A 57,671-nucleotide genomic window follows, 5' to 3' on the forward strand; every position below is an offset into this window, starting at 1 on the left:
CATTGACAACCTGTCTTTAAACGATAAAGAATTAAGTTTAAAATTCTCCAAAAAGGAACTTTTAAATTTCTACCTAATGAAGGAAAATTAATCTTTGGTTGAATATGTTTGGTGATGATTTTTGGTAATTTTGTCTCCATGCTGTAATTGATTTTTGTTTGTGTCAGAGCCAACAATATAATCTTTTGCAACTTTTTTTATTCAATTAATTCTTATATATATATTTAAACAGATTCATCATAAAGGAATAAGAAAACATTGGAAAATTGAGAATAAATTACAACGAAATAAAGATGTATATCATAACGAGGATAAAAATAGAATCAAAAATAAAAATGGTGCTGTTAATATTTCTACTATCAGCACCATAGCTTTAAATTCTTAAAAATTGAATTTTAAAAAATCAATTTTTAAGGCTATTAAATATTGTCAAAGTTATCTTTCAAAAATTATTAAATTGATGAGAACTTAACAGCCCTGGAATGGTAATGGGGGAACTTCGAATATTACAAAGTGCGTAAAGATGATTACTTCATTTTGTATAACCTAATTTTAGTCGAGCGAAAGGTCAGTTAATAAGTATAATTATCTTTCTTTGGAAGAAAAGGCGAATTTAACTAGAAATGCCATTGATATTTATAATTCGAAAAGACCGCGTTTTTTTAATTTTTTCCTTACACCTTATCAAATACATAAAACTAAAAATCAGAAAAAAAGAAATTATAAAATTAAAAAAGGTAACGAAAATATATTTTCGTTACCTTAGTCAAATATTTTAACCTAAAAATCTGTATCGATTATTTAGGACTAGACAAAATATTGAATTATTCTATAATAAGTTTTTCTCTAATAGTTGTTCCATCTTTCATTTCCATTTCTAAAAAGTAAATCCCACTATTTAGATTAGAAAAATCCACAACAGAATTAGTTATAATTTGATTATAAACTTGAGCACCATTATAATTAAATGCTTTTATCGAATTTATTTTTTCAAAATTATTGATATAAATGACTCCATTTGTTGGATTTGGATAAAAACTCAAACCACTAAATGATTCTTCGTTTAAATTTAAAGATCCTTCAGGAACTATTTTTAATTCAAAACTTGTAGTATGTGTCCTATTTAAAATATTGTCGGATACTTCTATAGTAACGGTTGTATCTTCAGTAATCACTGTTCCTGCAGGTGGAGTTTGAGTCATTGTAAACTCAGCATTATTTAATTTAGCTTCAGCCATACAGAAATAGTTAGCATCTACTAAATCTGTGTAATCCTCAAGAACTACACTTGATTCTCCTTCAGACTCTTCAATTAAAATTTCATCTTGTTGATTTTCTAAATAAAAATCAGAAAGAATAAAACTTTGAGCATCTAGAAATATTGCGCTATCAAAAGAAGAATCAAGAGCATCTGCTATTACCATTTTAACATGATATGTTTCACCAGGAATGACGTCTATGGTCGCTTCCATTGGAAGTGTTTCTCCATTATATTTAGTTGAACTTTCATTTTCATTGAACCATTCTTCATTTAAACCTCCACAAGGATTTTCAATTGATCTAATATTTGTAACATTAACAGGTATATTAGTTCCTGGTATTACAGCAATATTTTTTCCTCCTAAGTTTAATTCTACATCAGGTGTGTTTTCATCGGCATCTAAATCATAGTTATTTACATTATCTATTCCAGGTCCACTTATGATTAATGCAAAAGCATCTGAATATTGACATGCATAAGTTCCGAATTCATGAGAAGCGAAAAGGTATTTAAAACGTACTTCATCCAATTCTAATGGTGCTATAAAATCAAATTCGAATATAGTAGCATTATATGAATTATTTTCAGTTAAGGTTTCGATATCAGAATCTCCATCCCAATCTAATCCACCTACAGATGTACCATCCGTACCTGCACTTCCTGAAGTTAAAACAACACCTTTTTCAAATGGGAAATCTGATTCAGGTTGCCTCACAAAAAAACCATAACTTTTTTCAATATCAGTATTAGAGTAATCAGGGTTTGATTGTTCATAAGTAAATTCAACATCGACACAAGAATCATTAGAAAACACTTCTTCAACTAATTGTTGCGGAGTGTAGTCAGATTGATTTCCCATGTTTATATCAATATTGTTTAATTGAGCGTAAGAAGAAATTCCTAACATAGAAATTCCTAAGTAGAGTAATTTTTTTTTCATAAAATTGTGTTTTTTAGAGTAATTTTTAAATGTAGTAAAAAATATTAATTATCCGTTATAATTGTTAAAAAAAAATAGATAATATATTTATTTATGTTTTTTTTGAAAATATTAATTTTAATCTTGATAAAAAAAGCTTTCAAAATGAAAGCCTTTTGTATGTTTATGTAAAAAGTTTTATTGTATTATTAATTTTTCTTTTAGGGTTGTTCCATCTTTCATTTCCATTTCTAAAAAGTATATTCCACTATTTAAATCTGAAAAATCTACAATAGAATTAGTTATAATTTGATTATAAACTTCAGCACCATTATAATCAAAAGCTTTTATCGAGTTAATTTTATTAAAACCATTGATGTAAACGATTCCGCTAGTTGGGTTTGGATACATTCTAAATATATCTTCATTCAATTCTTCAGTATTTAATGTATCAAAAGACTTAAATTCAACATTAAAATTCACTCTATTAGTTCTCTCAACGATATTGTCAGTAACAGCTAAAGTTACTACAGTATCTTCAGTAATAACAGTTCCAGCTGGAGGTGTTTGCGTAATAGTTAGTACAGGTTCTTCATTATTTAATCTAAGTTGATCAGCACAATAATAATTTACATTAACTAAATCAGAATAATCATCTAATGTAAATCCTTCATCTGCGACTAACTCTTGACCATCTTGATCATCAATTTCATCAAAATAGAAGTCTGGCAAAATAAAACTATTTCCATCTAAGAATACTGCTGTATCAAATATACTATCTTGTACATCTACAACTACCATTTTAATATGATATTCTTCTCCCGGAATTACATCAATTGAAGCTTCAAAAGGTAAAGTTTCTCCATCATAATTTGTTGAAGTCCCATTAGTATTATACCATTCAACATTTTTTTGTCCACATATTGCATTATCATATATGTTTGTGATTGCGATAGGAATATTTGTGCCAGGTATTAAAGCAATATTTTTTCCACCTAAATCTATTAAAACCTCAGGTGTATTTGGATCAGAATCATGATCGTAATAATTAGCTTCTTCAATACCAGGTCCACTAACTATAAGAGCAAAAGAATCGGCATATCCATAACATGGAAAATAAGCGTCACTTCTATATTCTTCAGAAGCCATTAAATAATTAAAATGAATTTGATTTAATTCATTAGGTGCAATAAAGTTAAATTCAAAAATAGTAGCGTTAAAGTTCTGAGCATCATTTGGAATCATTTCAGAAATGTTATCATCTCCTTCCCAATTTCCTTCCCAATTGCTATTATTTGAACCCAAAACCCCTGTGTTGTGAGCTTTTCCTGTTGTCAGCATAATACCTTCTGAAAATGGAAATTCCGAACCTTCTTGAGCTACGAAATATCCATAACTTTTATCAGGAATATCATCTTCATAATTTGGATTTGTATAATCTGAAACCCAAGATACATCAATACAAGATTGATTTGCAAATACATTTTCGATTAATTCTTCTGGTGTGTACGAGGCTTCTGGTCCCTCGTTAACTTCAATTGTTTGTGCAAAAAGAGTTGCACCAATAAAAAAAGCTGAACAGCTGAGTAATAATTTTTTCATAGTTAAAATGTTTAGATATTTATGATTTCCATATAAAAATCGGTAAAATTTAGTTAAAAAATATATTTATAAAAAGGGTAGTGGAGTAAATGCTAATATAAATTACAATTTTAATTATATATGGTATAAAAAAAGAGCTTCTAAATTAGAAACTCTTTAATAATATAACTTTATTTATGCATGTTTAAAACCAATATGTTGGATATTTTCTTGCTTTATGAAGATTATTGAAAATTAGAGCAATTATTGTAATCGAAATTGCACCAGAAATAACAGGATTTATTAAAAACTCCCAAGAGCTTCCTGCCAAAATAACTACTAAAGGATCTGCTCCAGCAGGTGGGTGCGTTGTTTTTGTGATTTGCATTACAGCAATAGCAAGTCCAACTCCAATAGCTAGAGAATACCAATCATTTCCTAAAAAATGTAAACACAACAACCCAATAATTGTAGAAATGATATGTCCTCCGATAATATTTCTAGGTTGTGCAAGCGGACTGTTTGGAACACCAAAAGCCAAAACACAGGTTGCTCCAAAAGGTGCCATAATAAAAGGAATTACAGTGTTTTTAGTCAAAAAAGCAACTACAGCAATTGCTATAAATCCTCCCAAACCAGAATAGGTAGAGAAGTTTAATCCAGTAGCTTTCGGACTTTTTTCTACTGTTTTAAATTTAGAGATATACTTTTTCATTTTTACAAAGATTTATCTATCAGTTTTATTGTTTTTTCTATGTCATCTGCATTTTTGAAAACTTTACTTTCAGTCAAGCAAGCTTCAAAAAGCATATAAACCAAAAATGATTTTTCTTTATCCGTAATAAAGGAATCAAAATAGGTTCTTAAGTCTTTTTTATGGTTTTGAATGATTGTGTTTAGCTCTACGTTTTCATTCTGAATTTCCGCTTCCATTTTTAGAAAAGCACAACCATTATAATTTTCTTTTTGATTCATTTTTTTTAAAAACTCAAATGCTGCATGAATTTTTTGTTTTTCATTTTTCGCAGTTTCTACATCTTCTTTGAAATTTTCAAACCAAAAAATATGTCTTTGCGTCAAATACGCTTTAGCTAAATCTTCTTTTGATTTGAAATGTTGATAAAAACTCGCTTTTGCAACACTTGCTTCTTTAATTATCTGGTTGATTCCTGTTGAATTATATCCTTGTTTATGGAATAAAACAGTTGCAACTTCTAAAATCCTTTCTTTTGGTTTTGTAACTTTCATAAGGCAAAGGTAATACAAAAATATAACATACAGACAGGTCTGTCTATTTTTAACAATAAGTTTAATATTTGAATCTGTGAAATTTTATCTATGTTTGAACTTTAGAAAAAGAAAATATAGTACTGATTCTCACAAATAAATAGAAAATAGGAATCAGAATATTTAAAAATTCAAGAAAAAATATGGAAAAAATAGCTTTTGTTAATAAGAATCGAATGTTTAGAGATATGCAGAGTTATCTTGCTGTTGGTTATATCTATTTGATTGTTTTAGGAATTTTTAGCGAAACTTTATATTACAATAGGTTAGGAGTAAATATTCTAAATTATTCTTCTATTTTGGATGTGATGATTAGTCCAATTGCAAAATTAACTTCGAGTATTTTAGGTATTTTGGTTTTCATTCTTTTTATGATCATGATTTTTAAATTTCCAAATTTTTTGGTGAAAAATAAAAATAAAAAATGGTTTTCTAAATTGTTTAAATCTAACCAAATAGAAACAGATGAAGAATTAAGAGATTCACTTTCGAAAGTTTTAGTTTTTATGTTTTCCATTGGTTTGATAGGTTTTTATGTAGGAAATGGAATAGGATTTGGTTCGAAAATAGCTGATAAAATTAAAAATAATGAGATAGAGTATGATGACCAGATTATTTTCACAAACGATGAAGTGAAAAAAACATGTATTCTTGGTTCCAATAGCGGATTTGTTTTCTATTTGGTAGAAAATAATACAGAAGTACATATTTCTCCAATGAACGGAAATGTAAGAACGATTATTGATAATTAAAATGAAGAAAATTCAACTTCCATATACTTTTGAAACAGCCATTACATTTTTAATGTTTTTTGGAATATTCTCTTTTATTTCTTTTACATCAATTGATAGTTTAGATATAAATATAGCTAGAAGTTCAAAGATTCTTTTTAATTATTTATGGTTGCCTACAATTATTTCTGCAATTCAATTTATTCCAATTTTTAGTTTTAAAAAGCTGAAAAAAGTTTCTCCAGAAAATGCTTTAATCAAAATCGGAATAATCAACTTTTATGTTTGGGTTTTAGTAGGAGGCTTTTTAGCTACAATTTTTATTTTATTGATTTATACATTTCGTTTTGACGAAAATTATTTAGCTTCAATTTTAATAATTACCTTTTTATTATTCATTTCTCTTTTTCTTTTAAACTCAAATAGAATATTATTCAAAGGAGATTATCTCACAGAAAAAGACAAAAAAGAATTAGAAGAAAGAAAAACTACCGATGGATTATTTCAATATTCAGAAGATGGTTTTTTGTTTAAATCTAAAAAGAAAGAAATTAAAGTAAAATGGAATGAAATTTTTGAAATTATAGCTTTTAAAGTGGATAGTTATGCTTTTGATACAATTGGTCTTGTGATAAAACTTAAAAATGAAGATGAGTTTTCAATTACAGAAAATACTTCAGGTTGGTTTGTTTTTAAGGATAAAATCAATGAAAATTTAAAAATAGATTTCAATTGGGAATTTCAAATTATGATTCCTGTAATGGAAGAAACAGCAATATTAATTTATGAAAATAAAGGATAAAGTTTTTTGTGTAAATGAATCGGTTTATTCAGACCATATTGAAAAATATAAAGAATATGAAATTGTAGATTTAAATAAAAATAATTTTAGAATTAAGAGTAAAAAGGAAAAACTAGTTTGGATTCCAAATTGTTGTTTTTCTCAAAAAAAACCCATGAAATATTTGAGTTTTACTTTAGATGATCAAATAAATAACGCAAAAGATTCTTATGTAGAAGTATCATTGTATTTTGAAAATGGAGAGAGGAGATATACCAATTTCATGACTCCAAGTTATTTGACGAATCTTCTAAATTCAAAAAATTATTTCCAATCTGAAAAAGTTGTTTTTATAAATGAAATAACAGAAGAAAATATCGAAAATTCTATTTTAGAATTAGATAAAAATAATGAGTTATTAGAGATTTCAATTTCTTAGAATCCGTAAAAAGTGTTTTGAATTCCGAATTTCGTGTTTTCCTGAAATATAATTAACTTCGAACTTTGTACTTGTAATTAATAAAATGAAACAAAGATGAAAAACGTAGCATTAATCACTGGAGCGAGTAGTGGAATTGGAGAAGAAATTGCCAAAATTCATGCGGAAAATAGAGGGGATTTAATAATAGTTGCAAGACGTAAACAAAAATTAGAAGATTTAAAACAAGAATTAGAAAATAAATACAAGATTGAAGTTAAAATTATCGTTAAAGATTTGACACATTCTGAAGCTGCTTTAGAAATTTATAAAGAAGTTAAAGAAGCAGGAATTAATGTAGATTATTTGATCAATAACGCAGGTTTTGGTGGACATGGAAAATTCCATGAAAGAGATTGGGAAAATGATTTACAAATGATTCAATTAAATATTTTAGCATTAACTGCTCTGACGCGATTTTTCTTGCCAGATTTTGTAAAAAATAATCGTGGAAAAATTCTAAATGTTTCTTCAACTGCGAGTTTGATGCCTGGACCTTTACAAGCAGTTTATTTTGCAACGAAAGCTTATGTGACTTCTTTTAGTAATGCAATTGCAGAAGAACTTCATGATACAAATATTACCGTGACAGCTTTACTTCCAGGAGCAACAGAAACGGAATTTGCACAAACTTCAGGAATGGATAAAACAGATCTGTTTCAAAATACATTTAGTGCAATTGAAGTAGCAAAAGCTGGTTATGACGGAATGTTGAAAGGAAAATTAAATGTTTTAGCTGGTTTGACTTTTTCTCAAAAAATTATGATGGCAACAGTTCCTTTTGTTCCTAAAAAAACAATGTTGAAACAAATCAGAAACATGCAAGAAGTAAAATAATAATTGAAAAATCCTTTTCTTTAAAATTGTATTAGTTTTAAGGAAAAGGATTTTTATTTAAATCAGTATTTTATAATTAACTCCAAGAAATACTTTCTACCCAATCTTTTGTTGATTGAATTTCTACATCTAAAATTTCCTGAGAATTGTTGAAATCTTTTTGAATTAAATTTTCATAATTATCAGCTACATAACGATAAAGATTGGAAATTTCTCTTGCTGGAATTTCTCCAAAAGCAGGAATCAAATTTTGTTCAAAATCATCTGGACTTAAAGGAATAAAGTTCACTTCTTTTCCAATTTTTGCAGAAATTTCTTTTGCAATTTCTTCTCCAGAAACTAAATTTCCTCCAATAGCTAAAGTTTTTCCAATTAATTCTTTATGCTCAATTGCATTTACAGCAAATTTTGCCAAATCATGATGACTAATCCAAGGGAATTTTTTTCCAGCAGCTACAGGATAAGGAAGAATTCCTTGTTCTACAACTAAAGGAATCGACCAAGGAGCTGCTAAATTATCAATGAAAATATCTGGAGCCAAAGTAATTACGTTTAAACCAGATTCGTTAAACATTTTCTTTATTTCAACTTTGATATCAATTGCTGTAAGACCCGTTTTTTCTTTAGGTAAATCAAAACTTGTATTGAAAACAACTAATTCTATAGAATTTTCTTTAGCAGCTTCAATGAAATTTTCTGTCATTGTTTTTGCAGTTTCTAAATCAAAAACTAATGGTAAAGTGAAAATTGTAATCTCTGTATTTTTTGTTGCTTCTAAAACATTTTCTTTATTTATCAAATCTCCTTGAATGAAATTGATATTTGCATTTTCATTTCCTGAAATCTCTCTTTTTAAGGAAGTTATCTCGTATTCTTTTTTCAATAATTCATTTGCAATAGCATTTCCTTGAAATCCTGAAGCACCTGTAATAAATATTTTAGTTTTCATCTGTTAATCTTTTTATTATTTGACTACAAAATTATAATTTAGCAAACTGTATGTCAAGTACTTACTAAAAAGTTAATTACTTACCTTTTGGTAAGAATTATTGAAAATTAAGACTTTAGGAAATGAAAAAAGATGAAAATAAAATTTTAGAATGTCCAGTAGGAAAAGCTTTGAAGATTATAGGAGGGAAATGGAGACTGAGAATCATGAATGAAATTGGACATGAAAAGCGAAGATTTGGAGAGTTAAAAAGATTGATTCCGGATATAAGCGAGAAAATGCTAATTCAGGAATTAAAGACCTTGATGGAATATAAATTGGTGTCTAAGAAATCGTATCATCAAATTCCACCAAAAGTTGAATATTCTTTAACAGAAAAAGGAAAAAAAGTATTTCCAATTTTAGATCAAATAGTGATTTTCGCTAATGAAATAGATTGATTTTTTTAATTTTGAATTAAAACCAAAACCAACCAATAAAATGAATATAGAAGAATATAAGAAAGCTGTAATCAAACAATTTAATTCTTATAAAGCTGTTGCAGACAAAACAATTAATCAATTAGAAGAGAAAGATTTGTTTTGGAAATATAATGAAGAAAGTAATTCGATTGCGATTATAATTCATCATATCTATGGAAATATGCTTTCTAGATGGACAGATTTTTTTACTTCTGACGGAGAAAAAGAATGGAGAAACAGAGAAAAAGAATTCTCGAAAGTCGATACAACAAAAGAAGAACTAATGCAAAATTGGGAAAAAGGTTGGAAATGCCTTTTTGATGCAATTGATTCTATAAATGATGAAAACATAAATGCAGATATTTATATTAGAAACGAAAAACATTCTGTAGTTGATGCTTTGAGTAGACAAATGATGCATTATCCTTACCATATTGGGCAAATTACATTCATCGGAAAAATGATTTTAGACGATAAATGGGAAAGTACTTCTATTCCAAAAGGGAAATCTGAAGAATATAATAAAGAAATGTTTTCTAAAAAGAGATCTTAATATAAAATGATTCAAATTTTAGATATAACCACAAAACCACCAACAATTCATTATTTAACTAAAAAATATATTGAAAAAAATATAGGGAAAAATTCTGTTAATCAAAGTCAAACGTTGATTTCTTTTCTTAACAACTCAAAAGAAGGAGCTATTGTGATGAATACTGAAAAATGTACTTTTTGTCAGGAAGAAATTAGTGATGAAGATTCTACAAAAAATGATGGATTTATAGAATGGAGCAAAAGATTAAAACATTTTATAGAAAAACATCATTTAAAATTACCTAAAGAAATTGAAACCCTTTTTTTAGAAAGAAAACTATTACTTAATAATTTGGATGATTCCGTCTTTGTAGATTTTTATAAAACAAAAAATAGTCTTTTTTATAATACAGAATTATATGAAAAAGAATTTTCTGATTTTGTAAGAGAAAAAGGTTTTGATTTAAAGGAGATAGAAAAACCAGATAATTATCATTTATATGAGAAATTTGATTTAGAATATAATGATTTAAGAAAGGATGCTATTTTTAAATCATTTGATCTTTCTAAAGTTAATTTTATAAAATATGAAGAGTGATTTTATTTGTATTTTCTTCCGTATTTTTGCGATTCAAAAGAAAAATAGATGAATCAAAAAGAATTAAAGGAGTTTTTAGATTTTAAAGTAAAAGAATATAATACACTAGATTTTATTGAAACAGATCCAATTCAAATTCCACATAAATTTTCACTAAAAGAAGATATCGAAATTGCAGGTTTTTTAGCTGCTACAATTGCTTGGGGAAATCGTAAAATGATTATCCGAAATGCGAATCGAATGATGGAAATTATGGGAAGTTCTCCTTATGATTTTGTAATGAATTTTGACGATGATCAGGCAGAAAAGTTAGATGGTTTTGTACATAGAACTTTCAATGCAACTGATTTCTCATATTTCTTGAAAGCACTTCGAAATATCTATGAAAATAAAGGAGGGATGGAAGCAGTTTTTACAAAACATTCTACTGATATTTCAACCCAAGAAGCAATTTCTGAATTTAAAAAAGTTTTCTTCGAATTAAAACATGAGAAAAGAACTCAAAAACATGTTTCAGATCCTTTGAAAAAATCAGCTGCAAAACGAATCAATATGTTTTTGCGTTGGATGGTAAGAAATGATGAAACTGGAGTAGATTTTGGTCTTTGGAAAAACATAAAACCTGCTGCACTTTCTTGTCCTTTAGATGTTCATAGTGGAAATATTGCAAGAAAACTTGGGATTTTAGAAAGAAAACAAAATGATGCAAAAGCACTTTTTGAATTAGATACTGCTCTAAGAAAAATGGATAAAGAAGATCCTGTAAAATACGATTTTGCTTTGTTTGGTTTGGGTGTTTTTGAAGGATTTTAGCTTCGACTCCGCTCAGCTAACTTTTTAATTCGGAGATTGAGGTTACTCGAAATCGGTTTTTCATTCAAACGAAAACCTGTTTTTATCTCGGAATTGAAGTTTTCCCAAAACTCTGGCGCACTTTTGTAAAGTGTGTCTATTGTTTTTAGAAGTTTATGTTTATAGTCACGAGTTAAAAACTCGCGCAGCAAATGAAATCAGTTTTCCTATTTAAATAAAAATATAAAATAACAATCATAAAAAATGAATCAAAAACTAGAAAAAGAACTAATTCAAATTATTGAAAATGATGAGTGGATGATTCATGTTTTAAAAATTGTTAGAGATTTAAATCTAAAGGATTGTTGGATAGGAGCTGGTTTTGTTAGAAATAAAATTTGGGATGTAAAACATCATAAAAGTAGAACAAAACTAAATGATATTGACGTTATATATTTCGATAAATCCAATACATCAAAAGAGCGAGATGAGGTTTTAGAAAATAAACTAAAAGAAAATTTCCCAAAATTAAATTGGTCAGTGAAAAATCAAGCGAGAATGCATATTAAAAACGGACAAAATCCGTATAAAGATTGTGAAGAAGCGATTTCTTTTTGGCCAGAAACAGCAACTTCTATAGCGGTGAGAATTAATTCTCGAAATAAGATTGAATATATCGCTCCTTATGGTTTAGATGATTTGTTTCAATTAAAAGTAAAACCAAGTCCTAAATGCGATTTGAAAATTTATAAATCAAGAATTGAAAAGAAAGGATGGAAGGAGATTTGGAATAAGTTAGAAATAGAGTTTAAAAAATAAAACATTGCTAGAGATGAAAGAACCTACACCAAAAGAAAAACTAATTATACTTTCTGATTTATGGGGAAAGAAAAAATCAGAATGGATTCGTGAATATTTTGATGTTTTAAACAAGGATTATTCTATTAAGTTTTATGATTGTTGTGAGTTAGGTGAAATTGATACTTCAGATTATAGAGAAGAAAAATTACATAAACAATTTATCAGAGGAGGTATAGAAAAAGCAGTGGAAAATTTACTTTTATTAGAAAAAGAAAAGATAAATATTTTAGCTTTTAGTATTGGTGGAACGATTGCATGGAAATTTGGATTAAAAGGCGGAAAAATAAATAATTTGACATGTTTATCTTCAACAAGATTAAGAAAAGAGGAATTTAGACCAAAAGGAAATATTTTTCTTTATTATGGAGAAAAAGATAATTTCCAACCAAGTAAAGAATGGTTGGAAATTATGAGTTTAAAATATCAAATTGTACAAACTGAAAAGCATGAATTTTATAGAGATTATGCCAGAAAGCTATTTGATAATGTTAGAGTTATGTAATGTGGAATCATTTTTCAACACATTTTTAATTAAAATATCAAAACTATCATTCGATGGTCTTGGTAATTCGGAATAGATAATCTTCCCTTCTTTATCCAACATCATAAATCGTGGAATCGTTTTTATGTTTAATTTTTCAGATAAAACTTTTTCAAATTTTGGGTCAATTAAGAAATGAGGTTCGTCTTTTTTAGAAATACTATTTCTCCAATCAAATTCATTTCTATCTGTACTGATGGAAATAAAAAGAATTTCTTCTTCATCATAACCTTCTGATTTCATCTGGAAAATAGGACTCTCAACTTTGCATGGCCCACACCAAGAAGCCCAAAAATCAATGACAATATATTTTCCTTTAAAACTTTCGATGTCTAAAATTTCATTTTCTAGGTTTTTAAACTGAAGGTTTGGAATAGAACTTCCAGGAATAAGGCTTTTCTGAATTTCTAAGGAATTTGCTAGTTTTTTATGTACTTTTTTATTTTCTATTTTATTTTGAAAGAAATCTAATATTTCATAGTTTTTGTCAATATCTGTACTGTTTTTGAAATATTCTTCAAGCTCTAATAACAGAAAAAAATCTTTAAACATTCCATTTTCTTTTTGATTTGCGAACATTTTTAAAGCATCCAAATGACTGTTTTGATTGTAAGAATTTAGAATACGTTTTCTGTAAAAAGAATTATCTAAAATATGCATCGAGTTTTCTGGAATTTCTCTTTCTATTTTTAAAATTAACTCTGATTTTTCTAAGTTTTTATTCTCCGTACTATTTTGATGTGCAATTTCAGCGTCGTTCCACCATTCTAACATTTGAAGATTTAAAAGGGTTTTATTTCTTTCTGTTATTTCTTTATTTGGTTTAAAATTATCGATATGCATAAAATCTTTTTCAAGATTTTCTAATAAATTTGAATAACCTCGCTCAAAAGCTTTGTGTATTTTATTTTGCTGTTTTGCAAGTTCAGGATTGCGAATAATATTATCTATAAAATAAGCTCTTAATTCAGGAGTATAGAAAAAACCATTTCCTTTTACACCAATAATATTTCGTTGCTTTTTAAAAATGGAAGCTTGAATATTTAGACTGTCTTTTGTGTTTAAATAAAAATTTAAAGGTATTTTATTATCTAAATAAACATTATAATAGTGATGCTCTAAGTTTTTAATTTCACTATGAAATTTTCCATTTTTAACTGGAATTGTTGTTAGAGTGTCTTTTAAAAAACGATCTACCAAATAAACATTTTTAAAATCCATGTCTGTAAAAATTTCACCTGATATAATTGTTCGTTCATGTGGAGTAAAGTGTTTTGGTTTTGAAATAAAAGAATAGGAAAGAATACTTAAAGCTAGCACTGAAAAGACAATAATCGATTCTTTTTTAGCAAATTTAAAAGCAATTCGAAGTTTTTTGTATTTATAGATGAAAAAGCCAATAATTAAAATAGTAATACCAAAAATGAAACTAATGTTTTCGGTAAAAAGTAAACCATGACTTTCATAATTATCTTTAAAAATATCAATATGGGTTAATTGATAATTCGGACTCCAAAAATAGATTTTGTTATAAGTTGCTAAAAGCATTTCTACTATAATTGAACTAAAACCGAAAAGAAAAGAAAAGATTGGTTTTTTAATAATTAGAGATAAAACATATAAAAAACTGGTAAAATAAAAAGATGCAAAACATATCCTGAAAAATAGAATTCGAACAAATTCAAAAGGAATGGAAAGATCAGTGTTAGTAGCATAATTTCCAAAGTTTTTATACAAAAAGAAACAAATAAAATACGCAGCAAAAAATGCAATGATTATTTGAAGAACATTAAAAAGAAGAAATGTGAATTTCCCGAAAAATATAGAAAATTTAGAGATTCCTTGTACTTGCATTAAATCCCAACCATTGTTTTTATGATCAATATATGAAAGACGAATTGTTTGTAAAACAATAGCAGTTGGAAGAAAAAAGGTAAGAAAAGGTTGTAAAACCCAGGTTAACTCATTTATAAATAAATTATGATTAATGGTGTTTTGAAATCGGATTTCATTATCGTTTAAAAATGTAATTAATGTAGTAATGAAAGGGAAAAAGATTCCAAAAAGTATGTTTGTAGTATAAAAAAATAGATTTTTTCGTTTGAGATGTTCTCCACGAAAAATCAATAATAAATCGTTTAAATTTTGTAGCATTTTTTTAGTTTTGAAGGATTTCCATAAAATTTTTCTCTAAAGAATCTTGAATTTTCGCTTGGTAAATTCGCATTCCATTTTTAGTATGTTTTTCTATGAAATCAGGAATTTCAGTTTTAGATTTAAAATGACATTGCAGATATTTTTCATTTTCCAAATAGATAGAAATAGCTTCTTTTTCCAAAATAGAAAACCATTTTTTAGGATTTTCGATTTCCAAATGCAATTGAATATTTTGATTTTGTAGCTGAAATTCTCCCATAGTTCCTTGAAAAACCATTTCTCCGTGATGAATAATTCCAAGATGTGTACACATTTTCTCTACTTCGTCCAACATATGACTAGAAATAAAAATTGTAATTCCTTTTTCTTTGTTTAATTTGATAAGTAGATTTCGGATTTCAATTATTCCGGCAGGATCTAAACCATTTACAGGTTCGTCTAATAAAAGTAATTCAGGATCATTTAACAAAGCAATTCCGATAGCTAATCGTTGCTTCATCCCTAGAGAAAAGTTTTTTACTTTCTTCTTCGACTTAATATCTAGACTTACAATTTCTAATATTTCTGGAATTTTATTTTTTGGAATTCTTTGAAGTTTTGCGAAATATTTCAAATTATCATAAGCTGATAAATGATAATAAAGAATAGGAATTTCTATCAAACATCCAATTTTTTTAAAAACAGTAGGAGTTTGCTTTTTTTGTTTTTTTTCAAATAAATAAATGGAATCTGTTCCGTCATAAATCAAACCAGCAAGTAAACGCATTGTAGTCGATTTTCCAGCACCATTTTGTCCTAAAAATCCGAAAATAGATCCTTTTGGAACATGTAAAGAAATATTTTTTAGAATTTGTTGTTTCGAGTTAAAAGAAAAACACAAGTTTTTGGTCTCAATTGTATAGCTCATTTTTAATTTTTAGCATTTTGTTTTTCAAAAATAGAATTCTTGTTTAGATTAAAAAGGTTTAATTTAAATATTAATAATATTTTAAGAAAAATACTAAGAAATAATGTTTGAATTTAAGCTTAAATGATTGCTTTTTGAATACATGAAATAATTAGTCTACTACACAAATGTCATAAGATTTATAAATACTAAAAGGAATTTGTGATTCGAATTAAAAATTTTGAATAAATTTTCAATCCCTAAATAAAGAATTTTATTTTTGTAGAAATTTCGATAAAAATGACAAAACTATCCTTAGAATATGTCGTAAGACAACCAAAAATAGCAAGTGAAAACCCACCAATGTTATTAATGTTACACGGATATGGAAGTAACGAGCAAGATTTATTTTCATTTGCAGACGAATTACCAGATGAATTATTAATTATCAGTGCGCGAGCTCCACAAACTATTATGCATGGAGGTTATGCTTGGTATACAATTAATTTTGATGCAATTCATGGGAAATTTTCGGATACGGATGAAGCAAAAGAATCTGTAGAGTTGATTGCAAAATTTTTGGATGAATTGAAAGAAGAATTCAATTTTGATGAAAATAGAATGTTTTTGATGGGATTCAGTCAAGGATCTATTTTAAGTTATGCTGTTGCTTTCAAATATCCAGAAAAAGTGAAAAATATTATTGCACTTAGTGGATATGTGATGCAAGATATTTTACCTGAAAACAAAAATGCAGAAGATTACAAACATTTAGATTTCTTCATTTCTCATGGTTCGGTAGATCAGGTGATTCCTGTGGAATGGGCGCAACAAGCTGCACCTTTCTTAAATCAGTTTGCTATTAAAAATGTGTATAGCGAATACCCTGTTGGACATGGAGTTGCTCCACAAAACTTCTTTAATTTTAAAAAGTGGATTGAAGAAAGAATTTAAAATTCACTTTGAATTAAACATTTATCAAGTTTGAAATTTTATGAGAAAGTTTTATTTAATTTAAAACACACCCCTAGCCCCTCTCAAGAGGGGGACTTGACAATCTATATATTTTTATAAAAACCAAACGTGATAATATATAATTTTTATGTGTAATCTTTATGGATTGCACATTTTTTTTGGGCGAATTTGGCTTAGGGATAGTAGCGGCATCCTTTTTTGCTTTTCTTCATAAAGTTGCTTTAGCAAAAAAGATATAGCGGAAAGCCCGACCTTCTCTGTAGTGTAACGGAAGAGAAGGAAAGCTCCTGAGAAATAAATTTAAATAACAATTTTTGAGGAGAATAGAAACTAAAAGAAAATTTTCAAATTTTATAAAACTGAAGTATCTTTGACCCAACAAAAAATATGACAAAAATGGATAACGGATTATATGCTAAAATCAACACGTCAAAAGGTTCGATTTTAATTAACTTAGAATTTGAGAAAACTCCTGGAACAGTTGGAAACTTCGTAGCATTAGCTGAAGGAAACATGGAAAACTCTGCAAAGCCACAAGGAACTCCATATTATGATGGAATCAAGTTTCATAGAGTAATTGCTAATTTCATGATTCAAGGAGGAGATCCTAAAGGAACTGGTTCTGGTGGACCAGGATACAACTTTGATGATGAGTTTCACCCAGAATTAAAACATGATAAAGCAGGAATTTTATCTATGGCAAATGCTGGACCTGGAACAAATGGTTCTCAGTTTTTCATCACGCACGGACCAACTCCACATTTAGATAATGCGCACACAGTATTTGGAAATGTTGTAGAAGGACAAGATGTTGTAGATGCGATTGCTCAAAATGATGTAATGGATTCAGTAGAGATCATCCGTGTTGGAGAGGCTGCTGAAAACTTTAATGCAATTGAGGCTTTCCGTACTTTTGAAGGTGCAAGAGAAGCAAGAATTGAAGAGGAAAAAAAAGCGAAGGAAGAGGAATTAGAAAAATTATCAGCTGGTTTCAAAAAAACCGCTAGTGGATTACGTTACCAAATTATCCAAGAAGGAAATGGGCCAAAAGCTGAAGCTAAAAAAATGGTTTCTGTTCACTATAAAGGACAATTAGCTGATGGAACTGTTTTTGATTCATCTTACAAAAGAAAACAACCAATTGATTTTACTTTAGGAGTTGGTCAAGTAATTTCTGGATGGGATGAAGGAATCCAATTATTAAGAGTTGGAGATAAAGCTCGTTTTGTAATTCCTTCAGATTTAGCATACGGAAGTAGAGGAGCAGGAGGAGTTATTCCACCAAACGCTGTTCTTATCTTTGATGTAGAGTTAATGAAAGTAAAATAATACAAAGTATATTATACTAAAAAATAAAAGAGACTGTTTTATAATAGTCTCTTTTTTTGTTTTGAAAAATGAGATCATATTGAGTTTGAGCTTTTGTCTATTTTAAAACTTATCTTTCAAGAGAGGAATTGGATAATCTGTAAATATTATTAGAAAATGATTTGTGATAATGTTTAATAAAAAGTTTAAATTCGTTTTTTTAACCAAGAACTATAATCAATTTAATATATGAAGAAAATTAGTTTTTTACTTTGCTTGCTAATTACATGTTTTTCGCAAGCACAAAGCGTGAAAAAGAAAGATTTAGAAGATGGAATGTATGCAGAAATGACAACTTCTAAAGGTGTAATCTTATTGCAATTAGAATTTGAGAAAACTCCCGGTACTGTTGCTAATTTTGTAGGATTGGCAGAAGGGAAAATTAAAAATGATCATAAAAGAAAAAAAGAACCTTATTATGATGGTTTAAAGTTTCATAGAGTTATTGAAAACTTTATGATTCAGGGAGGAGATCCTGATGGAACTGGAGCAGGTGGACCAGGGTATAAATTTGATAATGAAATTGTACCAGAATTAAAACACGATAAAGCTGGAATTCTTTCAATGGCAAATGCAGGGGCAGGAACGAATGGTTCTCAGTTTTTTATTACTCATAAAGAAACTCCTTGGTTGGATGGAAAACATACTGTTTTTGGACATGTGGTTTCTGGACAAGATATTGTAAATAAAATCGTAAAAGGAGATAAGATTTATAAAGTAAAAATTATAAGAAAAGGAAGACCTGCCAAAAAGTTTAAGGCTGATAAGGTTTTTGCAAAATTTCAAGCTGAGAAAGAAGAAAGAATTCGAAAAGCTAAAGAAGCAAAAGAGAGAGAATTAGATTCTTTGTCAGTAGGATATGAAAAAACAGATTCTGGACTTCGTTATAAAATCACTAAAAAAGGAAGAGGATTAAAAGCTGAAAAAGGAAAGAGAGTAACAATCCATTATACTGGGAAATTAGCTAATGGAAAAAAGTTTGATTCTTCTAAAGATAGAAATCAACCATTTTCTTTTAAAGCTGGAGTAAGACAAGTAGTGAAAGGATTTGATGAGGCAGTTCTATTAATGCATGTTGGAGATACGGCTACTTTTGTTATTCCTTCGGAATTAGGTTATGGTAAGAAAGAAATGGGAAGAGGATTGATTCCGCCAAATTCAACTTTAGTTTTTGAAATTGAATTACTAGAAGTAAAATAAAAATTGAAAGGCTGTTATTACAACAGCCTTTTTTTATTGTTCTTCTTCAATTTCTGTATCAAAATCTAGTTCTGCTTCAAAACTGAAGTTTTCGTTTTTTCCAATGTGTTCAAATTCAAAATCTACAAATAGTTCTCCTTTAATTTTGTAAAGATTTTCTCCAATTTTACTTAAAGTCACTTCTTTAATATCACAAGGGTTGTGTGTTCCTCCCAAAGAAATAGTAGTTTCTGTTTCATCATCAAAAGAAGTTTTGATAGTGATATTATCCAAATCTAGTGGATTATCTTTGTTTAATTCCAACCAATCGATTACGATTTCGGTTTCTTCTGGCTGTTTTACTTCTTTTATTCCAGAATCAAAAGGAGTTAATGGAATTACAATTCTATGGAAAAGAGTTTTTTCTAATCCCATTTCTTTATTTTCAAAGTAAAACATTTCGATAAGCCCTTTTTCTGCTTTTGTTTTATTCTGTAAGTCTATTTTTTTCATTTGTTAGTTCTTTTTGTTTATTAAAGTAGTAAAGCAAAATTATAATAATTGCTGGGATAAATACACAAATTACTACAGAAGCTTGTGTGTAATCGAGTCCAACAATAGCAAACCAATTTAAAAATACAACAGATTTTTCAAAAAGATTCTCAGAAAAAACATAAAAATTTGGAATCAAGAAAATTGTAACAATAATTAAACCTGAAAATATTAATAAAAGATGTTTTTTACGTAGAATTTTACCAATAAAATGAATGAAAATTCCTGGAAGAATTATATAATAAACAATGATATTAATTTCTACATAAGATAAGCCTGTAATAGTTGAACAAGCAATTAATAATTTATAGACGAAAGAGAAAATTTCATTCATAATACTTCTAAGAAAGAAATAATATCTTCTTTATATTTGTAATTTATGGTTAAAATATTTGAAATTATGTTCATTTCAGAAGAATCTGTTGTTATACGTTTAGTATTAGCTCCAATTTTATTTAAATGATTAATTTTTTCTATAAAAATTTCAAATTCTTGTTTTGATATATATGATAAATGTTTTTTCTTTTCAATTAAAGTACTGAAATTTTCTTGAATCCATTTATCTATATCCAATTCAGAATTTAAAATTTTACCTTTATATTTCTTTACTATAACTTCAATAATATTTGTGATTTTTACAAATTCATAATTGTTTTCTTTTTTTATAATTCTGATTTTATCCCAATTACTGCCAAAACAACCTAAAGAAATAAGATCTAAATTAATGGTGTCATTTGTTTGTAAGTTTTTTAAATCCAAAATAGAATTATCGTTCTTTTCTTGACTGAAAATAGTTGAAAATATCGAGAGGAATAAAATAATTAAAATTGTGTTTTTCATAATAAACTTTTTATTGTTTAGATAAGCTTGTACTAATTTAGAAAGTAAATTGGTAATTTATTGGCAAAAGAGGGAGTATTCATAATAGTTTTAAGAAGGATCGTAATTAATGTTTTTATTATCATGCGTTTATAAATCGAATTCGAAGAAATAAGCTTTCTGGTTTTTATTATCATACCAAAATTCTTTAATTATTTGATTTTCTTTCCAACTGAATTTTTGAAGTTTTTTGATTTCAGCTATATTCCACCAATCAAATTCTTTTTGTAGAGAATAAGAATCTAGATTTAATGTATCTTTTATTAAATGATGTTTACTTTTAATTTTTTCTGAAGTTTCAGTTTTGCAGTTAAAAGAGAACATATATTTTGAATTGAGACCAAGTTCATTACTATAACAGTAAATATTTTTAACATCTTTAGAAATGTCAATTTTTAGGAAATCTTTGAACCTTTTTTTATTATTATCTGTATCTGTGTGATAAGAATCAAAAGTTGGGAAAACTTTATCAATTTTATTTTCTACTTTTTCTTTAGTTTTAGAGGAAATTTCAACAGATTTATTCTTGATTTTATTACAAGAAATAAGTTGGAAAATTACTATAAAGACTATTAGAATTTTTATTCCCTTTCTCATTTAAATATTTTTTTGGAAAAATATAAAAATAATTTCAGAAACTACTGATTTCAATCCATTTTAAAAGAATAAAAACTAAGATAGAAGCAGAGAAGAGAATTAGTTTCTTTTTTAAGTTGATGATTCTAGAGTTTTTAATCAGAATTTGTTTGAAAATAGTTATTAATTTTTGTCTATGAAACCAAAGAATAGCAAGGATTAATATTTGATACCAAATTGCTGAAAAAACAGCTTTTACACCAAAAGCGAAATCTTGAATTATAATATTTGTAAGAATAAATGTCGTGAAAATACATCCGATAATTCTTGTTTTTCGGAAGAAAATTAGGACTGCTCCAAGAATTTCAAAAAATCCGATAAGAAGTGTGAAGTTATAAGAATAATCATAGAAAGTCCACATTAATTGCATTCCAGATAATTCGGACACTAATTTGTTGCTATTGAAATCATAAGAATTTTTAAACTGAACTAATTTAGCAAAACCGTATGCAGACATGGTGAAAGAAACTACCAAAACAAAAGCATTTTCTAATATTTCGGTAATTTCTTTTTTTAAAGCTATATTCAAAACCTTTTATTTAAAATTATACTTTATAAAAGAATGAAAATAGATTTTGTTACTTTTTTCTGAAAATTAGCATCCGTAAGAAAGAATAATTTTTAAATATTTTGTCTCTTTTTGACCATTTTTATAAGTTAAATCAATTTTTAAAATAACAGAGCCAATTCCATATATTGCTGGTTTACCTTTATAAATTAAAGTGGCAACATTCATACTTTCACCGCTTAAATCAACAAGAGTATCTCGAAGTTTTAAATTTATTTTTCTAGAATTTTCTTTTCCTTCATAATCAATTATTGGGATTCTGAAAAAATTGAACTTATTTTCCACTTTTTCATATTCAGAATATCCATTCCAAGAAACTCTGTTTTCAATCCATTCGTCTATTTGTTCTCTTTTTATCTTATGACGATTATATTGCTCTTCGATACTTTCTATAACTGTAAATGAAACTTCCACTTTAGTAGATTTATCGTTTGGTGTAATCTTCATTAGTTTATCATCAATATCATTGAAAACAAATTCGTGAATTTGAAGAGAGTCATTTTTTTCTCTTTTTTCATTTACTTCAATTTGATAATTATATAGTTTTACCTTGAAATCATCAAAATAAATAGTAGAATTGCAAGGAAGTTCACTATCACATAAATTTTGAGGTCTAGACCATTTTCTATTCAAAAATCCGCTAAACACATAACCTGATGGAGAATTATCAGTTTCTTTTACTTCAAACCATTCTCCTTTTACAATTTTTCCTTCATCTGTTATGTTTAGTTTTACTCCACTTTTTCTCAGAACCATTACATCTTTTCCAGCTTCTAATTTTCCTATTTTGTTCCCACTTAAGCTTGGTGTTTCTCTTATGGAAAGTCCATTTTCAGCAATTACAGAATAATATTTTTGTGCATTTACATTTAATACTGAAATGAGAAATAAGAAGAAAATAATTTTTTTCATGTTTGAAATAATTTGGTTTTAGATTATGATTTAAATTTATTCAAAGATATTAACTCTTATGAATTATAATTTTTTAAGAATAACTTTCTTTTTATTTAAATCTAATTCAAAATATGAAAAAATAATATTTACATTAGAAATAACTTGCTCTTCTTTGTAGAAATAGTTTTGTTTAAAGGTTAATATTTACATAATGATTAGGTTTAGATTAAGTAATATTAGAATTGTAAAAAAATCATTGATTTGCTATGTTTTATAAAAACTGTAAATAAATATGATATTTTTTGCATAAAAATAATGTTAAAATACTCCAAAAGTAGTATTGATTTTAAAGTTGATTTATTTCATCTTTGAATTATAATTTATGATAAAATAAAAAGGGGGAAATAAATATATAATAATTTTAACGAGGCTTTAAAAGTTAAAAGGGTTGATAGTGTTAGATTTAATAAGGTATCTGATCTCATAGATATGTTTATATAATCTTTAAGTTAAAAATTATAATATTTATTTTTAAAAAAGCTCTATTCATATTTTTTTAAATATGGAATAAGAGCTTTTTTTTTAGATTTTAATTAGTTTATGTCGTTTATGTTTTATTATTTTTGACGAATTGACTTAAGGAGTAGACGCTATGGATAAACAATTAATAATCAGTGAGATTAAAACGGATTGGAAAGATTATTATAAACAGTTGCAAATACAAGATGAGGTAAAACATGAGAAAATTGACATTATAAATCATATTTCAGACCTATTTACAGTAGGACCTTATTATTATTTCGTATTTAATTTTGAAACATTCGAAATCGAATTTATAAGTAAAAATGTTGAAGAAATATTAGAAGAGAAAATAGAAAATATAAAAATTGAGAAATTATTAGAATTATGTACAGATGAAGATTTAAAAGCATTACAAAATAAAGAACAAATTGCATACGATTTTTTGTATAATAAAATTGAAAAAGAAGATATTCAAAAATATAAAGTAACCTATTTAAATAGAATTATCACAAAGAAGGGAACAAAGAAAATAATATTACATCAATCACAAGTTATCGAAAAAGATTCCAATGGGCGATTGATCCGAGTGTTTTGCATTCACACAGATGTAACATACATGGAACCAAAAATGGATCATAAAATAACTTTTGTTAGTAGTTCTTTGCCTTCTTATTACGCATATGATTTAAATGATTATAAACTTACTAACATGAAATCTATTTTTTCTAAAAGAGAAATCGAAATAATAAATTTAATAGCAAAAGGATATACAGAAATTGAAATAGGAGAGGAATTATGTATATCACCGTTAACCGTAAAAACGCATAAGAAAAAAATGTTTGCAAAAGCAAATGTGAAAAATACAGCACAATTAGTAGCAGATTGTATACGGAATGATGTGATTCAATGATGGAATTTTGCTAAATTTTTCTTAAATTATAAGGGTTAGTTATTAATTAGTATAATTTTGCTCAAATTTTTTTAATCTATGCCAATACTTGAATCCACTTATAATCCATCATTTTATTTTAAGAATAATTATTTAAACACTATTTATAAAACTTTATTTGTCAATGAGGAAATTAATTACTCAAGAGAAAGAGTTTTTACAAGAGATGGAGATTTTTTGGATTTAGATTTTTCAACAGTAGGAAGTGATACAATTGCAATTTGTATACATGGTTTAGAAGGAAGTTCTGAGTCAAAATATATTAAATCAACGATTTTAACTTTAAATAAAGCAAATATTGATGCTGTTGCTATAAACTTAAAAGGTTGTAGTGGAGAGTTGAATTCTGAATTCTCTGCTTATCATAGCGGAATGACTACTGATGTAGAAGATGTAGTAAATCATATTTTGTCAAATTATTCTTATGAAAAAATAGTAATAGTTGGTTTCAGCCTAGGAGGAAATTTAACCATGAAATATCTTGGTGAAACAAGTGAAATTAATTCAAAAATAAAAGCAGGAGTTGCTGTTTCTGTTCCGTGTAATCTTCATGATTCTGCTGTTGAACTTGGAAAAACAAAAAATAAAATATATTTAAATGTTTTTTTAAAGACTTTAAAAGCAAAATTGGTGGAAAAAGTAAAAAGATTTCCTGAGCAAAATATTACACTGGATCAGATTTATAAGATTAAAAATTTCTATGATTTTGATAATTTATACACAGCACCAGCACATGGATTTATAAATGCAGAAGATTATTGGAATAAAAGTAGTAGTATTCATTTTTTGCCAAATATAAAAACACCAACTTTATTAATAAACGCTTTGGATGATAGTTTTTTGTCTAAGTCTTGTTTTCCTTTTGAAATTGCTAAGGAAAATCCTTATTTCTTTCTAGAAACTCCAGATTATGGTGGGCATGTTGGATTTAATACAAGTTTCAATGAAAAAAAATATCGTTGGAGCGAACATCGAATTTTAAAATTTATCAAAGAACATTTATAATTCAAGAAATTTATTTTTTTAAATGCTTAAATTAGGGTGTCTAAAAAAATAACAACAAATGGAATTAAAAGGTGCTAAAATACTTGTTACTGGAGGAAGTTCTGGAATAGGTAAAGAAACAGCAAAATTATTAATAGAAAAAGGAGCGAAAGTTCTTATTACAGGTAGAGATATTTCAAAGTTAAAATCGGTTGCTCAAAATATTGGTGCAATAGCCTTAGATTTTGATATATCAAAAACAGAAACTATTGAAGCAAAAACTAAAGAAGCAATTCAACTTTTAGGAGGAATTGATGTTTTGGTTAATAATGCTGGAATAGGAGGTGATTTTACAACTTTAGATGAGGTAACTGCAGAAGATTTTCAAAATGTTTTTACAACAAATGTTTTCAATTTAGCTTTATTGACAAAAGAAGTAAGTTCTTATTTTAAGGAGCAAATGAACGGAACAATTATAAATATTGGTTCCACAGCTAGTTTGAAAGGTTTTGCAAGGGGTACTGTTTATGCTGGATCAAAATTTGCTTTGCGTGGAATGACACAATGTTGGCAAGCAGAATTACGCAAGTTCAATGTTCGAGTTACACTAGTTTGTCCAAGTGAAGTTACTACAGCTTTTGGAAATGAAGAAAGAAAAGAAAGGAAAGAAGAATCAAATAAATTGAATTCTTATGATATTGCAGATACAATTGTTCATGTAATTGAAAAACGAGATCGAGGTTTTGTTCCGGAAGTTACAGTTTGGGCTACAAATCCTTTTTAGAAATAAAAAAATCCTGTTTACAATAAACAGGATTTTTTGTATCAAATGAAAATGCTTTGATAAAAGATTAACCTTGCCAAGATTTAAGCATCCAGATTGTTTTTTCTTGTTCAGAAATAAAGTCACTCATCATTGAGTTTGTTCCTTCATCATTTGCATCATCAGAAAGTTCTAAAATAATTCTTTCAATAAGAATAATCTCTGTCAAAGACGCAATGATTAATTTTACAGCTTCCTCGTCTTTAGTTACATTTTGTCCAATAGGAACAGCGGCATTTTCCATATAATCTTTGAAAGTATGAAGAGGTGTGCCACTAAGAGTTAAAATTCTCTCCGCAATCATATCTACTTTTTCTTGAGCATCTGTGTATAATTCTTCGAACTTTGGATGTAAAACGAAAAATTCTTTTCCTTTAATATTCCAATGTACGCCTCTTAAATTCTGGTAATACACCTGAAAATTAGATAATAAATTGTTTAATTTGATAACAAGTTCTTTTGATTGTTCAATGTTTAATCCTATTTCATTAAGTTTCATACTCTTAGGTTTTTAATTTACTAGTATAAATTTAATGAAAATAAGCACTAGAAGTCTATAAATATTATTGATAGTTTTTATATCTTTATCATAAATTTTTATAAAATGACAATAACACAACTAAAATATATATTAGCAGTAGCAGAGTATAAGAATTTTACAGTAGCTTCGGAGCATTGTTATGTAACACAACCAACTTTGAGTATGCAAATACAGAAGTTAGAAGAAGAGCTTTCTGTGCAAATTTTTAACAGAAATAAGAAACCAATTGAACTTACAGATATAGGGAAAAGTATTGTCGAACAAGCAAAACTTATTGTTGATGAGAGTAACCGAATAAAAGATATTGTAGATCAACAAAAAGGTTATGTAGGAGGAGAGTTTAAATTAGGAGTTATTCCAACAGTGATGCCAACTTTACTTCCAATGTTTTTACAAACATTTATCAAAAAATATCCAAAAGTAAATTTAATTGTAGAAGAGCTTACAACAGATAATATCATCAAAAAGCTTTCAGAAGGACATATTGACGTAGCAATTGCTGCAACGCCTTTAGAAAATGAAGCTATTATTGAAAAACCTCTTTATTATGAACCATTTGTAGGGTTTGTTCCAAATTCAAGTAAACTATTCTCTAAAGAAAAAATCTCCACAGATGATTTAGATGTTGATGATATTTTACTTTTAGAAGAAGGACACTGTTTTAAAGATAGTATTCTGAATATTTGTGGAAATTTAAAACATCATAGAAAACAAAGATTCCAATTAGAAAGTGGAAATATTAGCACATTATTAAGATTGTCTAAAGAAGGTTTAGGGATGACATTATTACCGTATTTACATACGATTGATCTTTGTGCTGAAGATAAAAAACATTTAAGAAAATTTGAAGGAACGGAACCAGCTAGAGAAATCAGTATTATTTATCATAAATCGCAATTGAAACTTCAATTAATTGAAGCTTTGAAGACAACAATTGATGGTATTGTACGTGGAGCAATTTCTTTTTCGGATGTAAAAATCATTAGTCCACTTCCAAATAAACATATTTAGAAGTTATTTAAATTAAATATTTTCAATTTATTTACAGAAAAATAATATTTAATGTTATTTATTTCAGAAGTTTATTTTCAAATGAAGGTGAAAATCTATTAAAAAATCAAAAACTTCTTGTGAATATAGTTTTTTGATATTAACTTTGTGCAAATAGTTTATAGCAGATAGTATTGCAGTTGCGTATGATAGAAATAGTTAACTCCATAGAAGATAAAGTTAAAAATCTTCTTGAAAGATATGAATTTTTAAGTGAAGAAAATGAATTTTTACATCGCCAAGTAGCTATTCTTAATAATCAGTTGTTAGAAATGAAACTTTTGATGAAAGAGAAGGATGCTGAATACAATACATTAAAAATAGCCAAAACTATTAAAGGCAGTGGAGACACAGAAAGTGCTACAGAAACGAAATTAAAGATAAATGCTCTAATCAGAGAAGTAGATAAATGTATTGTCGAATTAAACGATGAGTAGATAAATTGAATGGATGATAAACAGAAAATAAAAATTACCATCGCCAACAGAGTTTATCCTCTTAGCGTTAAAAGTGAACGAGAAGAAGAAAGCTTAAGGTTAGCAGCTAAAAAAATAGCAGCAATGGTTTCAAAATTTGAAAAAAACTATGCTGTTGGTGATAAACAAGATGTTTTAGCAATGTGTGCATTACAATTTGCATCAGAGTTAGAATTTTCAGAAATTAACGAAAGATATAATCATCAAGAATCTGTAAAGAAATTAGAAAAATTAAATGAAATTCTTGGAAGTTATTTATAACACCAAGAATGGAAATAGTAGATATACTGCCTACATTAGTTATTGTTTGTTAAACTCAACACTATACAATTAAAAAGAGTAAGTCGTATTTGTTAGATCGCGCCACTTTAGTGGATTTTCGACCAAATAGTTAGCTCTAAACCTGTTAATACGGAGTTTAAAAACCCAACTGATGTAGGCTTTTTTATGCATAGAAACAAAAATTATGGGAGAAATGATACTACCAATTTTATTTGGTATAGTAATAGGAGCAGTTATAACTTTTATCATAGTAAAAGTATTAGAGAAAAAGCGAGCTAGTAAGCTTATCATGAATACTAATAAGCAAGCATCTAATATTATTAAAGAAGCTAAAAAAGAAGCTGAGTCAATCAAAAAAGATAAAATCTTACAAGCAAAAGAGAAATTTATCGAATTGAAAACAGAACATGAAAAAGTAATTTTAAGTAGAGATAAAAAAATATCTGAAGCTGAAAAAAGAACAAGAGATAAAGAATCTCAAGTTTCTCAAGTTTTGGATAAAAACAAAAAACTTTCTAAAGACTTAGAGTCTAAACTTCAAAGTTATACTAGTAAAATTGATAACGTTGAAAGAAAAGAAGACGAAATTGATAAACTTCATAGAAAGCAAGTAGAAGAACTTGAAGCAATTTCTGGTTTTACTGAAGAAGATGCTAAAAAGCAATTAATTCAATCTCTAAAAGAAGACGCTAAAGCAGATGCAATGAGTTTTATCCAAGAAACTATTGAGGAAGCAAAACTTACTGCACAGCAAGAATCTCAAAAAATTATTTTAAATACAATTCAAAGAGCTGGTGTAGAGCAAGCAGTTGAAAATTGTGTTTCAGTATTCAACTTAGAGTCAGATGATGTAAAAGGTAGAATTATCGGTCGTGAAGGGAGAAATATTCGTGCAATTGAAGCAGCTACTGGAGTTGAAATTATTGTAGATGATACGCCAGATGCAATTATTCTTTCTTGTTTTGATCCTGTTCGTAGAGAAGTTGCAAGATTATCTTTACATAAATTAGTAACAGATGGAAGAATTCACCCAGCTAGAATTGAGGAAGTTGTAAAGAAAACAGAAAAACAAATTCAGCAAGAGATTATCGAAGTTGGAAAGCGTACAGTAATTGATTTAGGAATTCACGGTTTACATCCAGAGTTAATCAAAGTTGTAGGTAGAATGAAATATCGTTCTTCTTATGGTCAAAACTTATTACAACACTCTAGAGAAGTTGCAAAACTTTGTGGTTTAATGGCTGCTGAACTTGGATTGAATGCTAAAATGGCAAAACGTGCAGGACTTTTACATGATATCGGAAAAGTGCCAGATACAGAGACAGAATTACCACACGCATTATTAGGTATGGAATGGGCTCAGAAATATGGTGAAAAACCTGAAGTTTGTAATGCAATTGGAGCACACCACGATGAAATTGAAATGAAAACTATGATTGCACCAATTGTGCAAGTTTGTGATGCGATTTCAGGAGCGAGACCAGGAGCAAGACGTCAAGTTTTAGATTCTTATATCCAAAGATTAAAAGATCTTGAAGAAGCAGCATTCACATTCAATGGAGTTCAGAAAGCTTATGCAATTCAGGCAGGTAGAGAGCTTCGTGTGATTGTGGAAAGTGATAAAGTGAACGATTCAAAAGCAGCGGAACTTTCATTTAATATTTCTCAGAAAATTCAAAATGAAATGACATATCCAGGTCAGGTGAGAGTTACAGTAATTCGTGAAACTAGAGCTGTAAATGTTGCAAAATAAATGAAACAACATATTGTAAATAAAATAAAAAGCCATTTAGAAATTATCTGAATGGCTTTTTTTATTTCGAAAATTATTTGAGCTTGATCTAGCAAAAAGGAATGTAGTTTATATAAACTTGTTCATGATTTTTTATTTTATTGTTTATAGTTCTGTTTCAAATTACCCTTTTACATTTATTAAATTATTTTCAGATTTATTATATCTGATTACGTTTATTTTATCTTTTATAAATTATACATCTTTAAGAAAAACAAATTCAAACATACTTTGGATTTTGGCTAATTTCTCTGCTCTTTTTTTATTTATTTTAACATAAAATTAAGATACAAAACTGCAACTTATTCTTCCTATTAGAAATCAAAGTATAATCAAATGACAAAAATTAAAATATTAATTACAGTTATAGTATTAGTAGCTGTTTATTTTGGTATTCAAAGTTGGAAAAGTGTAGAGAATTTAGAAGAAACTACAGATGGTCCTTATGTATTTATTGAGAACGGAAAATTGATAGAAAGAAAAGTTGAAAAGGGACAAATTGTAGAAAAAGAATTGAATAAAAATGCTTTTGAAATTGAATACAAACCAGATGCTTCTGTTTTTTCAAATATTTCTAAAATTGCTTCTTTGTCAGATATTCATGGACAATTTGATTTAGCAATAGAAATTATGAAAAATAATAAAATCATTGATGAGAACTTGAATTGGAATTATGGTAATGGACATTTTGTAATTGTAGGTGATATTTTTGATCGAGGAGATAAAGTGAACGAAACTTTATGGTTTGTGTACAATTTGGAAAAACAAGCCGAAAAAGTGGGAGGAAAAGTACATTTTCTTTTAGGAAATCATGAATTTATGATTTTGAAGAATGATGATCGATATATTCATGATAAATATGTAAATGTTACGAAAGTTTTGGGTAAATCTTATGCTGAACTTTATGGAAAAAATACAGTTTTAGGAAAATGGTTACGATCTAAATCTACTGCTGTGAAAATTAATAATTCTGTTTTTGTTCATGGAGGAGTATCTCAAGAGTTTTTAGATCATAGGAAAGATTTTGATTTGGCAGAAATAAATGAAATAATGCGTTCTGCTATTGATATGTCCAAAGATGAAATGAAAACCAAAAATATTTACGAACCTTATTTTAAATCGAATAGTTTGATATGGTTTCGAGGATATTTTTATGGTGATATGAAAGATGAAGAAGTTGGTTCGATTTTAAAAGAAATTGATTCTGAACATTTGGTTGTTGGACATTGTTCAAATGAAGAAATTGTAAAGCTTTTTGACGGAAAAGTTTATGGAGTTGATTCAAGTATCAAGAAAGGAGAATATGGAGAAATTCTTTTTATAGAACAAGATAATTTTTCTAAAGGAACTAAAGGAGGGGAAAAGAAAAAGTTTTAAATTTACTATTCAAAGACTAAAAAAAATAAAAAATGAGCTTATTGAAAAATATCTTCGGAAACAGTACCGAAGTCTGGGATAAATTTGCTGATGAAATAGGAGGTGAATTTGTTATTGAAGGATTCTGGTATGCAGATTCTTTGGTTTATAATTATAAAAACTGGGAATTTGTTCTAGATACTTATCGAACACAAGGTGAACATAGAAAAACTTATACAAGATTAAGAGTTCCTGTAGAAAATTTTGAGAATTTTCGTTTTGATATTTATGACGAAAAAATTACTTCTGTGATTGGGAAATGGTTTGGAATGCAAGATATAGAAATCGGTAGTCCAAAGTTTGATGATCATTTTATAATCAAAGGAAATAATCCTGACAAAGTGAAACTTTTACTAGAAGATTCAGAGTTGAGAGATTTATTATATACTTTAAAATATTTCGATATAAAGATTGAAAGTGCAAGTCAGACAATTTTTAAAAGTTATGCTGATCATATTGATGTTCTTTATTTTGATACGCAAGGGAAAATAAGTGATATCAAAGAATTAAGAATTTTGTTTAAAATATTTGAAAAATTATTAGATAAATTGAAAGATTTAAACTTAATTACGAGCTTTAATCCAAATATTGAATTATAGAAATATCATTATAAAACTTGTGTATAAATTATGGCAGAATTAAATAAAGAAATTGAAAAAAGAGTGAAAATTTGGGAGCAATTTGCTAAGGAAATCGGAGCTGTTTATAATTGTTTTGAAAATGACGAGGAGTTAGTTCTTGAATATAAAAATTGGGAAATTAAACTTGATTTAATTAAAAAATCAAAAGATCACTGCCAGAGTTATACTCGATTAAAAGTATTTATTTCTTCTCTTTCTAATTTTAAATTTGATGTTCATAAAGAAGATTTTACAGCAACAATAGGTAAGTTTTTTGGGATGCAAGATGTTATTGTTGGAGATACAGCATTTGATAAAAAATTTGTAATTAGAGGAAATAATGAAGATAAGATCAAAGAATTATTTTCTAATGAAACGTTGCGAAATAACCTTTTTGATATTGATGATTTTCATTTAGAAATTACGGATGTTCCGATTTATTATGATTATAATTTCCCGAAAAATATTCGAATTTTATTTTTTGAAACTTACGGAGAAATCGAACATATTGAATTATTAAGAAAATTATTTAAATCCATTATGATTGTTTTGGATTATTTAGTTACATCAAAATCAATTTCAGAAAAAGAAGTTTTAGCAAGATAATATTATGTCATTTTTTACAGATACATTCGGAAAAAGAAAAAAAGTTTGGAAGAATTTTGCGCAAGAAATTGGAGCAGAACACGTAGATAAAGGTTACTTTTCAACAGATTATATTCTTTATAAATATAAAAATTGGGAATTAAAATTAGATGTTTATTCTACAGGAGGAGAAAGTCAGATTTACTATACTAGACTTAGAGTTGCAGTAGAAAATTTCAGCGGTTTTAAGATGCATATTTATCAAGAAAATATGTTTAATAGAATCGGGAAGATATTTGGTTTACAAGATATTCAGATTGGTGATTTTCATTTTGATCCGAAATTTATAATTAAAGGAAATAATCCAAATAAATTACAACAAGTTTTAGCAGATAGAAGTTTAAGGAATCATTTTTTTGGTTTAAAATATTTTGATTTTCATTTAAGTCCAGGGAAAAGATATTCTTTGTTTAAAAGTTATCCAGAACATGTTTTTATCATGAAATTGGATGTTTATACCCTTATTAAAAATCCTGAAGATTTGAGAAATATGTTTGATTTATTTACCAAAACTTTAGATAGAACAGCGGAACTTAATTTGATAACTTGGAAAAGTCCAAATGTGAAATTATAATGAAGATTTTTAAATTTTATGATTAAAATAAAGGAAATAGAACCAGAAGATTACGATACTTTTTTTAATTATTTAGATAATCATTTGTCCGAAAATGGAAGTGAAGCTAATGAGATTTTTCAACCACTTACTACTGAGCAATCTATTTTGACTGAAGAATGGAAATACAAGTTTAAAACAGGTTTTGAAAAGGATTTTGGAGAAATTGGTTGGCGTAAATTATGGATTGCTGAAAATTTAGATAATCAAATTGTTGGACATATTGATATTCGTTCAAGAATGGAATTAAATACTACTCATAGAGTTTTGCTAGGAATGGGAGTAGATTCACAATTCCGAAAGTTAAAAATTGGACAACAAATACTTGAGTTTGTTATAGATTATTGTAAACTAGATTCAAAAATATGTTGGCTAGACTTGGAGGTAATGTCTCAAAATATTCCTGCGATTCGTCTTTATGAAAAATATAATTTTCAGCAAATCGGTAAAACAGTTGATATGTTTCGTTTGAACAATAAATCATATAATTTTACTTCAATGACATTAAATGTTGAGAAATAAAAACTTTAAATAAAAATCCACTTAATGAAATGAATTTAGTGGATTTTTAATTCGGTATATTTTTTAAATTAAATGCTCTCATTCATAATTTCTCGCCAATTTCTCTTCTCAATAGTTCGAACATTTTCAACATCTTTTAGTGTAATTAAATATTTTGAAAGATATTTTAGTTCATTATCTTCCGTGTTTCCAGTAAATTCTTTTGGGTAAATTGCATTCCCATAATTATATTTTGATTTAGATGGAGTGTCATCTACAATTAACATTTCTTCCAAAGCAAAACCAAAATACTTTTTGACCTTTTTTAAAACCTTTACATAATTATAATGATTTGAATAATCGATATAGTTATCTAATAAATCAAAACCATATAAATTTCGATTGATAGTACATCTTGAACGTCCCCAAACAAATTTTAAAGGATAATTTTCTGGAAAAATTAGCTTCACAATTTCTTCGACATAATCATCCGAAGCAGAAGACCAAACAGCAATTTCGAAATGATTTTGTATTGCCTCTAAAAATTCGTCCAAAAAAGGTCTTTTATAAACTTTATATTTTTGTAATTCAAAATGCCAATCTTCATTTTCTGGATTTTCGTTGGCATGTACTAGAGTTTCGTCTATATCAAGTATAAGTAGTTTTTTCTTCATTTTTGTTTTTTGTAAAAATAGAAAAATTGACTTATTAATTATGCTTTAAGATAATTTTAAGTTCAATAAAATATAAAAACAAAGATTTTGTTTAAGATTGATCTAAAATATCTGATTATGATTCAATTGTTTATTTTTATTCCCTTGTTTAAAATTGTTACAGAATTTAAATTTTGATAAAAAGAGATGATATTTGAAAAATTACAAGATATAAATGAACCAGATTTGTTGGAGTTGCTTCAAGCATTTCAGGCTATAATGAAAAAAGAAACATTTTCTAAAAGACAATTATTACATGAAGAAGGAACTGTTTGTGATTATTTGTTTTTAATTCAAACTGGAATTGCACGTTCTTTTTATTATAAAGATGGAAAAGAAATCACCGCTCATTTTGCTGTAGAAAACACTAGTATTACTGCTATAGATAGTTTTGTTCAAAGAAAAAAAAGTCGTTATAATATTGAAGTTTTAGAAGATTCAGAGGTTATTTCTATTTCTCATCAAGATTTGTATACACTTTTGGAAGAAAAGCCACAATATGAAAAATATGTTCGAATGTTTTTGGAGCAAATTTATGTAGATCTTGCAGAAAGAATAGAAGATTTATTGTTTCATACTGCAAAAGAACGCTATGATAAAATTATTGAAAATACACCAGATTTGCTTCAAAGAGTACAGTTAAAACATATTGCATCTTTTATCGGGATTACACAAGAAACGTTGAGTAGGATACGTACACAAGTTTGATTTTTATTATTTGACAATTGTCAAGTGGATTTCGTTTTCTAGCTCTTTACTTTGTGAAAACAATTTATTTATGAAACAAGAAATAATAAAATTATCCGCAAATGAAATCGCAACCAAAATAAAAAATAAAGAGATTTCTGTTGTCAAAACTGTGAATGCTTTTTTAGATAGAATTGAAGAGAAAAATCCGATTGTAAATGCTATTGTTGATCTTCGAAAAAAAGAAGAAATCCTTGAAGAAGCAAAACAAAAAGATTTACAAATTCAAAATGGAGAAAAGTTAGGGTTATTACACGGACTTCCTGTTACTATTAAAGATAGTTTTCTTGTAAATGGTTTGAAAAACTCGAATGGAGATCCGATGCTGCGAAATTATATGGCAGAAGAAGATGCAGAATTGGTAAAAAGACTTAAAAGTGAAGGAGGGATTATTCTAGGAAAAACAAATACGGCATTATATTGTATTGATTGGAAAAGTGTGAATTTCTGGAATGGACAAACCAATAATCCTTATGATTTATCAAGAGTTGCAGGTGGAAGTTCTGGTGGTTCTGCGGTTTCTATTGCTTCAGGTTTTAGTGCTTTGGATTTAGGTTCTGATGCTGGAGGTTCTATCCGTGTTCCAGCTCATTTTAATGGAATTTGTGGATTGCGACCAACAGAGAATTTTCTTTCTAATCGAGGACATTTAAAAGTTCCGAATAAACCTCAAGGGAGAAGACATATTATTACTCCTGGGCCTTTGGCTAAAAATGTAGATGATTTGATGTTGATGATGCAAGTTCTTGGGGATAATTCAAAATATCGACTTCCTGAAACTCCACAAATAGATTTTGAAAGTTCTTCGTGGAATCATAATTCTTTAAAAATAGCTTATTCTGAAACGATCAATGATACGGAAGTAGATGAAGAATATTTATCAATTTTCAAAGACTTTTTAGCAAAAATAAATAATGAAAAACATAAAATTGAAAAAGATCATCCAATTTATGATGAAGAAAAAGCTTATGTAGAATGTAGTAAAATAATTGGTTTTGAAATAGGAATTAATAATCCGAAAATTCCTTTGATGGCGACTTTTATGTATGCGTTTATTTGGCTTAAATATCGAGATCATTTATGGGCGAAAGGAATGGCTTTGGGGCAAAGATTATCTAATATTAATTATGCGAAAGCAATAGATTTTAAAGATGAGTTTTCTCAGATTTATGATGATTTTCTTACTAAACATGATATTTGGATAACACCAGTTTGCGCTCAAGAAGCTTATAAACATCAAAGTGCTTGGAAACCATTTTATATAAATAATAAAAAAGTTCCTTATACAAAAGCGATGGCTTCTTTTGTGTTTACAACTGCTTTTTCTGGTCATCCGATTGCTGTAATTCCGATAGGGAAAAAGAAAAACGGAATGCCAGTTGGAATTCAAATTCATTCTAGAAAATGGACAGATAAAAAACTTTTAGAAATTGCTAAATATTTCGAACAGTTTACTGAAGGTTTTGAATTACCAAAAATTTCGAATACAATAAATAATTAAATTGTTTTTAAAAAGAGTTTTTATTTATTTAAGTATTTTGTCTTTTTGGAAAAATAATATTTAAAGAATTAAGAGCCTGTTTAAAATTATAACAGAATTTATTTTATAGTTTATTAAAATGCTATTTTGAAGACTTTTTTGGAGTGCATAGCATCGCTATGGAGGAGAAAAAAGACAAAAAAGAGCTTTTAAGAAGCATTTAAATTTTTTTGATATAAATTTAGACAGGTTCTAAATAAACTTAACATTAAATATTAATTAATAGTTTGAAAATTAATATAAAAAATATATTTTTAGTCAAAATTTAAAAAAATAGAAGATGAAATTGAATTATGATTTATTGAAAAATGTGTATACCTCAAAAGGCTATGAGTTCTTCGATAGAGGATTTTATAATTTGAATTTATTTGGGATACGTTCGAATGATTTAACTGTAAATGAGTTTAATGATTTTATAGGAGTTGCTTATAAAGATGAACTTGGAAATGAACAAGTTTTTATGTTTAAAGGAACAACAAAACCAGGTTTACATTATTTAAAAAATGAAAAACTTCGTGAGCATGGAACTGCGATTTTGATTCCAAATCAATACAAATCTGCTTGGAAATTAGATTTTCATAAAGGTTATGAAGCTTTAAGACAAAATACAACAAATTTTAAAGTTTGGCGAGATGGAGATAGTGATGGAGAGTTTGATTATTCAGGAGATGTTTTTACAGATGTTTCAGGTTTAAATTTACACACTACAAGTTTTAAAAATGATATCGAACGTGTAGGGAAATACAGTGCAGGATGTCAAGTAGTACAAGATGATAAGGAGTTTTTGATTTTAATGTCTATTATCAAAAAGTCTTTAGATTTTTACGGAAACAGTTTTACATATACATTATTAACAGAAAAAGATTTTAATTAATAAAAAAACAAAAAAATGGGGTTAAGAAAAGCAATACAAGAGCTAGACAGAGCAGTTGATGATTTATCATCTTTACATGTTCAAACTTTTATTGGAGATATTTCTATTTCTACTGAAAATTCTTCAGTAGTAACAGAAAATAATGAAGGAGTAGAAGAAATTGCAGTGAGTACATCTACTGCAACATATACAGATATTGAAAGTTTAAAAGAGATCACAACTGTGAAAGCAGATGTTTCTATTGTAGCAGAGACATTGATCAAGTTTGATGGAGATTCTTATAATTTTGTAAATAAAGATTATGATAAAATTCCCACTGCAGCTATTGATATTCACAGAGAGGCATTGAAAAATGGTTTAGATACAAGATTAGGATTGATTAATTTATTTAAAGAAATAATTACATAATAAATGTCATTTAAAGATCATCCGAGTTATGATTTTTTAGATTCAAAGGACGCTATTTCAAAAGTAGTGTCCTTTGATGCTTTAGTAACAGATGCTTCGGATAAAGGAATCATAAGTGATTTGCCTTCTAGCGACAAAGAAACATATGATTTTAAAAAACAAAGATTGCGAATTCAAACTTTTGCATCACGTCTTTATTTGTTGGGTTATTTAAAAGAAAAAATCGTATTTAAGGGAAAAGAATCTATTTCAGATGAAATTATAGAAACAGTTAAAAATGCTGTGCATAAATTTCAGATAGAAGCTGGTTTGAAACAAGATAATTGGGTAGGAGAGAAGACTTGGAATGCTTTGGACGAAATTGTGAGTTTTGAATCAGAAATGAATGAAGATTTTTGGTTTGACGGTGAAGAAATTCGTGAAAATCGAAAATATGCTTTACATCGAGCAATACAACTTCGTCTTTGGGCTTTGGGAATGCATGATCATAAACCAAAATTAAATTTTGAATTATTAAAGGAATCCGATTTAGAATCTTTTGTATCTGTACAATTGGTGCTTCATTTTAGAATAAATGCACATGAATTAAATAAACGAACAGTTAGCTATATTTTTGATCAAGATTTTTTGACACATAAAATAGCAAGCAGAAGAGGAGAAGAAAACGAACAATCTTTTCAGTTCAAAGATTATGATGAGGTACATAAGAATAGAGCTCGAAAATTTATTATAAATACTTTGAAAGTTGAATTATGGCTTTTAGGTTTTGAAGTTGATATTGATGGAGCTTATGATTTTGAATATAAAAGAGGATCTAAATTGTTTAAAGCTTTAAAAAGTTTCTACATAAAATTTCAAGATAAAAAGAAAAATAGAGCACGAAAATTAGCTAAAAGAATTATACCAAATGTTTTTACAGAAATTGATGCTATTAATCAAAATCAAGTAGGATTTGATGAAGATGATTTTTGTGATGATGTTGTTGAAGAAATGAATTCTTCAGAGAAAATAAACACGATGTGGGATTCTATCAAAGAAAAAGGAACGCGACTTTGGGATGGAGTGAAAAGGTTTTGGCGAGCAATTAAGAAAATTGGTAAGAAAATAGTCCGTTTTTTTATCGATAATATCTACAAAGGATTTCTTAGATTTGCCACAAGAACTTATCATTATCTTAAAAATGGCTTCAGAGCAATAGTAAATTCTATTTCAAATTATGTAAAAGGAGAAATAAAATTTGAAAATTGTACTTATTTTTTTCGCAAAGATATGGATGCTCAAATTGTGATTTCAAACAATATTGAAAACGAACAAGTAAATTATATTGTAGGAGCTTTTCAATACCAATCGAAAGCCTTTAATGTTGGTTGTAAGTTGGTTAGTTTTTTGATTGATGTGATTAAAAAACTTGCTACAGGATTTCTCGGTTGGGCGAAATTTCTATTTTCGATGGTGAGAAGCTATAAAGATGTGAAGCAAATTGTGAAAGATTTTCACTTTTTGGCTGTGAATCCAATATAATTAAATGCTAAAAGACTTTCGAGAATCAAAAAAAGTTTTATCTTTGCACGCTGAATTATTAAACAACAAATAATTATTAATTATGAATCATTACGAAACTGTTTTCATTTTGAATCCCGTTTTATCTGAAACTCAGATAAAGGAAACAGTAAAGAAGTTTGAAGACTATCTTGTTTCTAAAGGTGCCGAAATGATCTACAAAGAAGATTGGGGATTAAAGAAATTAGCTTACCCAATCCAAAAGAAAAAAAGCGGATTTTATCATTTATTTGAATACAAAGTATCTGGAGAAGCTATTTCTTCATTTGAATTAGAATTCAGAAGAGATGATACAGTGATGCGTTACTTAACTGTAAAGTTAGATAAACATGCTGCTGCTTGGGCTGAGAAGAGAAAAGAAAGAGTAAAATCATCATCTAAAGCATCTAAAAAATAAGAATTATGTCATCAATCGATCAACAAGCAAAAGGAGGTAAACAAGGTGATGTTAGATACCTAACTCCATTAGACATTGACACAAAACAACAAAAGAAATATTGTCGTTTTAAGAAAAATGGAATCAAATATGTTGACTATAAAGATCCAGATTTCTTATTATACTTAGTAAACGAGCAAGGTAAAATTTTACCAAGACGTTTAACTGGTACTTCTTTAAAATTTCAACGTAAAGTGGCTGTAGCTATCAAAAGAGCTCGTCATTTAGCATTAATGCCATATGTTGGTGATTTATTAAAATAAAAATTTACAGTAAATTATGGAACTTATATTAAGACAAGACGTTGAGAATCTAGGATTTAAAGACGACATAGTATCTGTGAAAAATGGTTACGGACGTAACTTTCTAATTCCTCAAGGAATTGCTACTTTAGCAACTCCATCTGCTAAAAAAGTATTAGCTGAAAACTTAAAGCAAAGAGCTTTTAGAGAAGCTAAATTAGTAGAAGATGCTACAAAATTAGCTGAAGCATTAAAAGGATTAGAGATCAAAATGGCTGCTAAAACTGGAGATGGAACTAAATTATTTGGTTCAATCAACAATGCAGATCTTGCTGAAGCTATCGCTAAAGCTGGTCACGAAGTAGAGAAGAAATTTATCAAGATTCCTGGTAACACTATCAAGAGATTAGGTAAATATTCTGCTGCAATCAGATTACACAGAGAAGTTATCGTTGATTTTTCTTTCGAAATTATCGCTGAATAATTTTTCACAAATTATATAGAAAAAGCCTACTCTTTAATCCGAGTAGGCTTTTTTATTTTTAATTGAAATTTTTGTAAAATGAAATATAGACAACTTACAAAAGAGCAATTTGAATCTCTTCATGAAGAATTTTCTCGTTTTTTAGCAACACAACAAATTGATGTTAAAGAATGGAATAAAATAAAGGAAGAAAAACCGGAAGTTGCTGAAGATGAAATGAATATTTTTAGTGATTTGGTTTGGGAAAAAGTTTTGACAGAGACAAAATATTTAGATCATTATTCAAAACATAGTTTGAATTTATTTAAATGTGAAGAGGAGCAAATTCATAGAATTTTGATAAAAGTTTCAGAATCAATTGATTTAACTTCAAAAGAAGGATTTCAATGGTTAATAGATAATTCAAAGGATGCTTCTGTAGAATATTTTAAAGCAACTAAAAAATACAATAAAGAAAGAAACGAAGAGATTTTTTCAATGGTAGAACAAGGTTGTGATATTACGAAAGGAGATTATTTTGAGAAGTTTAGTTCTTTAATTTCAGAAAAATAGTAAGATGGTAGATTTAGATTATTTAAAATATTTAGAACAGTTTGTAACTCCAGAAAGACAAGCTTTATTTGATAAAGTTTTAAAAGACAGAACACGTCATTTTACAGTTGTTTTAGAGGATTTATATCAAAAACATAATACAAGTGCAGTAGTTCGTAGTTGTGATATTTTTGGTGTACAAGATGTTCATATTATTGAAAAAAAATACAACAGTCAAGTTTCTAGACATGTTGCAAAAGGAGCACAAAAATGGTTAGATTTCCATCAATACAATTCTTTTGATGAGGATAATACAGGAATTTGTATTGAATCTTTAAGAGAAAAAGGATATCAGATTATTGCAACAACTCCACATAATGATTCTTGTTTTTTACCTAAATTTGATATTACTAAGAAATCTGCTTTTGTTTTTGGAGTAGAAAAAGAAGGAGTTTCAGAAAGAATGATGGAAGAAGCAGACGGATATTTAAAAATTCCAATGCATGGATTTACAGAAAGTTTTAATATTTCTGTTGCTGCTGCGGTAATTTTAAATGACGTAACTGGAAGAATGAGAGCTTCGGAAGATTTAGATTGGAAACTTTCAGAAGAAGAGCGATTGGAGAAAAAACTAGAATGGATGGAAAAATCTATTAAAAGTATTGATCAGATCAAAGAACATTACTACAATAATAAATAAACGGAAAAGGAATTAGTCTTTTCCGTTTTTTTTTGCTTTTGAATTTCCCATCAAAAAATTGTAATTTATAGTAGAAAATTAATCTACTATGTTCGATTTTGTAAACTTTCCCGAATTTTTGACAACTTCTTTACTGTTGATTATCACTCCAGGAGTTGGATTTGTATTTACAGTAACCAAAGGGATTTTAACCAATCGAGTAGAGGCTTTCAAAGTTGGTCTAGGTATTTGTGCTTTACTGCTTTTAGATACGCTTATTAGCGCTGTAGGAGTTTCTTATATCATTAGTTCTTCAAAATTTTTGTCTAATGGTTTGATTTTAGTCGGTGTTGCTTATTTGATTTACTTGAGCGTCCAAACTTTCAAGAATTTAAACAAAGAAATAAAAGAAAAACGTTTTAAAAAATATAATAAATCTTTTATTCAAGGATTTATTATTGCTATTTCAGATCCACAGGCAATTGCTTTTTTTGTGATTGTAATTCCTCATTTTATTGATAAAAATACGGAGCATCATGTTTGGAATGCTTTTTTACTAGGTGTAATTTTTACATTGATATCTTTTGTTTGGCTTTCTATAGTTGCTTATTTGGTAGGTTCTTTAGGGAAAAGTGCCATGAAAAATAAAAAGTTCCATTTTGTTACAAAGCTTATGAGTGGCTTGGTTTATTTAGGATTAGCGCTGCATATTTTTATAACAAATTACAAGACAATATTTTAATGAAAATTCATTGTAAATGTTAAAAAATAAATTTAAAGTGTTAAAAATCAGAAAGTTATATTGTTTTATAAAGATTTTTGTATTATCTTTAAGTAAGAGAGATGGAAATAAAACTATGAAAGTAGTTTTAAGTATGAGGGAAAAATTTCATACACAAGTTATTTTAAGTGGCATGTTGAATTGATCGAATGTTGCGGAGCTTCTTAAAATAACTTTATGATAAAGAAAAATATGATGATTAAATAATGTTTTTTTAGTTTTTGTTAATTGATTTGAAAAGAGACTACATCGCCTGATATAGTCTCTTTTTGCTTTTGAAGTGATTTGAAGCCTGCTTAATATTTAAATAAAATTAAACAGGCACTTTATTTTTCACTTCTATCTAATAAACCAATTAAATATCTTTTCTGTTATCATTAGAGTTTCTATCGATCAATTTATAATAAGGATCTACACCAACTTCTTTTGGTTTTTCATCTACTATAATTGAAACTTTATTATGAATCTCTGTGATTTTATGCTTTTTTAGGTATAGTTCTTTTTCTTTTGTTTTACCATCTTTTTCTTCTTCACCAAAAATTCCAATTTCGATATAATCTGCTAAAGGAGCTGAGTATAAAGGTTTTTTTCTACCTTCTTTTTGATAAGAAAGAGTATCTCCTTCTTGAAGGTTGTAATAAACTTTTCCTTTATCATTATATCTAGATTTTGCAACTTCAAATTCGATATCAACTTTGAATTTTCCATTTTCCAATTCTTCAGTTTCAACAGAAATAATTTTATTTCTATATAAAGTTACTGTTCTAAACATATCATCAATCACATATTTCAAAGAATCTGGAGTCACTTTTTCGATATATGAAACCATTTCTTCAGAAGTTGTATAAGGTGCTGTTTGGAACTTCACTTTTTCTACATATTCTTTTAAAGTATTATTCAGCTTTTCTTCCCCGATATAATCACTTAGTGCATAGAAAACCAAGGAACCTTTTTGATAACGAACATAACCTTGCCCATCATTATACATCAATGGTTTTTCACGTTTAGTTTCAAAAGTTCTTGAAGTTGTGTATTTATCCAAAGCATCTTTTAAGAAAACTTGCATTTTTTGCTTATCATATCCTTTTTCTAAAACTTTTAAAGAAACATATTCTGACAAACTCTCAGAAAGCATCGTAGCTCCTAGAACATCTGCGCCAATAACCTGATGCGCCCACCATTGATGCGCTACTTCATGCGCAGTAATTGCATATGGATAATCTAAAGCTTCATTATCTTCATCATTTACTTCTGCAATAAATCCTACAGATTCTGAATAAGGAATTGTGTTTGGAAAAGATTGTGCAAAAGATCCTTCAGTTAACGGGAATTCTATAATTCTAGCTTGTTTGTGTTGATAAGGGCTAAAGTTTTCAGAGTTATATTTTAAAGATTCTTTAAGTCCTTTCATCATACGATCTAAATTATAATCATGCCCTTTATGATAGTAAATTTCAAGATTAATATCATTCCAGTTTTCTTTAACTACTTCATATCTTGCAGAGTTGAAAGCATAGAAGTTCAATATTTTACTATCCATTTTATATTGGAAATAACGTCTTCCGTCTTTTTCCCACTCTTTTTGTAGGTATCCTGGAGCAATTGCAATTTGATCCATTGAAGTACTCACCGTTGCTTGGAAATCGATCCAATCAGCATCTTTTGCGATATAAGTATTTCCTAATGCCGTAGAATCTGACGGATGAGGTCTTAAATCATTTTTAGGTAATCCATATTTTTCACGGATTCCATCATCTCTTAATTCTTGCCCATCAGGATAACCAATAGAAGGGAAGTGTGTGTTGTGGAAGAAAGTTCCATTTTCTATAATTGGTGAACTAGTTCTTAAAGCTGTATGCTCTTTATTTTCAATTTCAAAAGTGAATTTTAAAGTATCATTTGGTTGCATTGGAGTTTTAAATCTATAAATGTCAAAGTGGAAAACAGTGTCTTCTGAAACCAGATTATTTTCTTTACTGAATTCAAATTTACTTGGGTAATCATTATGATTTAATAGAATAGAATCAATCGGTTTGTCTGTTTTATTCACCAAAGTATATTCTCCAATAGCTTTGAAGTTTCTTTCTTTTGGAAAAATTTGCATATCTACATCAACTGCAACAATTTTTGGTTGAAGGAAGCTACTATATTTTCTATATTTTTTCTCCCATTCAACGCGTTGTAGCTCACGATCTTTTTGTGTATATCTCTTATTTTTAATATTATTTTCATGATAAATTTTAAAACCTAAAGAAAAGAAAGCGATAATTAAAACACCAAAACTAATTGCTGTTTTTGGGTTAAAACGTTTTTTAGCAATTGAAAGCCTTTCTTTAATAGAAAATGTAATTCCTCTTGTCCAAAGTGTTATGCTAAGAATAAAAAGAGCCAAACCTAAAATTGTCCAATATGCTTTGTAAATAAAGAATGGAGAAAGAAATGCACCATATCCGTTCATGTCTGAATATCTATATCCTGGTCCTTGATTGTATTTGAAAATCGATTGTTCAATCCCAATTGCTGAAAGGTAAGGAATTCCAATATATAACACTAAAAGAACGAAGAATCCGATATATGTATTTTTGAATAATGTTTGAATAAAAAACGCTAAGAATGTCCAAATAACAACAGAAGCAAACTGAAGGATATAAATGTCAAAAAGATAATGTCCGATTTCATAATCATAATATCCTCTATAAGTTTGGATAGAAATTCCAGAAATAATCACTACTAAAAATAATAAAGCTTGCATTTTTAACAAAGCAATAAACTTAGAAAGTATCAAGGTCCAGTTTGGAATTGTTGTACAATCTTCGATAACATTTATTCCTGAAGTTCTACTTCTATGAATCAATAACCCTGAATATAAAAATGTAATAATCATCAAGAAAAACGTAAAAATTGTCCCTGGGATTAATAACATTTGCCAAGTTCTAGGATAGGTGTTTGTTCCGAAAATTTCTCCAAAAGTTGTAGAAGAAATAACTAAAAATAATACTCCAACACCAGCAATAATAATAAAAGGCCAGCTTCTAATAATGTATTTTAAATCCATGTTTGAAAACTTCCAACTAGCTTTTAAATTGTATAGGAAAGAATAGTCGAAAGTAACTTTTGGTAATTCAATATTTATAATATTTCCGAAGTTTTGCTTTACAAATCGTTCTCCTTCATTCTTTTTAAAACTGAAAGAAATAGCATTTTGGTGAAATTGGAAGAATTTATAAATAAGCGAGAAAAGAATCGTAGAAACTCCAATCCAAATTAATCGGTTGTAAATTAATATTTCTTGAATAGGAATTGGATTTACATTTCTTTCTGCTAGCGTCCATTTTTTAGTATAATAATATAAAGCTTCTCCTCCAAACGGATTTAATAATGAGCGATATAAAATATCTTTATCTTGGTCGAAAATTATTTCGATAATATCTCCGATAAATAAGAAAAGTATAATTGCAATAAAACCTGCTGCAATGTTTCTTGTAAAAGTTACTACCCCAAAAACAATAGCTCCAATAAAAAGTACATTAGGAATAATAAAAACAAAATAAGCTTTTAAATATGGTACGATATTAAAACTTGTAAGTATTTGTTCGTTAGTTCCAGGAAGTTTAAACCCTAGCATGATTCCTAACATAATTCCTAGAATGATCAAACTAACAACAAAAAGAGAACTTAAGAATTTTCCGAATAAATATTGTGCTTTTGTAAAAGGATACGAAAACAAGATACTGTGCATGTTCGATTTAAAATCACGATATACAGAAGCTCCAATAACAGAAGGTATCAAGAACCAAATAAAGATTGAAATTCCATTGAAAATATCATTAATTCCAACAGGAGAGTTTACGATTCTAGTAGAAACGTTACTACCAGTTAAGGATTCAAAAATTCCTCCACTAATTGCTGCAAATAAAACAGAAATAAGGAAAAATAACCCTAAAAAAACATAGAAAGTAGGGTTTTTGAACCAATATTTTAATTCAAATTTAAATATTTTAAGCATGGTTGGTGAAATATTGGTTATACAATTGTTTTTGCGTTAACTTCGTCTTCTTTTAAATATTTGAAGTAAACATCATCCAGTTGTGGAGTTGCTGCCTTAAAATCTTCAGAAGGTTTTGTTTCTGATAAAACTCGAATATTTAAAGTATTATCTTGGTTGAAATTAGAAGATAAAATATCAAACATAGTTTTGTTTGCGTCCAATTCTTCTCTAGAAATAGTTTTAGTCCAGATTTGTCCTTCCATTTCTTTTGTAGCTTCCATCGGAGTTGTGTGTTTCAATATTCTTCCTCCATTTAGGATTGCCATTTCGTTACAAAGCTCTTTTACATCTTCAACAATATGCGTAGAGAAAATTACTGTTGAATTTGTTCCAACTTCTCTTAAAACATTTAAAAAACGATGTCTTTCAGCCGGATCTAAACCAGCTGTTGGCTCATCTACGATAATTAATCTTGGATTGTTTAAAAGTAATTGTGCTATTCCAAATCTTTGTTTCATACCACCAGAATAACCAGCAACATTTTTATCTTTCATATCATAAAGATTTGTGATTTCTAAGACTTCTTGTACAATTCTTCTTTGCTCTTGTTTTGAAGAAATTCCTTTAAGCGTAGCGAAATAGAAAAGCAAATCTTCAGCACTCATTTTTGGATAAACCCCGAAAGATTGAGGAAGGTAACCTAAAGTCTTTCGAAGCTCCATTTTATTTTCTAAAATATCATTTCCTTCAAAAAAGATTTTCCCAGAGTCAGGATCTTGCAATGTTGCAATGGTTCTCATTAAAGATGATTTTCCTGCACCGTTTGGTCCAAGTAATCCAAACATTCCCGTTCCTATTTCTATAGATACATTATCAATAGCTTTTACACCATTTTTGTACGTTTTTGTCAAATTCTGTATTGATAGCTTCATAATTTATTATTGTTTTTATGATAAGACATAGTTTAGTAGAATTTGTTACATCGCTTTTATTAAAAAATCGAATAAATCTTTTTTAAACAATTTATAATCAATATTTTTGCGCCTTTAAACCTTCAAATATGAAAAATAAAATATTCTTTTTAACTTTAGTTTTTTACTTTTTAACTAAAATTGCTTACTCTCAAATGTATGAATGTACGCTTGTGAGAACCGTAAATGATATTACAGTAGACAAAAAAGTTTTTTATCATGCTTTAAATTCAGAATCAAAAGTTAATTTTCAAGGACTTTCTTATGATTTGAAACTAGAAACTTTACAACAAGATTCTTTTTTAGATTTTTATTTAACTATTGAAAAATTTGGAAAAGATATTATCTATTATACTGAATTTTCACTAGAAGCTACTAAAACTGAGTCGTTTAATTTTGCATTTAAGTCGAATGGATTTAATGGAGAATGTAATTGTGAATTATTCAAAGAAGAAGAGGAATAATAATTGAGTTTTACTACAACTTTCTTAACAAATTTTTTAGATTTTTCAGACTAAGAAAACTCTACATTTGCCAAAAACACAGAGGTAATGAAAACAAAAATGATCATGCTGCTGGTTTTTGGCTTTTTTTTTATTGCTTGTAAAGAGTCAAAACCAAAGGAACTTTCTGCAGATGAAATTGTAAACAAAGCAATTGAGAAGGCTGGGGGAGAGAAATACAACAATTTAGATTTCAGTTTTAAATTTCGAGATAAAGAATATTTCGTTAAAAGAAAAGATGGACTTTTTGAATATTCAAGAGTTCAATTAGATAGTTTGAATCGAAAAATTATCGATAAACTTGACAATAATGGATTGGTTAGAACTATTGATGGAGAAGTTCAAAAGTTGGAAAAAAAGAAGTCTGATGCTTATGCAGAGTCGGTAAATTCGGTTGTTTATTTTGCATTATTACCTCACGGTTTGAATGATAAGGCTGTAAATAAAACTTTACTTGGAGTAACGGAAATAGGTGATAATCAATATTTTAAGATAAAAGTTACTTTTGCAAAAGAAGGTGGTGGAACTGATTATGAAGATGAATATATTTATTATATTGATAATCAGCAATATAAAGTATCTTATTTGTCGTATAACTTTAAGGTGAATGATGGCGGTTCTCGCTTTCGAAAAGCTGTAAATGAGCGTGTTAGTAACGGTATTCGGTTTGTGGACTACTTAAACTATAAACCGAAAATTAAAACCTTAGATATCCAAGATTTTGATCAAAAGTTTCAAAATGGAGAATTAGAATTGGTTTCTAGAATCAAAATGGAGAACATACAATTTTACGAATAGAAAATCTTTATAGTAGATTTTATTTCAAATCAATCATAATTTTTTCTTATGATAAAATCTGAAATGAAATATTCACGAAAAAAAGAACGAACTAATATTTTTTGGTTGGTTCTTTTTTTGTTTTTGAAAATAGGATTTTGAATTTTAAGTTAATCTAAAAATTTACTTTTTGGAGTGATTTAAACTTAGATTTTCTTTTGACTAATGATTATTTATTTTTTACGAAAAAGAAAATTAAAGCTGAAACAGATTGTTAATTCAATGTTTAAAGTGGATTTTAAGCGTTTTAAAGAAGTTTGTGTGTTTTGTTAGATAAAGTTGTGTCAATAAAATAAAAGTTTATTAAAACGAATATTTTAGTTTAAAATACACCGTAATCCATTTTTTCAAGAAAAGAACTTTCATTGGTATCAATTTTCGGGTTGAATAAATTTCGATCTACTGTGTGATAAGCAATATTTTCTTCAGAATAATTGAAATGCATCATTTCGTAGATTTCACTTTTTGATTTATTTTCATCCAACCACATTTTTTCATTTCCTTTTGAAAGTAAAATTGGTTGTCTTTTTTTTGTGTTATGAATTTTAGAAAAAAGAGGAGAAGCTTCTTTTGTCAAAATTGAAAAAGTAACTGTTTTCCCAATAATCGAATAAATTCCTGCAAGGGAAAAACAATTCTGATCTTTTGGAAAAACATAAACAGGATATTTTTTCTTTTCAAATTCATGCGGTTCAAAAAAACCTGTAACCGGAATTATACATCTTCGAGTATAAATAGATTCTTTATACAAAAAATGATCAAAAACTTTTTCGGCTTGTGCATTTAAACCTCCACCAAATTTGATTGCTTCTTTGTAATAATTATCCAAAGAATCTGGATGGATATTTTTAGGAACAATTCCCCAACGACCTGGAAAAAGCACAGAATTTTTCTCTTGAGGAATCAAAAGCATATTCGGATGCGCAAATCCATTGAGATGAAATTGCGGAACATCAAAATACGGACGATTCACTTTTTCAGATAATTTTACCTGAAATCGATTTTCCAATTCTTGCACTTTTTTTGTTTGTGAACTATGAAAACACATATCTAAACTTTTTTCTTAATCTTTCTTTACTTTTTTTGCTTGCACCGAAATTACCTCATGAATATTTGTTGTATATCTTGGAGATAATCTTTCTTGTTTCATTTTCCATTGTTTGTCCAACGATTGCCCTCCGAATTTTACTTTATTATTTCCATAAGAAGTATTCAACCGATCCACAATTTTCATCAAATCTTCGTGTTTTGGATTTTCTTCTGAAAACAAACTAAACTGTTTTTGATCACTTGGTGTTAATCCCATCACAATCACACCAGCTTTTTTGTATTGATAGCCTTTTTGAAAAATTGCTTCCAAACCTTTTGTGGCATATTTTACCAAATCAATACTTGAGTTTGTCGGAAATTCTGTATTTACCACAATGTTTTTTCCATATTGAGGTAAATCTTTTCGAAAACCATTGGTGTGTAAAAAAATCATCAAAAGATTACAATGTGAATTTTGCTTACGAAGTTTTTCTCCACAAGAAACAGCAAAAGTGCTAACCCTTTCTCGAATGTCATCAAAATCAGAAAGCATTCTGTCGAAAGAACGAGTTGTTGCAATCATTTTTTTCGAATTCGGTTCTTCTAAATCTAAAGTTGGTTTTCCCTCCAAATCATGTTTTAATCGAAGCCCAACAACTGTCATATTTCTTCGAACCCATTCATCAGGAAGTTCTGTAAACTGAAGAGCATTGGTAACTTGAATATTTCGTAAACGTTTTGCATGTCTTCTCCCGATTCCCCAAACATCCTCAATAGCCAACCATTTTAAAGCTTTCAATCTCTTTTCTTCCGAATCAATAATATAAATTCCATTTGTTCTTTCTGGAAATTTCTTTGCAATTCGATTTGCAACTTTTGCTAAAGCTTTGGTAGGAGCAATTCCGATACTGATAGGAATTCCAGTTCCTTTCGTAACTCGATATTTCATTTGAGAAGCAATTTTTTTCAAATCAAAAAGTTCAAAACCTTCAAATTTTAAAAAAGCTTCATCGATACTATAGATTTCAATTTCTGGTGTAAATTCGGAAAGGAGATTCATCACGCGACTACTCATGTCTCCATATAAAGCGTAATTGGAAGAAAAAACATGAATATCATTTTTCTCAAAAACAGCTTTGAATTTAAATGCTGGAGCACCCATTGGAATTCCTAATTTTTTAGCTTCATTTGAACGCGCAATTACACAACCATCGTTGTTGGAAAGTACCACAACAGGTTTTTTGTTCAATGCAGGATTGAAAACTCTCTCGCAAGAAGCATAAAAATTATTACAATCGACTAAAGCAAACATCAGAAACTTTTGATTACATTGGTTACAATTCCCCAAATGATAAAGTCGTTGTCTTCGGTAACTTTGATAGGCTCGTAGGCTTCGTTTTCGGCAATCAGCCAAACAATATCTTTTTCGATCTTAATTCTTTTTACAGTAAATTCTCCATCAATAAAACAAACTGCAATTTTGTCGTTTTTTGGTTCCAAGCTTTTATCAATAATCAATAAATCGCCATCATTAATTCCTGCATTAATCATAGAATCTCCGCAAACACGACCATAAAAAGTTGTACTCGGATTTTTAATTAAATGTTTGTTTAAATCAATATTGATGTCTAAAAAATCATCTGCAGGTGAAGGAAATCCAGCACTGATACCAGAATTTACTAAAGGTAAATTTAGTTCGGAAGAAATATCTACATTGTAGAATTCTATTGTTTTGGCATTATATATTTTTCGCAACTTCATCATTTTCTTTCTAACACTCTTAATTGCCTGTTACAAAGGTATTAAAGTTTTAGTTTTTGGCAAAGATGCAAAAAGGAATTGAGATATAAAGTTGATTTTTAGTAAAATGAAGAAATTCGGTTTTTTCTTAAAATATAATTTGAAAAGAATCATCTAACAAGAGAATATCTAGAATTCCTTTATACTTTTTAACTCAAAATTCGTTTCAAGCATGTTCATTACTGGCTTGTAAAAAATTTTAACCATAGCTAAGGCTATGCTGAAAATTTTTTCCTTCTCCATCAATAAACATCAGATGAAACTCCTAGTTTTGATAAAAAAGTTTAAACGAATTCTTTATCTTTTTAAGCTAATAAAATGAAATTTATTGATTTTTTTTACTGAAATAAGATATTTGTTAGTGGAAGTTTTAACAGAAATATGTTTATTTGTGTTGAAATTTAACATTTAAAAGTTATTTGTGCTTGAAAAAATATAACAAACCAAAATCCTTTCAATCGTTTTCAGTATAAGAACAAATAACTAAAACCAATTTTTACTAAATACCTTTTCTAAATTATGAATAAAAAACTACTTTTAGGATTATTATTACTAATTAGTTTTTTTGTAAACGCACAGACAATTGAAGATTTCTATGATGAAGAAGATTACGAAGAAGTTATAAAATTTGAAGAACAAAAAGATTTACTCACCGGACAAGAATTAGCTTTTATAGGATATGCATTTTTTAAACTTGAAATGCATCAAAAAGCAGTAGAATTTTACACACACGCAATTAATAATGGTTTTGAAACAGGAAATGTTTTTTATCTAAGAGGAATCGCTCATAGATATATAAATAATTTCAAAGAATCAGAGGAAGATTTGAGCGAAGCAATGAAAGTAGATTCTTCAAATCAATCTTATGTAGCGCAACTTGGTCAAACTTATTATAAACAAAATAGACTAGAAGAAGCTTATGCTTTATTCTCGATTGCAAGAAAATTGACTTTCGATACAGGTTTGCCATATGTGATGGTTCCAGCAATGCATGAAGAGAATAAAGAATTTGCAATTGCTTTAAAAGAATATCAAATTAGTGCAGAACTGATCGATAAGCAAGATGATAATTATCTTTTTATTTTGGAAAGAATCGGTTATTATGAGTCTCTTCATTATAAAAACTATGAAAAAGCATTGGAAGCTTATGAGAAAATAATTGCTATAAATCCAGAAAATGATTTTGTTTTAAGTAGTATCATGTCTATTCACACCGCTTTGAATAATCATGAAAAAGCAAATGAAATTTTTAAACATTTAAAGCAAAAATATGTTGATGGAACAATTGATGAGCAATTATTATTGATGGGAGCTGTACAAGTAGATCGTTTTTTGTGGGGCGGAGATAAATACGTGACTACTTATAAAAGTTTTAAAGAACCTGAAAAAGAAAAAGATGAGATTTTTAAAACATTTATTTTTTCTTTGAAAGAGAATAAAGTGGTAAAAACGTATAAAACGATGCAAGATGAAGGAGAAAATTCTTTTCATTTATTTTGTTCTATTTGTCCGAAAGAAGGACGCAAAACTTATTCTTGTAGATGGGAAGATAAGGAAATTAAATTTCATGAGTATAAAGAATATTTGATGATGGCATTGAATGATAATTTAGATTGTGACAAGATTGCTAATAAATAGTTTTAAACAAAAATATTAAAAAAGAAAAAGTTGATTTTAGTTTTAGAATCAACTTTTTTTTTATACTTAAATGTTAATTCTAAACGTTATAGAAGGATGGAATTTTTATATTTAGGAATTCTAAAAAATAAATTGTTAAGAAGAATTAAATCGAAAAGTTTATAAAAAGCTTGTGGATTTTTTTAGACAACCTCAAAATGATTAACTATTAAAACAAAAAATGATATGAAAAAAATATACTTTTTCTTACTTATTTTAGGTGTAAATATAAGTTTTGCACAAGAATCTGAATTAGATAAATTTTACAAACATTTAGATCAATATGAAAGATATGCTGTGGATTCGTCCTATGTAGGATTTAAAGAGTTGGAAAAAACGATTTCTAAAGAAGATACTTTATATAATTATGCGCTTTTTTATGCAACCGTTGCTGGAACTGAGTTGGAAGGGAAATATAGGATGAATGAAAAATTTGAAACTTCCTTAAAATATGCAAATGAAGCTTTGGAATATATTGAAAAAGGAAAGTATATTTTTGATTTACGTTTTTCTAAAAGAAAATATTTTATGACCAAAAATAAAACAGTAAATCATTTTGGAATGGGAAATTTTGAAGAAGGAGCGAAATCTATTCAGAAAATGTATGAGTATAAAAAAGAGGATTTGTTGCCAGAAGGACTTGATGAGTATTTTAATTTTGATTTTTTTGTTTTAGATGATAAAAATGTTTGGGGATATGAATGGTTTCATGAATTGCCAAAAGATAGATTTTCTTCGAGTTTTACTAAAATAGTTTATTACGTTTATAGCAGAAATCCGGACGGGACAGACAAAGAGCAATTATATAGATTGCATGTTTTAATGTTTCATGGTGATGTAGATTTTGATTATGTAATGACAAAAAGGGTTAGTACTGAAAATGGAGAAACTGGTGGAACTCTTTATAAATATACTTATAATGAAAAAATGGATTATGAAAAATTGCATAACGATGTGAAAGAAATCATCATGTCTGGAGCAAAAACGGATACAAAAACAACTTTGGAAAAAGATAAAGATGGAAAAGTGAAAACTACAATTCAGATGAAAATGTAGTTTGTAGAAATTTATCTGTTGTATTCTAGGATTAAAATTCTATTTTTAAGCTCTTGTTTTGTTGGTGATTAGTGTTGTTTTTTTGAATTGAAATAGAAGTGGAAACTGAAAATTAAAATCAATTAAAATAATAAATTATGAAAAAAAAAGTACTATTACTAAGTTCCTTAATGCTAAGTTTAATTTCGTGTGATGATTCTCAAGACTATAAAGATATTGCTGGAGAATGGAAATGTGCAAATTGGACTGCAGAATCTTCTGGAAATAAAAATATGTGTAATGACAATGTGTATTTTAATTTTAATGAAGATAAAACCTATAATTCAAAAGTTGGAGGTTTAGAAGAAAAAGGAACTTATAGACTTTTTGGAGGAAATTTATATTCAACTCCAGAAGGTAAAATGGAAATTGCTGTGGAATTAGGTAAAATGTCAAAAGATTCTTTACAATTCATTATGAGTAGGAGTGGAGATAAAGAAGTTTTGACACTTGTTCGAAAATAATTTTCCATTAGTTTATAAGGCATTATTTGATTTGGATTTTTTTTCAAATGAAAATAATGTCTTTTTTAATTGTTTTGAAATTCAAATCTGATTTAATGATGAAAACTAAAATTTTATTCTTTTTCCTATTATTTTTTTATACAAAATCGTTTTGTCAACACATGACTTATAATCAAAATGAAGCAGATTATGATTTCTATTTTAATAGTAAAGAAAAAACTCTTCCAGCAGTAAAATTATATATCGAAGATGAGAAGACTTTGAATAAATTGAAGTTATTGAAAAGTGAAGATTCTATAATAATTTATGCTGAAAAAATAAACCGAAAATTAGCATCTATTTATTTATTCAATAATACAAATGATTCTATTAATATTTCAATTTCAGATAGTCGTTTTAGGATGATTCAAGAAGCGAAAGATAAAGATGGGAAATGGAAACCTATAGAATATTGGAATTATTCAGCTTGTGGAAGTTCATATTCCAATTTTAAATTAAAGCCAAATGGGATTCTTAAAGCGAATTCAAAATTATATAGAGGATCTTTTAAAACTAAAATAAGATTTAAAATTTTATCAAAAAACAAAGTTTATTATACCAACGAATTGGATGGAGAAATTAATCCTAAACAATTTAAACTTGAAAAAGAATTACATCTTTATATTCGACAAGCAAATGCTTCCTATAAATTTTTTAGTAAAGAATCCATTCGTAAATATATTTTTATTGAACCTGATGGAGTTGAAAAAATAGGAGAAGATTATAAAAAATGGCAAGAATGGTTAGAGCAAAAATGAAAAGAACTAGTAAAAGAAAATTAAACATATGAAAACAAAAACTATAATAACCCTATTACTTTTAATCACCTTCAAAATGCAAGCCCAAAAAACAATTCATGTTTTTGTTGCTTTGTGTGATAATGAATTTCAAGGAATAGTTCCTGTACCAGAAAAAATTGGAAATGGAAAAGATCCTCGTTTGAATTTATATTGGGGAGCAGGCTATGGTATGAAATCTTTTTTCAAACTAAAGACAAAAGATTGGAAATTGATTTCAAAACCAAAATCGGATAATCCTTATATTTTAGATAGAATTTTGTTCAAACATGCTACAAAAGATGTTTATATTTTGGCAGATGCGTATGATGGAGAGCAGATTAAAATGTGTACAGAAAACTTTCTAAAAGCTTCCAATCAACAAAACCAGGAAGTTATCGAATTTGAAAATAAAAAATTAAGATTTGGTGGCGATGCCGATTTGATTTCTTACATTGGCCACGATGGTTTGATGGACTTTTCTGTGGAAGTTGATTATCTTAAAACGAAAAATAAAAAACGAGATGTTATCATCTTAGCTTGCTATAGTAGAGAGTTTTTTTCACCAGAAATCAAAAAAGCAAACGCAAATCCTATTTTATGGACTACACATTTGATGGCTCCAGAAGCTTATACGCTGAAAGCTGCAATTGATGGTTGGATGAACAATGAAACAGGAAAGCAAATTGACGAAAGAGCAGCGCAAGCCTATCACAAATATCAAAAATGTGGAATTCGTGGTGCAAGAAATTTGTTTACCACAGGATTTAAAAATTAATTAAATGGAGAAAATTACACGGAAAGAATTAGGAATTATTAGTCAAAATAGTAATCTCACCGAAAAAGAGATTTCTCAGATTTTAGAAAAAGATTTTTACACAGAAAAAAATACATGGCTTGTGTTTTTGAAATATTTTTTTCTGAGTGTTGGAGCAGCTTTTTTAGTTGCTGGAATTATATTTTTCTTCGCCTATAATTGGGCAGATTTAAATAAATTTGTGAAAATTGGAATTATAGAAACTTTGATTGTCGTTGTTACTACGATTATTCTTTTTACCAAAACAAGTGAACTTTTTAAGAATATTCTACTCACAGTAGCTTCTTTTCTAGTTGGTGTTTTGTTTGCAGTTTTTGGACAGATTTATCAAACAGGAGCAAACGCATATGATTTCTTTTTAGGATGGACCGTTTTTATAACTATTTGGGCTGTAGTTTCAAATTTTGCACCTCTTTGGCTTTTGTATATTATTTTGGTGAATAGCACTTTTGTTTTTTATACGCAGCAAATCGCAACTTATTTGGATGAAATACAAGTTGGTTTTTTTCTATTTACGTGCAACATTGTTATTTATCTTATCTTCTTGATTCTTCCTTCTAAATTGAAAACTTTTAAAATTGAAAAATGGTTTTTACGAATTTTAGAACTTTGGATTCTGACCATTACAACAACAACGATTACAATAGGTATTTTCTCAAAATATAATCCATATTTCTATGTTTTACTATTATCAGTAATAGTTTTATATACAACAGGATTGTTTTTAGGTTATAAAAAACAAAACCTATTCTATTTAGGAA

At 27.8% G+C, this 57,671-nt stretch carries 64 protein-coding genes and 1 other RNA gene (1 of these 65 running past the window's edge); 45 read left to right on the forward strand and 20 right to left on the reverse strand.

Translation table 11 applies throughout. From position 1 onward, the window contains the following. Positions 1–824: 824 nt before the first annotated feature. The 4 genes from I0K12_RS12415 to I0K12_RS12430 form a co-directional block, all read right to left on the reverse strand. A complete protein-coding gene (locus tag I0K12_RS12415) occupies positions 825–2,201 on the reverse strand; it encodes a choice-of-anchor L domain-containing protein (protein ID WP_196888442.1) in 1,377 nt (458 codons plus the stop codon). Between the two features lie 177 nt (positions 2,202–2,378). Then, positions 2,379–3,782, reverse strand: coding sequence for a choice-of-anchor L domain-containing protein (locus tag I0K12_RS12420; RefSeq protein ID WP_196888443.1), 1,404 nt, complete (start codon positions 3,780–3,782; stop codon positions 2,379–2,381). Between the two features lie 184 nt (positions 3,783–3,966). Then, positions 3,967–4,476, reverse strand: coding sequence for an HPP family protein (locus tag I0K12_RS12425; RefSeq protein WP_196888444.1), 510 nt, complete (start codon positions 4,474–4,476; stop codon positions 3,967–3,969). Positions 4,477–4,478: 2 nt separating this feature from the next. After that, entirely contained in the window at positions 4,479–5,009 is a 531-nt protein-coding gene (locus I0K12_RS12430) for a TetR/AcrR family transcriptional regulator (RefSeq protein ID WP_196888445.1), read from the reverse strand. 182 nt (positions 5,010–5,191) lie between these two features. Between I0K12_RS12430 and I0K12_RS12435 the strand changes: the two genes are divergently transcribed. The 4 genes from I0K12_RS12435 (at position 5,192) to I0K12_RS12450 (ending at position 7,875) form a co-directional block, all read left to right on the forward strand. Beyond that, complete coding sequence (locus I0K12_RS12435; protein WP_196888446.1) at positions 5,192–5,800, forward strand: hypothetical protein; 609 nt, start codon at positions 5,192–5,194, stop codon at positions 5,798–5,800. A 1-nt stretch (position 5,801) separates the two neighbouring features. After that, entirely contained in the window at positions 5,802–6,581 is a 780-nt protein-coding gene (locus I0K12_RS12440) for a hypothetical protein (RefSeq protein WP_196888447.1), read from the forward strand. Continuing rightward, positions 6,565–6,999: a hypothetical protein gene (locus tag I0K12_RS12445; RefSeq protein WP_196888448.1), complete on the forward strand. Its 435-nt coding sequence runs from the start codon at positions 6,565–6,567 to the stop codon at positions 6,997–6,999. The genes I0K12_RS12440 and I0K12_RS12445 overlap by 17 nt, the downstream gene beginning before the upstream one ends. A gap of 96 nt (positions 7,000–7,095) precedes the next feature. Further along, the gene (locus I0K12_RS12450) at positions 7,096–7,875 is read left to right on the forward strand and encodes an SDR family NAD(P)-dependent oxidoreductase (RefSeq protein ID WP_196888449.1); all 780 of its coding nucleotides are present in this window, start codon (positions 7,096–7,098) and stop codon (positions 7,873–7,875) included. Between the two features lie 76 nt (positions 7,876–7,951). On the opposite strand, the gene I0K12_RS12455 is transcribed toward I0K12_RS12450, so the two are convergent. After that, a complete protein-coding gene (locus I0K12_RS12455) occupies positions 7,952–8,824 on the reverse strand; it encodes an SDR family oxidoreductase (RefSeq protein WP_196888450.1) in 873 nt (290 codons plus the stop codon). Between the two features lie 122 nt (positions 8,825–8,946). On the opposite strand from I0K12_RS12455, the gene I0K12_RS12460 reads away from it, so the two are divergent. The 6 genes from I0K12_RS12460 to I0K12_RS12485 all read left to right on the forward strand — a co-directional run bounded on the left by I0K12_RS12460 (position 8,947) and on the right by I0K12_RS12485 (position 12,572). Then, positions 8,947–9,264, forward strand: a complete 318-nt coding sequence (locus I0K12_RS12460; protein WP_196888451.1) for a winged helix-turn-helix transcriptional regulator — start codon at positions 8,947–8,949, stop codon at positions 9,262–9,264. Positions 9,265–9,304: 40 nt separating this feature from the next. After that, the gene (locus I0K12_RS12465; protein WP_196888452.1) at positions 9,305–9,838 is read left to right on the forward strand and encodes a DUF1572 family protein; all 534 of its coding nucleotides are present in this window, start codon (positions 9,305–9,307) and stop codon (positions 9,836–9,838) included. Between the two features lie 6 nt (positions 9,839–9,844). Beyond that, positions 9,845–10,417, forward strand: coding sequence for a hypothetical protein (locus tag I0K12_RS12470; protein ID WP_196888453.1), 573 nt, complete (start codon positions 9,845–9,847; stop codon positions 10,415–10,417). 48 nt (positions 10,418–10,465) lie between these two features. Continuing rightward, on the forward strand, positions 10,466–11,230 hold the full coding sequence (locus tag I0K12_RS12475; protein ID WP_196888454.1) for a TIGR02757 family protein: 765 nt from the start codon (positions 10,466–10,468) through the stop codon (positions 11,228–11,230). A gap of 243 nt (positions 11,231–11,473) precedes the next feature. After that, a complete protein-coding gene (locus tag I0K12_RS12480) occupies positions 11,474–12,028 on the forward strand; it encodes a nucleotidyltransferase family protein (protein ID WP_196888455.1) in 555 nt (184 codons plus the stop codon). A gap of 13 nt (positions 12,029–12,041) precedes the next feature. Further along, the gene (locus tag I0K12_RS12485) at positions 12,042–12,572 is read left to right on the forward strand and encodes an alpha/beta hydrolase (protein ID WP_196888456.1); all 531 of its coding nucleotides are present in this window, start codon (positions 12,042–12,044) and stop codon (positions 12,570–12,572) included. On the opposite strand, the gene I0K12_RS12490 is transcribed toward I0K12_RS12485, so the two are convergent. Together I0K12_RS12490 and I0K12_RS12495 are read right to left on the reverse strand one after the other, a co-directional pair. After that, the gene (locus I0K12_RS12490; protein WP_196888457.1) at positions 12,546–14,765 is read right to left on the reverse strand and encodes a redoxin family protein; all 2,220 of its coding nucleotides are present in this window, start codon (positions 14,763–14,765) and stop codon (positions 12,546–12,548) included. The genes I0K12_RS12485 and I0K12_RS12490 overlap by 27 nt on opposite strands. A gap of 4 nt (positions 14,766–14,769) precedes the next feature. Continuing rightward, on the reverse strand, positions 14,770–15,675 hold the full coding sequence (locus I0K12_RS12495; protein ID WP_196888458.1) for an ABC transporter ATP-binding protein: 906 nt from the start codon (positions 15,673–15,675) through the stop codon (positions 14,770–14,772). A 279-nt stretch (positions 15,676–15,954) separates the two neighbouring features. Between I0K12_RS12495 and I0K12_RS12500 the strand changes: the two genes are divergently transcribed. From I0K12_RS12500 to I0K12_RS12510, 3 genes are all read left to right on the forward strand, one after another. Continuing rightward, complete coding sequence (locus tag I0K12_RS12500; protein ID WP_196888459.1) at positions 15,955–16,608, forward strand: alpha/beta hydrolase; 654 nt, start codon at positions 15,955–15,957, stop codon at positions 16,606–16,608. A 417-nt stretch (positions 16,609–17,025) separates the two neighbouring features. Further along, complete coding sequence (locus tag I0K12_RS12505) at positions 17,026–17,958, forward strand: peptidylprolyl isomerase (protein ID WP_196888460.1); 933 nt, start codon at positions 17,026–17,028, stop codon at positions 17,956–17,958. A gap of 288 nt (positions 17,959–18,246) precedes the next feature. Further along, on the forward strand, positions 18,247–19,197 hold the full coding sequence (locus tag I0K12_RS12510; protein WP_317194435.1) for a peptidylprolyl isomerase: 951 nt from the start codon (positions 18,247–18,249) through the stop codon (positions 19,195–19,197). Positions 19,198–19,230: 33 nt separating this feature from the next. Here I0K12_RS12510 and I0K12_RS12515 read toward each other — a convergent pair whose 3' ends face one another. From I0K12_RS12515 to I0K12_RS12540, 6 genes are all read right to left on the reverse strand, one after another. Beyond that, positions 19,231–19,689, reverse strand: a complete 459-nt coding sequence (locus tag I0K12_RS12515) for a hypothetical protein (protein ID WP_196888462.1) — start codon at positions 19,687–19,689, stop codon at positions 19,231–19,233. Then, complete coding sequence (locus I0K12_RS12520; protein ID WP_196888463.1) at positions 19,664–20,062, reverse strand: hypothetical protein; 399 nt, start codon at positions 20,060–20,062, stop codon at positions 19,664–19,666. Before I0K12_RS12520 ends, I0K12_RS12515 begins: the two co-directional genes overlap by 26 nt. Next, positions 20,059–20,568: a hypothetical protein gene (locus I0K12_RS12525; protein ID WP_196888464.1), complete on the reverse strand. Its 510-nt coding sequence runs from the start codon at positions 20,566–20,568 to the stop codon at positions 20,059–20,061. Before I0K12_RS12525 ends, I0K12_RS12520 begins: the two co-directional genes overlap by 4 nt. Before the next feature lie 129 nt (positions 20,569–20,697). Beyond that, entirely contained in the window at positions 20,698–21,204 is a 507-nt protein-coding gene (locus I0K12_RS12530; RefSeq protein WP_231372756.1) for a hypothetical protein, read from the reverse strand. 34 nt (positions 21,205–21,238) lie between these two features. Beyond that, positions 21,239–21,772 carry a hypothetical protein gene (locus tag I0K12_RS12535; protein ID WP_196888465.1) on the reverse strand — a complete coding sequence of 178 codons (534 nt, stop codon included), beginning with the start codon at positions 21,770–21,772 and terminating at the stop codon, positions 21,239–21,241. A gap of 66 nt (positions 21,773–21,838) precedes the next feature. Then, on the reverse strand, positions 21,839–22,723 hold the full coding sequence (locus tag I0K12_RS12540; protein WP_196888466.1) for an SH3 domain-containing protein: 885 nt from the start codon (positions 22,721–22,723) through the stop codon (positions 21,839–21,841). 634 nt (positions 22,724–23,357) lie between these two features. On the opposite strand from I0K12_RS12540, the gene I0K12_RS12545 reads away from it, so the two are divergent. From I0K12_RS12545 to I0K12_RS12555, 3 genes are all read left to right on the forward strand, one after another. After that, positions 23,358–24,137: a response regulator transcription factor gene (locus I0K12_RS12545; RefSeq protein ID WP_196888467.1), complete on the forward strand. Its 780-nt coding sequence runs from the start codon at positions 23,358–23,360 to the stop codon at positions 24,135–24,137. Positions 24,138–24,215: 78 nt separating this feature from the next. After that, positions 24,216–25,181, forward strand: a complete 966-nt coding sequence (locus I0K12_RS12550; RefSeq protein WP_196888468.1) for a YheT family hydrolase — start codon at positions 24,216–24,218, stop codon at positions 25,179–25,181. A gap of 58 nt (positions 25,182–25,239) precedes the next feature. Continuing rightward, complete coding sequence (locus tag I0K12_RS12555) at positions 25,240–25,944, forward strand: SDR family oxidoreductase (protein ID WP_196888469.1); 705 nt, start codon at positions 25,240–25,242, stop codon at positions 25,942–25,944. A gap of 67 nt (positions 25,945–26,011) precedes the next feature. Here the strand turns inward: I0K12_RS12555 and I0K12_RS12560 are convergent, their stop codons facing one another. After that, complete coding sequence (locus tag I0K12_RS12560) at positions 26,012–26,482, reverse strand: Dps family protein (protein WP_196888470.1); 471 nt, start codon at positions 26,480–26,482, stop codon at positions 26,012–26,014. 105 nt (positions 26,483–26,587) lie between these two features. Here I0K12_RS12560 and I0K12_RS12565 point away from each other — a divergent pair, with 105 nt between their 5' ends. The 10 genes from I0K12_RS12565 to I0K12_RS12610 all read left to right on the forward strand — a co-directional run bounded on the left by I0K12_RS12565 (position 26,588) and on the right by I0K12_RS12610 (position 33,940). Next, positions 26,588–27,535 (forward strand): LysR family transcriptional regulator, encoded by a 948-nt coding sequence (locus I0K12_RS12565; protein WP_196888471.1) that lies wholly within the window; start codon positions 26,588–26,590, stop codon positions 27,533–27,535. Positions 27,536–27,720: 185 nt separating this feature from the next. Beyond that, positions 27,721–28,011, forward strand: coding sequence for a hypothetical protein (locus I0K12_RS12570; protein WP_196888472.1), 291 nt, complete (start codon positions 27,721–27,723; stop codon positions 28,009–28,011). Between the two features lie 9 nt (positions 28,012–28,020). After that, entirely contained in the window at positions 28,021–28,311 is a 291-nt protein-coding gene (locus I0K12_RS12575; RefSeq protein ID WP_196888473.1) for a cell division protein ZapA, read from the forward strand. 53 nt (positions 28,312–28,364) lie between these two features. Further along, positions 28,365–28,470, forward strand: a non-coding RNA gene (gene ssrS / locus I0K12_RS12580) — 6S RNA. A 46-nt stretch (positions 28,471–28,516) separates the two neighbouring features. Then, positions 28,517–30,085 carry a ribonuclease Y gene (rny, locus tag I0K12_RS12585; RefSeq protein WP_196888474.1) on the forward strand — a complete coding sequence of 523 codons (1,569 nt, stop codon included), beginning with the start codon at positions 28,517–28,519 and terminating at the stop codon, positions 30,083–30,085. 375 nt (positions 30,086–30,460) lie between these two features. Continuing rightward, on the forward strand, positions 30,461–31,501 hold the full coding sequence (locus tag I0K12_RS12590; protein WP_196888475.1) for a metallophosphoesterase: 1,041 nt from the start codon (positions 30,461–30,463) through the stop codon (positions 31,499–31,501). 32 nt (positions 31,502–31,533) lie between these two features. Beyond that, positions 31,534–32,139: a hypothetical protein gene (locus I0K12_RS12595; RefSeq protein WP_196888476.1), complete on the forward strand. Its 606-nt coding sequence runs from the start codon at positions 31,534–31,536 to the stop codon at positions 32,137–32,139. 30 nt (positions 32,140–32,169) lie between these two features. After that, a complete protein-coding gene (locus tag I0K12_RS12600) occupies positions 32,170–32,766 on the forward strand; it encodes a hypothetical protein (protein WP_196888477.1) in 597 nt (198 codons plus the stop codon). A 4-nt stretch (positions 32,767–32,770) separates the two neighbouring features. After that, positions 32,771–33,379 (forward strand): hypothetical protein, encoded by a 609-nt coding sequence (locus I0K12_RS12605; RefSeq protein WP_196888478.1) that lies wholly within the window; start codon positions 32,771–32,773, stop codon positions 33,377–33,379. Between the two features lie 18 nt (positions 33,380–33,397). After that, complete coding sequence (locus I0K12_RS12610; RefSeq protein WP_196888479.1) at positions 33,398–33,940, forward strand: GNAT family N-acetyltransferase; 543 nt, start codon at positions 33,398–33,400, stop codon at positions 33,938–33,940. A gap of 68 nt (positions 33,941–34,008) precedes the next feature. Here the strand turns inward: I0K12_RS12610 and I0K12_RS12615 are convergent, their stop codons facing one another. Then, on the reverse strand, positions 34,009–34,593 hold the full coding sequence (locus I0K12_RS12615) for an HAD family hydrolase (protein ID WP_196888480.1): 585 nt from the start codon (positions 34,591–34,593) through the stop codon (positions 34,009–34,011). Positions 34,594–34,779: 186 nt separating this feature from the next. On the opposite strand from I0K12_RS12615, the gene I0K12_RS12620 reads away from it, so the two are divergent. From I0K12_RS12620 to I0K12_RS12670, 11 genes are all read left to right on the forward strand, one after another. Beyond that, positions 34,780–35,340 (forward strand): Crp/Fnr family transcriptional regulator, encoded by a 561-nt coding sequence (locus I0K12_RS12620; protein WP_196888481.1) that lies wholly within the window; start codon positions 34,780–34,782, stop codon positions 35,338–35,340. 70 nt (positions 35,341–35,410) lie between these two features. Then, positions 35,411–36,880, forward strand: coding sequence for an amidase (locus tag I0K12_RS12625; RefSeq protein ID WP_196888482.1), 1,470 nt, complete (start codon positions 35,411–35,413; stop codon positions 36,878–36,880). Between the two features lie 319 nt (positions 36,881–37,199). Then, on the forward strand, positions 37,200–37,793 hold the full coding sequence (locus I0K12_RS12630; RefSeq protein WP_196888483.1) for a hypothetical protein: 594 nt from the start codon (positions 37,200–37,202) through the stop codon (positions 37,791–37,793). A 15-nt stretch (positions 37,794–37,808) separates the two neighbouring features. Then, entirely contained in the window at positions 37,809–38,201 is a 393-nt protein-coding gene (locus I0K12_RS12635) for a hypothetical protein (RefSeq protein WP_196888484.1), read from the forward strand. 3 nt (positions 38,202–38,204) lie between these two features. Continuing rightward, positions 38,205–39,722 (forward strand): peptidoglycan-binding domain-containing protein, encoded by a 1,518-nt coding sequence (locus I0K12_RS12640; RefSeq protein WP_196888485.1) that lies wholly within the window; start codon positions 38,205–38,207, stop codon positions 39,720–39,722. An 82-nt stretch (positions 39,723–39,804) separates the two neighbouring features. Next, entirely contained in the window at positions 39,805–40,158 is a 354-nt protein-coding gene (gene rpsF / locus I0K12_RS12645) for a 30S ribosomal protein S6 (RefSeq protein WP_196888486.1), read from the forward strand. 5 nt (positions 40,159–40,163) lie between these two features. Further along, complete coding sequence (gene rpsR / locus I0K12_RS12650; RefSeq protein WP_196888487.1) at positions 40,164–40,460, forward strand: 30S ribosomal protein S18; 297 nt, start codon at positions 40,164–40,166, stop codon at positions 40,458–40,460. A 16-nt stretch (positions 40,461–40,476) separates the two neighbouring features. After that, positions 40,477–40,923, forward strand: coding sequence for a 50S ribosomal protein L9 (rplI, locus tag I0K12_RS12655; RefSeq protein WP_196888488.1), 447 nt, complete (start codon positions 40,477–40,479; stop codon positions 40,921–40,923). Between the two features lie 78 nt (positions 40,924–41,001). Continuing rightward, positions 41,002–41,475 (forward strand): DUF6495 family protein, encoded by a 474-nt coding sequence (locus I0K12_RS12660; RefSeq protein WP_196888489.1) that lies wholly within the window; start codon positions 41,002–41,004, stop codon positions 41,473–41,475. A 4-nt stretch (positions 41,476–41,479) separates the two neighbouring features. Next, positions 41,480–42,154: a TrmH family RNA methyltransferase gene (locus I0K12_RS12665; RefSeq protein ID WP_196888490.1), complete on the forward strand. Its 675-nt coding sequence runs from the start codon at positions 41,480–41,482 to the stop codon at positions 42,152–42,154. Positions 42,155–42,242: 88 nt separating this feature from the next. Further along, positions 42,243–42,875, forward strand: a complete 633-nt coding sequence (locus I0K12_RS12670; RefSeq protein ID WP_196888491.1) for a LysE family translocator — start codon at positions 42,243–42,245, stop codon at positions 42,873–42,875. A gap of 394 nt (positions 42,876–43,269) precedes the next feature. Here I0K12_RS12670 and I0K12_RS12675 read toward each other — a convergent pair whose 3' ends face one another. Together I0K12_RS12675 and I0K12_RS12680 are read right to left on the reverse strand one after the other, a co-directional pair. Then, positions 43,270–46,920 carry an ABC transporter permease/M1 family aminopeptidase gene (locus I0K12_RS12675; protein WP_196888492.1) on the reverse strand — a complete coding sequence of 1,217 codons (3,651 nt, stop codon included), beginning with the start codon at positions 46,918–46,920 and terminating at the stop codon, positions 43,270–43,272. A 17-nt stretch (positions 46,921–46,937) separates the two neighbouring features. Continuing rightward, positions 46,938–47,834, reverse strand: a complete 897-nt coding sequence (locus I0K12_RS12680; RefSeq protein WP_196888493.1) for an ABC transporter ATP-binding protein — start codon at positions 47,832–47,834, stop codon at positions 46,938–46,940. A 128-nt stretch (positions 47,835–47,962) separates the two neighbouring features. Here I0K12_RS12680 and I0K12_RS12685 point away from each other — a divergent pair, with 128 nt between their 5' ends. After that, positions 47,963–48,337 carry a hypothetical protein gene (locus I0K12_RS12685; RefSeq protein ID WP_196888494.1) on the forward strand — a complete coding sequence of 125 codons (375 nt, stop codon included), beginning with the start codon at positions 47,963–47,965 and terminating at the stop codon, positions 48,335–48,337. 87 nt (positions 48,338–48,424) lie between these two features. Continuing rightward, positions 48,425–49,174 (forward strand): DUF6503 family protein, encoded by a 750-nt coding sequence (locus tag I0K12_RS12690; protein WP_196888495.1) that lies wholly within the window; start codon positions 48,425–48,427, stop codon positions 49,172–49,174. A 361-nt stretch (positions 49,175–49,535) separates the two neighbouring features. On the opposite strand, the gene I0K12_RS12695 is transcribed toward I0K12_RS12690, so the two are convergent. From I0K12_RS12695 to I0K12_RS12705, 3 genes are read right to left on the reverse strand one after another with little or no spacing between them, the layout of a single operon-like run. Then, entirely contained in the window at positions 49,536–50,261 is a 726-nt protein-coding gene (locus tag I0K12_RS12695) for an SOS response-associated peptidase (protein WP_196888496.1), read from the reverse strand. Positions 50,262–50,276: 15 nt separating this feature from the next. Then, the gene (locus tag I0K12_RS12700; protein ID WP_196888497.1) at positions 50,277–51,554 is read right to left on the reverse strand and encodes a Y-family DNA polymerase; all 1,278 of its coding nucleotides are present in this window, start codon (positions 51,552–51,554) and stop codon (positions 50,277–50,279) included. Then, positions 51,554–52,003 (reverse strand): LexA family protein, encoded by a 450-nt coding sequence (locus I0K12_RS12705; protein WP_196888574.1) that lies wholly within the window; start codon positions 52,001–52,003, stop codon positions 51,554–51,556. Before I0K12_RS12705 ends, I0K12_RS12700 begins: the two co-directional genes overlap by 1 nt. Before the next feature lie 558 nt (positions 52,004–52,561). On the opposite strand from I0K12_RS12705, the gene I0K12_RS12710 reads away from it, so the two are divergent. From I0K12_RS12710 to I0K12_RS12735, 6 genes are all read left to right on the forward strand, one after another. After that, a complete protein-coding gene (locus tag I0K12_RS12710; RefSeq protein WP_196888498.1) occupies positions 52,562–53,680 on the forward strand; it encodes a tetratricopeptide repeat protein in 1,119 nt (372 codons plus the stop codon). Between the two features lie 225 nt (positions 53,681–53,905). Next, positions 53,906–54,775: a hypothetical protein gene (locus I0K12_RS12715; RefSeq protein WP_196888499.1), complete on the forward strand. Its 870-nt coding sequence runs from the start codon at positions 53,906–53,908 to the stop codon at positions 54,773–54,775. A gap of 137 nt (positions 54,776–54,912) precedes the next feature. Then, on the forward strand, positions 54,913–55,278 hold the full coding sequence (locus tag I0K12_RS12720; protein WP_196888500.1) for a lipocalin family protein: 366 nt from the start codon (positions 54,913–54,915) through the stop codon (positions 55,276–55,278). 95 nt (positions 55,279–55,373) lie between these two features. Next, positions 55,374–56,075, forward strand: a complete 702-nt coding sequence (locus I0K12_RS12725) for a hypothetical protein (RefSeq protein ID WP_196888501.1) — start codon at positions 55,374–55,376, stop codon at positions 56,073–56,075. A gap of 76 nt (positions 56,076–56,151) precedes the next feature. After that, entirely contained in the window at positions 56,152–56,871 is a 720-nt protein-coding gene (locus I0K12_RS12730) for a hypothetical protein (protein ID WP_231372757.1), read from the forward strand. Between the two features lie 4 nt (positions 56,872–56,875). Beyond that, a protein-coding gene (locus tag I0K12_RS12735) for a DUF2157 domain-containing protein (RefSeq protein WP_196888503.1) crosses the window boundary here: on the forward strand, positions 56,876–57,671 show its 5' portion. 164 nt of this gene lie beyond the right edge of the window; the window shows 796 of its 960 coding nt (coding positions 1–796); its start codon is at positions 56,876–56,878; its stop codon lies beyond the right edge, outside the window.

Source organism: Aureivirga sp. CE67 (genome assembly GCF_015767245.1).
Lineage (GTDB): Bacteria > Bacteroidota > Bacteroidia > Flavobacteriales > Flavobacteriaceae > Aureivirga.

Coding starts and splice junctions, on each gene's coding strand:
- I0K12_RS12725 (WP_196888501.1), top strand. CDS start 55,374: ATGATGAAAACTAAAATTTTATTCTTTTTCCTATTATTTTTTTATACA.
- I0K12_RS12600 (WP_196888477.1), top strand. CDS start 32,170: ATGGCAGAATTAAATAAAGAAATTGAAAAAAGAGTGAAAATTTGGGAG.
- I0K12_RS12660 (WP_196888489.1), top strand. CDS start 41,002: ATGAAATATAGACAACTTACAAAAGAGCAATTTGAATCTCTTCATGAA.
- I0K12_RS12720 (WP_196888500.1), top strand. CDS start 54,913: ATGAAAAAAAAAGTACTATTACTAAGTTCCTTAATGCTAAGTTTAATT.
- I0K12_RS12555 (WP_196888469.1), top strand. CDS start 25,240: ATGGAATTAAAAGGTGCTAAAATACTTGTTACTGGAGGAAGTTCTGGA.
- I0K12_RS12460 (WP_196888451.1), top strand. CDS start 8,947: ATGAAAAAAGATGAAAATAAAATTTTAGAATGTCCAGTAGGAAAAGCT.
- I0K12_RS12500 (WP_196888459.1), top strand. CDS start 15,955: ATGACAAAACTATCCTTAGAATATGTCGTAAGACAACCAAAAATAGCA.
- I0K12_RS12515 (WP_196888462.1), bottom strand. CDS start 19,689: ATGAAAAAAATAGACTTACAGAATAAAACAAAAGCAGAAAAAGGGCTT.
- I0K12_RS12710 (WP_196888498.1), top strand. CDS start 52,562: ATGAATAAAAAACTACTTTTAGGATTATTATTACTAATTAGTTTTTTT.
- I0K12_RS12630 (WP_196888483.1), top strand. CDS start 37,200: ATGAAATTGAATTATGATTTATTGAAAAATGTGTATACCTCAAAAGGC.
- I0K12_RS12575 (WP_196888473.1), top strand. CDS start 28,021: ATGGATGATAAACAGAAAATAAAAATTACCATCGCCAACAGAGTTTAT.
- I0K12_RS12485 (WP_196888456.1), top strand. CDS start 12,042: ATGAAAGAACCTACACCAAAAGAAAAACTAATTATACTTTCTGATTTA.
- I0K12_RS12435 (WP_196888446.1), top strand. CDS start 5,192: ATGGAAAAAATAGCTTTTGTTAATAAGAATCGAATGTTTAGAGATATG.
- I0K12_RS12590 (WP_196888475.1), top strand. CDS start 30,461: ATGACAAAAATTAAAATATTAATTACAGTTATAGTATTAGTAGCTGTT.
- I0K12_RS12505 (WP_196888460.1), top strand. CDS start 17,026: ATGGATAACGGATTATATGCTAAAATCAACACGTCAAAAGGTTCGATT.
- I0K12_RS12540 (WP_196888466.1), bottom strand. CDS start 22,723: ATGAAAAAAATTATTTTCTTCTTATTTCTCATTTCAGTATTAAATGTA.
- I0K12_RS12620 (WP_196888481.1), top strand. CDS start 34,780: ATGATATTTGAAAAATTACAAGATATAAATGAACCAGATTTGTTGGAG.
- I0K12_RS12665 (WP_196888490.1), top strand. CDS start 41,480: ATGGTAGATTTAGATTATTTAAAATATTTAGAACAGTTTGTAACTCCA.
- I0K12_RS12670 (WP_196888491.1), top strand. CDS start 42,243: ATGTTCGATTTTGTAAACTTTCCCGAATTTTTGACAACTTCTTTACTG.
- I0K12_RS12615 (WP_196888480.1), bottom strand. CDS start 34,593: ATGAAGAAAAAACTACTTATACTTGATATAGACGAAACTCTAGTACAT.
- I0K12_RS12700 (WP_196888497.1), bottom strand. CDS start 51,554: ATGTTTGCTTTAGTCGATTGTAATAATTTTTATGCTTCTTGCGAGAGA.
- rpsF (WP_196888486.1), top strand. CDS start 39,805: ATGAATCATTACGAAACTGTTTTCATTTTGAATCCCGTTTTATCTGAA.
- I0K12_RS12565 (WP_196888471.1), top strand. CDS start 26,588: ATGACAATAACACAACTAAAATATATATTAGCAGTAGCAGAGTATAAG.
- I0K12_RS12430 (WP_196888445.1), bottom strand. CDS start 5,009: ATGAAAGTTACAAAACCAAAAGAAAGGATTTTAGAAGTTGCAACTGTT.
- I0K12_RS12570 (WP_196888472.1), top strand. CDS start 27,721: ATGATAGAAATAGTTAACTCCATAGAAGATAAAGTTAAAAATCTTCTT.
- I0K12_RS12480 (WP_196888455.1), top strand. CDS start 11,474: ATGAATCAAAAACTAGAAAAAGAACTAATTCAAATTATTGAAAATGAT.
- I0K12_RS12715 (WP_196888499.1), top strand. CDS start 53,906: ATGAAAAAAATATACTTTTTCTTACTTATTTTAGGTGTAAATATAAGT.
- I0K12_RS12470 (WP_196888453.1), top strand. CDS start 9,845: ATGATTCAAATTTTAGATATAACCACAAAACCACCAACAATTCATTAT.
- rny (WP_196888474.1), top strand. CDS start 28,517: ATGGGAGAAATGATACTACCAATTTTATTTGGTATAGTAATAGGAGCA.
- I0K12_RS12675 (WP_196888492.1), bottom strand. CDS start 46,920: ATGCTTAAAATATTTAAATTTGAATTAAAATATTGGTTCAAAAACCCT.
- I0K12_RS12610 (WP_196888479.1), top strand. CDS start 33,398: ATGATTAAAATAAAGGAAATAGAACCAGAAGATTACGATACTTTTTTT.
- I0K12_RS12595 (WP_196888476.1), top strand. CDS start 31,534: ATGAGCTTATTGAAAAATATCTTCGGAAACAGTACCGAAGTCTGGGAT.
- I0K12_RS12465 (WP_196888452.1), top strand. CDS start 9,305: ATGAATATAGAAGAATATAAGAAAGCTGTAATCAAACAATTTAATTCT.
- I0K12_RS12635 (WP_196888484.1), top strand. CDS start 37,809: ATGGGGTTAAGAAAAGCAATACAAGAGCTAGACAGAGCAGTTGATGAT.
- I0K12_RS12730 (WP_231372757.1), top strand. CDS start 56,152: ATGCAAGCCCAAAAAACAATTCATGTTTTTGTTGCTTTGTGTGATAAT.
- I0K12_RS12685 (WP_196888494.1), top strand. CDS start 47,963: ATGAAAAATAAAATATTCTTTTTAACTTTAGTTTTTTACTTTTTAACT.
- I0K12_RS12695 (WP_196888496.1), bottom strand. CDS start 50,261: ATGTGTTTTCATAGTTCACAAACAAAAAAAGTGCAAGAATTGGAAAAT.
- I0K12_RS12550 (WP_196888468.1), top strand. CDS start 24,216: ATGCCAATACTTGAATCCACTTATAATCCATCATTTTATTTTAAGAAT.
- I0K12_RS12520 (WP_196888463.1), bottom strand. CDS start 20,062: ATGAATGAAATTTTCTCTTTCGTCTATAAATTATTAATTGCTTGTTCA.
- I0K12_RS12455 (WP_196888450.1), bottom strand. CDS start 8,824: ATGAAAACTAAAATATTTATTACAGGTGCTTCAGGATTTCAAGGAAAT.
- I0K12_RS12530 (WP_231372756.1), bottom strand. CDS start 21,204: ATGAGAAAGGGAATAAAAATTCTAATAGTCTTTATAGTAATTTTCCAA.
- I0K12_RS12560 (WP_196888470.1), bottom strand. CDS start 26,482: ATGAAACTTAATGAAATAGGATTAAACATTGAACAATCAAAAGAACTT.
- I0K12_RS12490 (WP_196888457.1), bottom strand. CDS start 14,765: ATGCTACAAAATTTAAACGATTTATTATTGATTTTTCGTGGAGAACAT.
- I0K12_RS12450 (WP_196888449.1), top strand. CDS start 7,096: ATGAAAAACGTAGCATTAATCACTGGAGCGAGTAGTGGAATTGGAGAA.
- I0K12_RS12495 (WP_196888458.1), bottom strand. CDS start 15,675: ATGAGCTATACAATTGAGACCAAAAACTTGTGTTTTTCTTTTAACTCG.
- I0K12_RS12440 (WP_196888447.1), top strand. CDS start 5,802: ATGAAGAAAATTCAACTTCCATATACTTTTGAAACAGCCATTACATTT.
- I0K12_RS12475 (WP_196888454.1), top strand. CDS start 10,466: ATGAATCAAAAAGAATTAAAGGAGTTTTTAGATTTTAAAGTAAAAGAA.
- rpsR (WP_196888487.1), top strand. CDS start 40,164: ATGTCATCAATCGATCAACAAGCAAAAGGAGGTAAACAAGGTGATGTT.
- I0K12_RS12415 (WP_196888442.1), bottom strand. CDS start 2,201: ATGAAAAAAAAATTACTCTACTTAGGAATTTCTATGTTAGGAATTTCT.
- I0K12_RS12640 (WP_196888485.1), top strand. CDS start 38,205: ATGTCATTTAAAGATCATCCGAGTTATGATTTTTTAGATTCAAAGGAC.
- I0K12_RS12690 (WP_196888495.1), top strand. CDS start 48,425: ATGAAAACAAAAATGATCATGCTGCTGGTTTTTGGCTTTTTTTTTATT.
- I0K12_RS12705 (WP_196888574.1), bottom strand. CDS start 52,003: ATGAAGTTGCGAAAAATATATAATGCCAAAACAATAGAATTCTACAAT.
- I0K12_RS12525 (WP_196888464.1), bottom strand. CDS start 20,568: ATGAAAAACACAATTTTAATTATTTTATTCCTCTCGATATTTTCAACT.
- I0K12_RS12445 (WP_196888448.1), top strand. CDS start 6,565: ATGAAAATAAAGGATAAAGTTTTTTGTGTAAATGAATCGGTTTATTCA.
- I0K12_RS12545 (WP_196888467.1), top strand. CDS start 23,358: ATGGATAAACAATTAATAATCAGTGAGATTAAAACGGATTGGAAAGAT.
- rplI (WP_196888488.1), top strand. CDS start 40,477: ATGGAACTTATATTAAGACAAGACGTTGAGAATCTAGGATTTAAAGAC.
- I0K12_RS12425 (WP_196888444.1), bottom strand. CDS start 4,476: ATGAAAAAGTATATCTCTAAATTTAAAACAGTAGAAAAAAGTCCGAAA.
- I0K12_RS12625 (WP_196888482.1), top strand. CDS start 35,411: ATGAAACAAGAAATAATAAAATTATCCGCAAATGAAATCGCAACCAAA.
- I0K12_RS12420 (WP_196888443.1), bottom strand. CDS start 3,782: ATGAAAAAATTATTACTCAGCTGTTCAGCTTTTTTTATTGGTGCAACT.
- I0K12_RS12680 (WP_196888493.1), bottom strand. CDS start 47,834: ATGAAGCTATCAATACAGAATTTGACAAAAACGTACAAAAATGGTGTA.
- I0K12_RS12605 (WP_196888478.1), top strand. CDS start 32,771: ATGTCATTTTTTACAGATACATTCGGAAAAAGAAAAAAAGTTTGGAAG.